A 56,567-nucleotide genomic window follows, 5' to 3' on the forward strand; every position below is an offset into this window, starting at 1 on the left:
GAGCGGCGGCTGAGAATTTCAGGGTTGAGCGGAACAGACTCAACTTTCCTGACGTTGTATCTGTCGACAGACTTGGGAACAGCTAGTACGAGGTGAGGGATGGACGCTTTCAACCCGACCACGAAGACCCAGCAGGCGATTTCGTCGGCGGCGCAGGCGGCCACGATGGCGGGCAATCCGCACGTGGCGGCCGCGCATCTGCTCGGTGCCCTGCTGGCGCAGGGTGAGGGGCTGACCGCACCGCTGCTGACCGCGGTCGGGGCCGACCCCGCGCAGGTGCACAAGGAGCTGGAGCCGCTGATCGCGGCGCTGCCGTCGGCGACCGGCGCCACCGTGTCGAGCCCGCAGTTCGACGCGCACGCGGTCAAGGCGCTGACGCACGCGCAGAAGCTCGCGACCGAACTCGGCGACGAGTACGTCTCGACGGAGCACCTTCTCGTCGGCCTCGCCACCGAAGGCGGCCCGGTGGCCGACCTGCTCAAACGGCACGGAGCCACTCCGGACGCGCTGCGTGAGGCGTTCGCCAAGGTCCGCGGTTCCGCGCGGATCACCAGCGCGGACCCGGAGAGCACGTTCAAGGCGCTGGAGAAGTACGGCGTCGACCTGACCGAACGTGCCCGCGCCGGCGAGCTGGACCCGGTGATCGGCCGTGACACCGAGATCCGCCGCGTGGTGCAGGTGCTGTCGCGGCGTACCAAGAACAACCCGGTGCTGATCGGTGAGCCCGGCGTCGGCAAGACGGCCATCGTCGAAGGGCTCGCGCAGCGCATCATCGCCGGTGACGTGCCGGAATCGCTGCGCGGCAAGCGTGTCGTGGCGCTGGACCTCGGCTCGATGGTCGCGGGCGCCAAGTTCCGCGGCGAGTTCGAAGAGCGGCTGAAGGCCGTGCTCAAGGAGATCACCGACTCCGCGGGCGAGGTCGTCACCTTCATCGACGAGCTGCACACCATCGTCGGCGCGGGCGCGACCGGCGAAGGCGCGATGGACGCGGGCAACATGATCAAGCCGATGCTCGCCCGCGGTGAGCTGCGGATGGTCGGCGCGACCACGCTCGACGAGTACCGCCAGCACATCGAGAAGGACGCCGCGCTGGAGCGGCGCTTCCAGCAGGTGCTGGTCGGCGAACCGTCCACAGAGGACACCATCGGTATCCTGCGCGGGCTCAAGGAGCGGTACGAGGTGCACCACGGTGTGCGCATCACCGACGCCGCGCTGGTCGCCGCCGCGACGCTGTCCGACCGCTACATCACCGCCCGGTTCCTGCCGGACAAGGCGATCGACCTGGTCGACGAGGCCGCGTCGAAGCTCCGCATGGAGATCGACTCGCGGCCCGTCGAGATCGACGAGGTCGAACGCGCCGTGCGGCGGATGGAGATCGAGGAGATGGCACTGTCCAAAGAGGATGATGCCGCCTCCAAGGACCGGCTCGCCACGCTCCGGTCGGAGCTGGCCGAGAAGCGGGAGACGCTGACGGCGCTGACCGCGCGCTGGCAGAACGAGAAGGGTTCGATCGAACGCGTCCGCGACCTCAAAGAGCAGCTGGAGCAGCTGCGCGGCGAGTCCGAGCGGGCCGAACGCGACGGCGACCTCGGCAAGGCCGCCGAACTCCGCTACGGCCGGATTCCCGCACTGGAGAAGGAGTTCGAGGCCGCGATCGCCGCCAGCGAGGTCAGCCAGCAGAACGTCATGCTGAAGGAGGAGGTCAGCGCGGACGACGTCGCCGACGTGGTCAGCGCGTGGACCGGCATCCCGGCGGGACGGCTGCTGGAAGGCGAGACGGGCAAGCTGCTCCGGATGGAGGACGAGCTCGGCCGGCGCGTCGTCGGGCAGAAGGAGGCCGTGCAGGTCGTCTCGGACGCGGTGCGCCGCACCCGGGCCGGCGTCGCGGACCCCGACCGGCCGACCGGTTCGTTCCTGTTCCTCGGCCCGACCGGCGTCGGCAAGACCGAGCTGGCGAAGGCGCTGGCGGCGTTCCTGTTCGACGACGAACGCGCGATGCTGCGCATCGACATGAGCGAGTACGCCGAGAAGCATTCGGTGGCGCGCCTGGTCGGGGCGCCGCCGGGCTACGTCGGCTACGACCAGGGCGGGCAGCTGACCGAGTCCGTGCGCCGGCGGCCGTATTCGGTGGTGCTGCTGGACGAGGTCGAGAAGGCTCACCCGGACGTGTTCGACGTACTCCTCCAGGTGCTCGACGACGGACGGCTGACCGACGGCCAGGGCCGTACGGTGGACTTCCGCAACACGATCCTGGTGCTGACCTCGAATCTCGGTTCGCAGGCCATCGCCGACCCTTCGCTCGACGAGCGGCAGCGCAACGACGCGGTGATGGCGGTGGTGCAGCGGCAGTTCAAACCGGAGTTCCTGAACCGGCTGGACGACATCGTGGTCTTCCACGCGCTCGGCACCGACGAGCTGACGTCCATTGTGGACATCCAGATCGACAGGCTCGCTTCGCGGCTCTCGCGGCGGCGCCTGACGCTGGAGGTCACCGACGGGGCACGCGAGTGGCTCGCGCTGAACGGCTTCGACCCGATCTACGGCGCGCGGCCGCTGCGGCGGCTCGTGCAGTCGGCGATCGGCGACAAGCTGGCGAAGCAGTTGCTGGGCGGCGAGGTCCGGGACGGCGACACCGTGCGGGTCGACATCCCCGCCCAGGAAGCCTCGGAAGCGCTGACGGTCACCCGAGTGGACGACGGCAGCTGAAGAGGTCGTGAGTGGCGATTCGGGTTCTAACCCGAATCGCCACTCACGACCAGCCGTACTCGGGTGTGCGGAGTCTGAGCACGCGAGATCCGTCTCTGAGCACGCGAGTGCGGTGTCGCGCCATCTAAGGCGTAGGTGTCCGTGAAGAACCTTGAGGGTTGGGAAGGCGCCTTCACTACCCGCGCAACCGGTGACCGAGGCGAGCAGACCCGCCGCGCGAATCGTTGGCGACAGGGCGATTTGTCGACGTTTCGGCACGTGTTCGCCGGGTGCGGCACCGAAAGGGGTGGCGCGACACGGTGCCCGGCGATCACTTCCGGTGAGTGCAGGGGGATACCCTGAGCGTCGTGGGTATTCCGGCGTGGATCTGGTTCGTCATCGCCGCCGTCGCGTTGGTGGCGGGGCTCGGGCTGCTCGCGGCCGACCGGGCGAAGGAAGGCTCGCGCAATCGCGAGCGAATGCGCTGGGCCGAGTTGCGTGGCTGGCAGTTCGTCGAGGAGGACGAGCGGCTGCCGCGGCAGTGGTCCGGCGGCGCCATCGGGTACTTCGGTGCCGAGGCGGCGGTCAACGTCGTGGCCGGGTCCACTTTCACCTCCGACGGGCGCCGTCCCGTCTTCATCTTCGACATCGAGACCGAGGGCCAGATCCCGGCGGTCGTCGTGGCGGTGCGCTGCAACCGCGTGCACGAGACGCCGCTGGAGATGTGGCTGTCCAGTGTGCCGTTCCAGCGCCAGGACATGCCCGAGATGCTGGGCCCGATCGGCCAGCGCTACGCCTTCGCGGACGACTCCGAGGGTGCTCGCAAGGTGATCACGCAGGACCTGGTCGACGCGGCCGATTCGCTCGGCGGCGACGTCGGTGTGGCGTGGCTGGAGAACGAGTGGGTGCTCGCGAGCGTCGCCCCGAACGCCGGGCCGTCGCGGCTCGAGCGGCTGCTGCGCGACCTCGGCGAGATCGCGGACATCGTGGACCCGTTCGACGAGGAGTACGACAACGCGCAGGCCCCGGGCCGTCACTGGCAGGCCCAGGCCGCCGATGACGTCGAGCCCCAGGCCTAGAAGGTCAAGACTGCTTGAGCTCCAACGGCAGCGCGCCGGCGGTCACGCCGGTGTGCGTCGGCTGACCGAACACCGTCAGGTCGAGTGTCCCGGACTGCGTCACGTGCCCCGCCTGGGCGGGGTCGGCGGTGGGCAGGAGCCCGCGGACCGAAGTCGTCGTGGTGCCGTGGACCTGTGCGACGTCGACGATGCCGAGGTCGCCGCTGATCGTGTTCGCGCCGGATCCGGTCAGCGCGGCGCCGTGGTGCGCGAGGTCCGCGGCCTGCTCGGTGGTCACCAGCCCGTTCGCCGGGCCGACGCTGCCGCCCAGCGCGTGTTCCTGGCCGAAGCCGCCGCCCGAACCGACGTCCAGTGGCAGGACGCCCTTGAACCGGCCGTTGCCGTGCTGCGCCGACGTCGTCCCGACCGCCGCGTATTCGCCGAGATCGACGGCGTGTCCGGAGGACCGGCCCGCTTCCAGCGCACCGCCGAGATCGCCGGAAAACCCGCCGTCGAGCCGCAGGGCCCGATCGAGTTCGCCGCCGGCGTGCTGTTCGGTCTCGTTGATCACGCCGTATCCGGGCAGCGGCCGGACGGAGTGATAGGTCCCTTCGGATGCGCCTAGGCCGCGGCCGTCCTGACTGATCAGCGACGGCGTGCCGGTGCGCGGGTCGAGGGCGGCCTCGGTCAGCCGCTCGCCGGTCCGCTCCAGCTTGGTCTCGTTCCCGGCCACGACACTGCCGTAGCGGTCGAGCTTCACCGTGTTCCGCTGGCCCTGCGTGACGGCTTCGGCGGTCTTCGCCGCGGCGAGCGCGCCGACCTTGTCCGGGCGGACCGTGACACCGTCGCGGGTCTCGACGCTCTCGCGCACCGAACGGCGGACGTCCGCGACGACCTTCGCGTCGCCGAGGTCCTTGCTGTAGACGTTCCGTTCGGTGCTGTTCAGAAAGCCGCGAAGGACCGTCGCGTCACCTTCGCCGGAGACGCCGACACCGCGGTCGAGGCTGCCTTCGCGCTGGTGGTCGAGGGGCAGCGGGACACTGCTGCCGAGCGGGATCGCCGGGTCGGTCTGGGCGGCGAGTGCGGTGGCGGGGCCGGCGAGCAACAGTGCCAGCGGCGCGGCACCGGCCGCGACCTTGGGCAGATAGCTCGGCTTGCGCCTGCTGTGCTTCCCCATGATCGGGGACGATACTTCCCGACCGGAGTCGTTGCATGTCAGACCCCCACGTGGGTGGTTTTCCGTGGTCGACGCTCATCGAGCCCGGCGTCGCTCGGCTCGATGACCGAGCACCGTGACGATGCGCCGCCAGGCCGGTGACGCCTCTCACGGTGGAGGGCGTCCAACAACACCAGCCCGGCCACGTCCTCGGGGAACAACTGCGCGAATCGATGCGCGTAGAAGCCGCCGAGGGAATGCGGCACCAAGACGTAGGGCGCCGGGATGTCCTGGGTGCGCAGCAGCGGAAGCGGATCGCTGTACCTCCTGGAAGCCTCCGATCGGCGGAGTCGAGGTGATGTTCTTCGTCATGGGAGGAGGCTCCAACCCTGACGCAGGGTCAAGGTCAACCCGCGTCCCGGATTCCGACCGGGGAGTAGGTTCCCGGTATGACTCACACCGCTCTGATCACCGGTGCCACCGCCGGCATCGGCGCGCAGTTCGCGCGCCGGCTCGCCGCGGAGGCGTACGACCTCGTGCTCGTCGCCCGCGACGTCGACAGGCTGGAGGCCTTCGCCGCGGAACTGGTCGAGGCGCACGGTGTCGACGTCGTCGTCCTCGCCGCCGATCTGTCCGAAGTGGACGGTCGGGAACGAGTGGAGGCCAGGCTGGCCGACGAGCCCGTGGACCTCCTGGTGAACAACGCGGGCTTCGGCCTCAACGGGGATTTCTGGACCATCCCGCAGGACGCGCTGCAGCGTCAGCTGGACGTGAACGTCACCGCCGTCCTCCGGCTGACCCGCGCCGCGCTGCCCGGCATGATCGAACGCGGCGAGGGCGCGATCATCAACGTCAGCTCGGTCGCGGGTTTCTTCAGCGGCCGCGGGTCGACCTATACGGCCAGCAAGAACTGGGTCACGTCGTTCACCGAGGGCATCGCGGCGTCCTTGCCCAAGGGCGTGCGGATGATGGCGCTCTGCCCCGGGTTCACCGCCACCGAGTTCCACGAGCGGGCAGGACTGGACAAGCCCGGTCCGAAGGCGTTCTGGCTCCGGGTCGAGCAGGTGGTGGACGAAGCCCTCGCGGATCTGCGCCGCGGCAAGGTCATCTCCGTGCCGAGCCTGCAGTACAAGGCGCTCGTCGCGGTCGGCGGCCTGCTGCCGCGGGCGGTGCTGCGCAAACTCGGCGGTGGTTTCGGGGGCAAGGGCCGTACCTGACCCGTGCGGTAGGGCGAGCCCTACCAAGGAGACGCACGCCCACCCCAGGGTGCTTCCGACCTGGGATTCCTAGGGTTTTACCCATGAACACTGGGTGGAACGGTGACGCGGTCCGGCTCGACGGCGTCCGCAAGGAATACGGCAAGGGCGTCGTCGCCCTGGACGGGGTGACGCTGGCGTTCCCGCGTGGCGGCTTTACCGCGGTGATGGGCCCGTCGGGTTCGGGCAAGAGCACCTTCCTGCATTGCGCGGCCGGGCTGGACCGGCCGACGTCGGGGTCCGTCGTCCTCGACGGGCAGGAGCTGGCCGGGATGAGCGAGACGAAGCTGACGAAGCTGCGCCGCGACCGGGTCGGCTTCATCTTCCAGGCCTTCAACCTGCTCCCGGCGCTGACGGTCGAGCAGAACGTCACGCTCCCGCAGCAGCTCGCCGGCGCCAAGCCGGACCGCCGGGTCGTCGAGGAGATGCTCACCCGCGTCGGGCTTTCCGGTCGCCGCAAGCACCTTCCCGGCGAACTCTCCGGCGGCCAGGCGCAGCGCGTCGCGATCGCGCGGGCGCTGGTCACCCGGCCCGCGGTGGTCTTCGCCGACGAGCCGACCGGCGCGCTCGACACCCGCACGGCCGCCGAGGTCCTCGGCCTCCTGCGCGATTCGGTCCGCGGAGGCGGCCAGACGGTGATCATGGTGACCCACGACCCGATGGCGGCCTCGTACGCCGACCGCGTGATCTTCCTGGCCGACGGCCGGATCGCGGACGAACTGTACGCACCGACCGCCGACGTCGTCGCCGAGCGCATGACCCACCTGGGTGCCTGGGGCAACCCCGTGCGGGCGGGTGTGTGATGCTGCGACTCGCTTTCCGGACCCTTCGCCTGCGCAAGGGCGGGTTCATCGGCACCTTCATCGCCGTCTTCTTCGGCGCGCTGATCGTCGCCTCCTGCGGTGGCCTGATGGAGACCGGCATCCGCGGCAACGCGGAGCCGCAGCGCCTCGCGGCCGCCCCGATCCTCGTCACCGGTGCTCAGACCTTCGCACTGCCCAAAAAAGACCCGGCCTCACTCGACGCCGATGACAAACGCAAGTTCGAGGACGCGCGACTCCCCGAACGCGTCCGGCTCGACAGCGGGCTGGCCTCCCGGATCCGTTCCGTTTCCGGCGTCTCGGATGTCGTCGGCGAAGTGAGCTTCCCGCTCGCGGTGGGCGGCCGGAGCGCACTCGGCCACGCCTGGGATTCCGCCGTGCTGACCCCGTACGCGCTGGCAGCGGGTACCGCGCCCGCCGCGGGTGAGGTCGTCGTCGAGCCGGCGACTGGGCTGAAACCCGGTGACAGCGTCGAGGTCGCCGCACGCGGCAAGACCGAAACGTTCCGGGTCGCCGGCGTGGCCGGTGCGCCGCGTCCGATGACGCAGGCCGCCGTGTTCTTCTCCGGCGCCGACGCCGCCCGGCTCTCCGGGTACCCGGGCAAGGCCGACGTCATCGGCGTCTTCACCAAGCCCGGCACCGACGTCGAGGCCGTGCGGGAAAGCGTCGCCAAGGTAGCTGGCGGGGCCACCGTCCTGAGCGGGATCGACCGCGGCGTCGCGGAATTCCCCGAGGCCGATTCGAGCGGCTCCAACCTGATCGTCATCGCCGCGGTGTCCGGTGGGCTCTCGGTGATGGTCGCGATGTTCGTCGTCGCCAGCACGCTGAGCCTGTCCACCCAGCAGCGATCCCGCGAACTCGCGCTGATGCGGGCGATCGGCACGACCCCGCGCCAGCTGCGGCGCATGGTGCTCGGCGAGGCGCTGGCCATCGGCCTGCTCGCCACCGCGCTCGCCGCCTTCCTGGGCCCGCTCCTCGGCGAATGGCTGTTCGGTCAGCTCGTCGAAAACGGTGTCGTGCCCGGGGTCCTGCGCTTCTACCAGGGCTGGCTCCCCGCCGTGGTCGGCGCGGGCGCCGCGATGCTCGCCGTGTTCATCGCCGCCTTCGTCGCGGGCCGTCGCGCCGGGAAGATCCGGCCGACCGAGGCGCTCGCCGAAGCCGCTGTCACCCGCCGCTGGCTGACGCCGATGCGCGTCGTGCTCGCCGTGCTCTGCTTCGGTGGCGGCACCGCGCTCGCCATCGTGACCGTCGCCGTGATGACCGGCCCGGTCGCGGCCAGCACCGCGGGCCCGGCGGTGATCCTCTGGGCGCTCGGCGTCGCGATGATCACCCCCGGCGTCGCGAAGGTGATGACGGCGATCCTGCAGTGGCCGATGCGCCTGCTCGGCGGCATCGACGCCCGGCTCGCCGTGCTCAACACCCGTGCCGGGATCGTCCGGGCGGCCGGCGCGGTCACCCCGATCATGCTCGCCGTCGGGATCGCGACCGCGAACATCTACCTCCAGACCACGCAGCAGGAACTGGCGAACCAGGCGTTCACCGAAGACGTCCGCGCCGACGCCGTGATCGGTTCCGTCGCGGGCGGGCTGTCACCGGATCTGGTCGAGCAGGTCCAGGCAGTGCCCGGCGTCGCCGGTGCTTCGGAGTACGTCACCAGCAACGTGTTCATCGAGGCGCCGTACGACTCGTCCGACGAAGGACGTCCGGCGATCGGCCTCACCGCGGCCGGTGCTTCGGCGACCATCGACACCAAGGTGACCGGTGGCAGCCTCGAAGCGCTGACCGGCGCCACCGTCGCGCTCCCCGACGTCTACGCGAAGGACTTCAACCTCGGCGTCGGCGACACCCTGAGCCTCAGGCTCGGCGACGGCACCCCCGCCGACGTCAAGGTGGTCGCGGTGACCAGCCAGCGCGCCGGATTCGAGAGCCTGCTGTTCCCGGCCGACCTGCTGGCCCCGCACACCACCGCCGGTCTCGCCCAGCAGCTGCTCGTCCGCGCGACGCCGGACGTCGATGCGGCGGCGCTGACCGAACGGCTTCGCGAGGCGACGGCCGGGCAGCCGGTCTCCGTCGGTGACCGGGACGCGCTCGTCGCGGCGCACTCGAAGGACCAGGCCGTCGGCGCGTGGGTGAACTACCTGCTGGTCGGGATGATCATCGCCTACACGGTGATCTCGGTCGCCAACACGCTGGTGATGGCGACCGTGCGGCGGCGCCGCGAGTTCGGCCTCCAGCGGCTCACCGGCTCGACCAGGGCGCAGGTGCTGCGGATGGCCGGTTTCGAAGGTGGTCTCGTGGCGCTGATCGGGATCGTGCTCGGCACCGTCGTCTCGGCAGGCGCGATCGTCCCGTTCTGCCTGGTGGCGGCCGATTCCCTGCTGCCGATGGGTTCCCCGCTGATCTACCTGACCATCATCGGGCTCGCCGCGGTGCTCGCGCTGGTGGCGACGCTGGTCCCCGCCTGGGCGGCCACCCGCGGTCCGGCCGTGGACGCCGCGACGTCCGGCAGTGACTGAGCGCACTGGGGGAAACACCCCGGTGGTGCGCCGCGAGCCGTGTGTAAGACTCTCGGCCGTGGCGTACCCCGGGGTTGATCAAGCGGCGAAACTCGAACTGGCCAGGCTGGTCGGCGAACTGGCCGTCGTGCACGGCAAGGTGACTCTGTCTTCGGGCAAGGAAGCCGACTACTACATCGATCTCCGGCGGGCGACGCTGCATCACGCGGCCGCCCCGCTCATCGGGAAGCTGCTCCGGCAGCTCACGCACGACTGGGACTACGTCGCCGCCGGCGGCCTGACCCTCGGCGCGGACCCGGTGGCGCTGGCGATGCTGCACTCCGCGGCCACCGACGGTGTCGTGCTCGACGCGTTCGTCGTCCGCAAGGGCGCCAAGGCGCACGGCATGCAGCGCCAGATCGAAGGCGTCGAGGTGCTGGGGCAGCGGGTGCTCGCCGTCGAGGACACCTCGACCACCGGGGGCAGCGTGCTCACCGCCGTCAAGGCGCTGCGCGACGCCGGGGCGAACGTGGTCGGCGTCGCGACCGTCGTCGACAGGGACACCGGAGCGCGCGAGGCCATCGAGAAGGAAGGCCTCGAATACCGTTACATTCTGAACAAGGATGACCTCGGACTGTCGTAACTCTCAGTTCCCCGAGGGGACGTTCATCGCATCAATGCGGTGAACGTCCCCTTTTTTCGTGAGCGTTTCTCACTAAGAGAGGGGTAACGTCGCTGGTAGGGGCGTGAAAGGGGGCGTACTGGTGGCCGGTTTCTGGGCGAACGTGACGGTGGCGGTGCACATTTTCGCACTGCTCTTCATCGGTTTCGGCGGATTCCTCGCGTGGCGGTGGCCAAAGGTGATCTTCGCGCATGTGTTCTTCGCCGCCTGGGGTGTCCTCGTCAACGTCTTCCCCTGGCCGTGCCCGCTGACGGCGGCGGAGAACTACTTCCGCCATCAGCAGGGCCTCGGTGACCTGCCCGGCGGCTTCAACGCCTACTACCTCTACGACACCGTGTTCCCGCGCTCGATGCTGCCGGTGGTCGTGGTGATCGCGATGGCGACGGTGATCGTCTCCTACGTCGGCGCGTACCAGCGCTGGCGGCACCGCCATCACGACGGCGACGCACCGGCGCACCGCGTCAGCATGGGCTGAGTGACAATCACCGAGTGAACTCGGAAGAAGCCGGTCCCACCGAATGGGTGGCGCGGGAAGAGGTCGGCGTCGGTCCGTGGGAGGGCGAGTGGCCCGCGGACGAGCGCTACGACCCCGAACTCCTGGCAGGAGGTGACCGCCGCAACGTCGTCGACCCGTATCGCTACTGGCGGCGCGAGGCCATCGTGTCCGATGTGGACGGTCGTCGGCACCCGTTCCACGTCGCGATCGAGAACTTCCAGCACGATCACAACATCGGCACCGTGGTCCGGACGGCGAACGCGTTCGCCGCGGCCGCCGTGCACATCGTCGGACGGCGGCGCTGGAACCGGCGCGGCGCCATGGTGACCGACCGCTATCAGCACCTTCTCCACCACGAGGACGTCAACGGCCTGCTCACCTTCGCCGCCGCGGAGGGACTCGCCGTGGTCGCCGTCGACAACACCCCCGGCTCACAACCCGTCGAGACCGCCGAGCTGCCGCGCGAGTGCGTCCTGCTGTTCGGTCAGGAGGGGCCCGGTCTTTCGGCCGAGGCGCAGAAGACCGCGTCGCTGGTCGTCTCGATCGCGCAGTTCGGCACGACCCGCTCGATCAACGCCGGCGTCGCCGCCGGCATCGTCATGCACGCCTGGGTCCGGCAGCACGCCGACCTCACCACCGCCTGGTGACGTCCGTCCGATCACGCGTGCCGTCCGTCTGATCACACGCGCCGTCCGTTCGATCACGCGTGCCGTCCGTCCGATCACACCGGGGCGACCTCGACCGGGATCCCGTTGAGCACGGCGTTCCCGGACGGGACGTCGAGCAAGGTCTCGTCGGCGACCAGATTCGAGTTGACCCCGGCGTGCGCCGTCGCGACCTTCGTGCGCATGCCGTCGAGGTCGTGGCCCCAGCCGTGCGGCATGCTCACCACGCCGGGCCGGATGTCGGCCGTGACCTCGACCGGTGCTTCCAGCTTCCCCGCCCGCGACGTCACCGACGCGAGTCCGCCGTCGGTCAGCCCGAGCCGCGACGCGTCTTCCGGGTGAACCTGCACCGTGCACTTGTTGCCGCCGCGTACCAGCGGCGTCAGGTTGTGCATCCACGAGTTGTTCGAGCTCAGGTGTCGCCGTCCGATCAGCAGGAGCCCGCCGTCCGGCGCCTTGTCCAGTTCCGCGCGCAGCCGCGGGACGTCCTTCGTGACGGCGTCCGGGGCCAGTTCGACCTTCCCGCTCGCGGTGGTGAGCACCTCCGGCAGCCGCGGCTTCAGCGCGCCGAGGTCGATGCCGTGCGGGGCGGCTTCGAGATCCGCCAGCTTCAGCCCGTACGGCCCGCCGCGCAGCATCAGGTCGATCATCCGCGCCGGTCCGGTGCGGCCTTCGGCGAGCGCGAGGTCGACGCCGGTGCGGCGCGCCGTCTCGGCCGCGACCATCGTGTCGAACGCGGCGACGTCGACGTCGGGGCCCTGACCGGCGGCGATCCCCGCCATCCGCAGCAGCGTCACCCACTCCTGCGGCATGTCGGTTTCGAGTGTCGGCGGCGTCCAGTTCGCGACGTTCCGCACGGCGAGCGTGTACAGCGCGACGTCGTAATGCGGCCGCTCCAGCGGGGACGGGCCGGGCAGGATGACGTCGGCGTGCCGGGTGGTCTCGTTGAGGTAGACGTCGAGGGAGACCATGAAGTCCAGTTGCCGCAACGCTTCCGCGAGTCGCGCGGAGTTCGGCGTGCTCAGGGCGGGGTTGCCGCTGATGGTCACCAGTGCCCGGATCTGGCCCTCGCCGGGCGTCTCGATCTCGTCCGCGAGCGTGGCCACCGGCAGTTCGCCGAGCACCTCGGGGTAGCCGCGCACCCGGCTGGCCCACCGGCCGCTGGTGAAGGGCGACGTACGGCGAGGCTTCCACGCGGCGGGCAGCGCGAACATCACGCCGCCTTCGCGGTCGAGGTTGCCGGTGAGCGTGTTGACGACGTCGACCAGCCAGCTCGCGATGGTCCCGTACGACTGCGTCGTGGTCCCCATCCGGCCGTAGACCGCCGCGCGCTCGGCGTCGGCGAGGTCGAGCGCGATCCGGCGGATTTCGGCCGCGTCGATCCCGGTCGCGGGCGCGACCGCCTCGGGGGTGAACGGCCGCGCGAGTTCGCGCACCTCGTCGACCCCGGTGACATGCTCTTCGAGCCGGCCGAGGTCGACCCGGTTCTCCGCGAACAGGACGTTGACCAGGGCGAACAGGAACAACGCGTCGGTGCCGGGCCGGATCGCGTGGTGCTCGTCGGCGAGCTGGGCGGTCCGCGTGCGGCGCGGGTCCAGGACGACGATCTTGCCGCCCCGCTTCTGGATCCCGCGCAATCGGCCGCGAGTGTCGGCCGCGGTCATCAGGCTTCCGTTGGACACCAACGGGTTCGCGCCCAGGATGAGCAGGTGCTCAGTGCGGTCCAGGTCGGCGACGGGGATGGTCTGCGGGTCGCCGAAGAGGTAGCCGGAGGAGAAGTGCTTCGGCATCTGGTCGACCGTGGTCGCGGTGTAGAAGTTCTTGGTGCCCAAGGCTTTGAAGAACACGCGACCGTAGAGGACGAGCGCCGCGTTGTGCACCGTCGGATTGCCCGAGTACACGCCGACGGCGTCCTTGCCGTACTGGTCGATGATCGGCCGGAGCCGGGCGTCGATCTCGGCGAACGCCTCGTCCCAGGTGACCTCGACGAACTCGCCGTCGCGTTTGACCAGCGGCGCGGTGAGGCGGTCCGGGTCGTGGTGGAGCGCGCCGAGCGACGCGCCCTTCGGGCAGATGTATCCCTGTGAGAAGACGTCCTCGCGGTCGCCCTGGACTCGGGTGACCAGGCTCTTCTCGTCGATCGTCACCTCCAGGCCGCAGGTGGCTTCGCAGAGCGGGCAGGTCACGTGCGCCGTGGTCATGAAGCACCTCGCGAGGTCGGGGACCATCTCAACATACTGAGCGGTATGTCAGCGGGCAAGGGATGATGACGCGATGAACGCTCTCGCCGAACGGGCCGCGACCGCCGAGCGCGCGATCCGCGACCGGCATCTGCGCCGGGTGTGGGGGCTGCCCGGGACCGTGCTCGGCCGCAGTGGCTGGCCGGCGTCGGCGAGCCAGCGCGTCCACTGGCACTGGAACTACTGGTGGCAGGCACATCTGCTGGACACCCTCGTCGACGCGCAACTGCGGGATCCCTCACCGGATCGACTGAAGCTGATCGCCCGGTTCGTGGCATCTCTGCGGCTGCGCAACTTCGGCAAGTGGATCAACGACTACTACGACGACATCGCCTGGCTCGGGCTCGCGTTGCAACGCGTCGGGCACCTCGGGCTGGACGTCCGCGGCGCACTGGAGGCGATCAGCTCAAGGCTGCGCGAAGGCTGGACCGACGACGCGGGCGGCGGGATCTGGTGGCGCGTCGGCGATCAGTTCAAGAACGCGCCCGCGAACGGCCCGGCCGCGATCTTCCACGCCCGCGAGGGATCGACGCAGCACGCCGAGGGCCTCACCGCCTGGATGACCGAACGGCTCGTCGATCCGGAGACCGGCCTGGTCTGGGACGGTCTGCGCGTCGACTCCGGCGAGCTGGTCAAGCATATCTTCACGTATTGCCAAGGTGTCTACCTCGGCGCCTGCCTGGAGCTGTCCGAAGTGGACAGGGTCGAGCACACGATCCACGCGGTCGCGGAACACGTCGCGCCGAACGGCGTCATCCGAGGACAGGAAGGTGGCGACGGCGGCCTGTTCGGCGGGATCCTCGCGCGGTACCTGGCGCTCGCGGCGCCACTCCTGCCGAGCGGTGTCGCGCGCGATCTGGTCATCCGGTCAGCTGAAGCGTGCTGGGCCGGAGCGACCGAGACGCCGCACGGACCACTCTTCAGCGCCGACTGGGCGACTCCGGCGCCTTCGCTGCCCCTCGCCCCCGACGCCCCCGAACGCGACCTCTCCGTCCAGATCAGCGCGTGGATGCTTCTGGAGGCCGCCGCCACCCTCACCACCGACCGCGTTTAGTCCTCTGAATGCGATCGCTGCGCGCTACCAGACGTCGCCCTCGCGCCAGTCCGCGGTGATCTCCCCGTCCAGATCCATGGTGACCCCCACCGGCAGCACGTGGATCGAACCGTCTTCCTCCTTCGTCGCCTTCACACCCGAAGGCGTCATGGCCGACGAGGTCCCGCGCCACAGCAGCCACCCGCGCGACGCGTAGAACTCCATAGCTTCTTCGGACGCGGAAAGCGCTCCGAGGTCGTACGCCTTGCGCGTGACCCGCTCCAGCGCGTCCATCATCGTCGAGCCGTGACCGCGCCGACGATGCTCGGAGCCGACGGCGACAGCCTCGACGTAACCCGTCCGCAGTGCCCGGCCGTTGTGCATGAGCCGTCGCTGGACCAGTGACGCGTGGCCGATCAGCTCGCCGTCCTCCCACAGCAACGCGTGCATGCCGCCGAGGGCGTTTTCCCAGTCGTGGTCGCTGAAGTCGCCGTCGAAGGCGTCGTCCAGCAGAGCCCGTGCCGCGGTCAGCACGGTGGCTTCGAGGTCGGCGGTGTGCACGGTCCACAGGTCGGTCATTCCGCCATCTTCACCCGGCGGCGGCGTTCTGACCAGCGAGTTGTGAGTCAGCAGCCACACGACGCACGGTGTATGAAGCGCGGTGCGAGCCGTACGGATTCGGGTCGTCGCTCAGGGTCGGCGATCCGGGCGAGCAGCAGCTCGACGGCCTTGCGTCCGATCTCCTCGATCGGCTGCGCCATCGTGGTCACCGCCGGGGTCACCTCGCCCGCCCATTCCATGTCGCCGTAGCCGACGATCGCGAGATCGCGCCCGATCCGGATGCCGAGCCGGTGCGCCTCGTACTGGACGCCGATCATCATCGCTTCGCTCGCCACGACGAGCGCGGTGGGCGAAGGCCAGCTGTCGAGCAGCTTCGCGGTCGCGGCGGCCGCTCCGCCCGGGGTCGATTGCCCGCAAGCGACCAGCTGCGACGTCCACCGGATCCCGGAGCGGCCGAGGCCGAGCCGGTAGCCCAGCGCCCGCTCCTCGTAGGTGGTCATCTCCTCTTCGCCCGAGATGAAGCCGATCTTGCGGTGCCGCAGCCCGGCGAGGTGCCGCACGAGTGCGCAGACGGACTGGATGTTCTCGGAGCCGACCTGGTCGACGTCGTTGCGTCCGGCCATCCGGTCGACGAGCACGGTCGGTACGCCCATCCGGACCAGGCCGTTGATCACCGCGTCGTCGCCGGCCGCCGGGACCAGCAGGACACCGTCGACGCGGTCCGCGCGCAGCGCGCGGATGACAGCGGCCTCTTCGGCGACGCTGTCGCCGGTGTCGGCGAGGGTGATTTCGCAGCCGTGACGGCGGGCGGCGCGGCGGATGGCGCGGATGAGTTCACCCGAATACGGGTTCGCGTGCATCGCCATGGCCACCCCGAACCGGTGGGTGACAGGGGTGTCCTCCCACAGGGGTAACTCCGGGGACAATGCCGTCATAGCTCCACGCCTTCATCCGAGCTTGAATGACGGTAACGGCTGACAGAGCGTCACCCGAGGGTGAGGCCGGAAAGTCTCGCAACAATCATCAATGTGAGTGAACGAGCGCGCATCCGCAGGACGCCCGGTGGCGGAGGGTAGGCGGAATCCGAATCGTCTGGGCCTTGCGCGTGGGCTCGTTGATCCGGGCGAGCAGGAGCCGGACCGCCTGGGTACCGATCTCTTCGATGGGCTGCGCCATCGTGGTCAGCGGCGGATCCACCAGATCGGCCCATTCGACGTCGTCGTAGACCACTACGGGTAGGTCCACCCCGGCGCGCAGCCCGCGGCGGCGAAGCTCGTGCAGTACGCCGACCATCATGCTGTCGTTGCCGACCACCAGCGCCGTCGGCGGTTCCGGCAGTGCGAGCAGCGTGCTCAACGCGAGCGCCCCGCCCGCCTGCGACGACTGCCCGCACGCGACCAGGTCCTCCGACCAGGTGCGGCCGGAGCGGCCGAGGCCCAGCCGGTAGCCGAGGATCCGCTCTTCGCTGGTGCTCAGCCCGGCGGAACCGCTGATCATCCCGATCCGCTGGTGTCCGAGCGAGGCCAGATGCGCCGTCAGCGCCGACGTCGACTGGATGTTCTCGGCGCCGACCTGGTCGACGTCGGTCCGGGTGGAGAGCCGGTCGATGAGCACGGTCGGGACGTCGAGCGAGACGAGTTCGCCGATCACCGAACCGTCGCCGGGCGACGGCGTGATCAGCAGTCCGTCGACGCGGCGGGAACGCAGTGTCCGCACTGTTTCACGCTCGGTGTCGACGGTGTCGTGCGTGTCCGCCAGCAGGACCGTGTAGCCCGCGGACGCGGCTTCGCGCTCGATCGCCTGGATGAGCAGCGCGAAGTACGGGTTCGCCAGCAGCGAGATCGCGACGCCGATCGACCGCGTCCCGCCGGTGACCAGCGAACGGGCGATGGCGTCGCCGGTGTAGCCGGTCTGCTCGATCGCCCGCAGGACCGCGGCCTTGGTCTCCTCGGCCACCGCCCTGGTCCCGTTGACCACGTGCGAAACCGTGGTGATCGAGACGCCGGCCAGTTCGGCGATGTCCCGCTGGGTCGGCCGTGAAGAGCGTGACGACGGCATTACCAATCCTTACTCAGGTTCGCTGGCAAGCGTTTGCGCAAACGCTTGCGACTGAGCATAACCCCCTCTACCTTCCGGTCCACCAGGACAGCCTCGAATCGGAGGGCATCCCCATGAGACAGCGCAGTCTCGTAGCGCTCACACTGGCCGCCGCGCTCGCGGTGACCGGTGCCGGGTGCACGGTCGAACGCCACTGGGGTGGCGGCTCGAACCAAGGAGGCGGTGGCAAGGCCAAGGTCGGCCTGGTCACCAAGACCGACACCAATCCCTACTTCGTCGAGTTGAGAGCGGCCGCCAAGGCCGCCGCCGACGCGAACGGCGCGGAGTTCAGTGCGCTCGCCGGCCAGTTCGACGGCGACAACGACGGCCAGGTCCGGGCCATCGAGAACCTCATGCAGCAGGGTGCGAACACCATCCTCATCACGCCCAGTTCGTCGACCGGCGTCCTCGACGCCATCGACCGGGCGCGTCAGGCGGGCGTGCTGGTCATCGCACTGGACACCGCGACCGAGCCGGCCACCGCTGTCGACGCCACTTTCGCCACGGACAACTTCGAGGCGGGACGCCAGCAGGGCGCGTACGTCAAGGCGGCGCTGAACGGAAAGCCGCCGAAGCTGTTCATGGTGGACGGCACCGCCGGATCCACAGTGGACACCCAGCGGCACACCGGGTTCCTCAAGGGCATCGGCCTGACCGACGCCTCGCCGGAGATCAAGGGCAAGACGCCCGCCAACGGCGACCAGAGCCTGGCCCAGCAGGGCGTCGAGAACCTGTTGCAGCGCACCACCGACATCAACGCCGTCTACTCGATGAACGAGCCGATGGGCCGCGGCACCTACGCCGCGCTCCAGGCCCGCGGTCTGGTGAACCAGATCGTGATGGGCTCGATCGACGGCGGCTGCGAAGGCGTCAAGAACGTGCGCGACGGCCAGTACGGCGCCACGGTCATGCAGTTCCCGAAGAAGATGGCCGAACAAGGTGTGCTCGCGGCCGTCGAGTACGCGAAGACCGGCAAGAAGCCGAGCGGGTTCGTCAACACCGGATCCACGGTGATCACGGACAAGCCCATCGCCGGGGTGGAAAGCCAGGACACCGAATGGGGCCTCGAGAACTGCTGGGGGACGAAATGACCGCCTTGCCCCTCAAAGGCAACGAACGACCGACCATCGGTGAGTTCTTCCTGCGCGCACCGGCCGTCGGGCCCACGCTGGCCCTGCTCGTCGCGATCGTGGTGTTCTCGCTCTCCACGGACACCTTCCTCGATCTCGACAACCTTTCCCTTGTGGTGCAACAGTCCCTGGTGGTCGGCACGCTCGCGCTCGGGCAGACGCTGATCATCCTGACCGCGGGCATCGACCTGGCCAACGCTGCCGCGATGGTGCTCGCGACACTGATCATGGCGAAGCTCGTGGTCGGCGGCGTCTCCGGGATTTGGGCGCTGCTGCTGGGAATCGTGGCGACGGTGGTGATCGGGATGGTCACCGGTTCGCTGGTCACACGGATCAAACTGCCGCCGTTCATCGTCACGCTCGGCCTGCTGACGGTGCTCACCGCGGCCGCGAAACTGTTCGCCAGTGGCCAGGCCGTCCCGGTCGCGGACGAACTGCTCAAATGGCTCGGCACCCGTCGCTACTTGTTCGGCGGCATCCCGATCACCTACGGCATGACGCTCGCTTTGCTGATGTACCTGGGACTTTGGTACGCGCTCACGCGGACGCCGTGGGGCAAGCACGTCTACGCGGTCGGCAACGCGCCGGAATCCGCGCGGCTGTCCGGGATCAAGGTCAACCGGACGATCCTTTCGGTGTACATCGTCGCGGGCGTGATCGTCGGGATCGCCGCCTGGCAGGCGCTCGGCCGTGTGCCGAACGCCGACCCGAACGCGTTCCAGCTCGGCAACCTCGACTCCATCACCGCCGTGGTGCTGGGCGGCGCGAGTCTGTTCGGCGGCCGGGGTTCGGTGCTCGGCACGATGATGGGCGCGCTGGTTGTAGCGGTACTGCGGTCCGGCCTGACCCAGCTCGGGGTGGACGCGCTCTACCAGGACGTCGCCACCGGTGCCCTGCTCATCGGCGCTGTCTGCGTCGACCGTTTCGCGAGGAGGCAGCAGTCATGACGACGCCTACGTTGTCCGCCAAGGGACTGGTCAAACGCTACGGCCGGGTCACCGCCATCGACGGCGCCGACTTCGAACTGTTCCCCGGCGAGGTGCTCGCCGTCGTCGGTGACAATGGCGCCGGGAAGTCGAGCCTGATCAAAGCCTTGTCCGGAGCGGTGATCCCGGACGCCGGTGAGATCAAAGTGGACGGTGAGCCGGTCCACTTCAAGTCCCCTTTGGACGCTCGACACTACGGAATCGAGACGGTGTACCAGGATCTCGCCGTCGCGCCCGCGCTGGACATCGCGTCGAACATGTTCCTCGGCCGGGAAAAGCGGCGGAAGGACCTCTTCGGGCAGCTGTTCAGGAAGCTCGACACCGCGACGATGCGCGCCGACGCGCAGCGGATCCTGGACGAACTCGGCATCAACATCAAGTCCATCACGCAGCCGGTGGAGACGTTGTCCGGCGGGCAGCGCCAGGGTGTCGCGGTCGCGCGGGCGGCCGCGTTCGGCACCAAGGCGGTGATCATGGACGAGCCCACCGCCGCGCTCGGCGTCGCCGAATCCGGCAAGGTGCTCGACCTGATCAACCGGATCCGCGAACGCGGCCTGCCGGTGGTGCTGATCAGCCACAACATGCCGCATGTGTTCGACATCGCCGACCGCATCCACGTGCATCGTCTCGGCAAACGCGTCGCGGTCGTCTCACCGAAGACGCACACGATGAACCAGGTCGTCGGCCTGCTCACGGGTGCGCTGACCCTCGGAGAGAACGGCGAAGTCGAAGAGGTCGCTTCAGCCGTGCACACGGGGTTGTAGATGTGGGTGCTGCTGGCGGGCCTGTGCACCGTCGACCAGGTTCAGCGCGTCGCCGAGATCCCGGCGCCGGGCGAGAAGGTGCGTTCCCTGTCCGTGGACGTCGCCGCCGGGGGGCCGGCGACGAACGCGGCGGTGACCGTGGCCGCGCTCGGTGCCGGGGCGACGCTCCTGACGGTCGCCGGTGCGCATCCGCTGGCGGCACTCGCCCGCGCCGACCTCGAAACCTGCGGCGTCGACCTGGTCGACCTCGATCCCGCTCTCCCCGATCCACCCGCGATCAGCGCCATCGTCGTCCGCGACTCCGACGGCGAGCGCACCGTCGTCTCGCGCAACGCCCACGCCTCTTCGCGTTCAGTCCTCTCGATGCGGTCCTTGCACGCGCAACTACCGCGTTCAGAGGACGAAATGCCCGGGTGTGTGCTCTTGGACGGGCACCATCCGGAGGTGGCGCTGGAGGTCGCGCGCTGGGCGCGGGAGCGGAAGGTGCCGGTGGTGCTCGACGCGGGGAGCTGGAAGCCGGTCTTCGAAGACCTCCTGCCGCTCGTGGACATCGCCGCGTGCTCCTCGCTCTACCGCGGTGACGACCCCCGCGAGTACGGCGTCCCGGTGGTGATCACGACCGCGGGACCCGATCCCGTGCGCTGGTCGACGCCGGAAGAATCCGGTGAGACGCCCGTTCCCGTCACCCAGGCGCGTGACACGCTAGGAGCGGGCGACGTCTGGCACGGAGCTTTCGCGTACGCGGTCTCACGGGGCACAGGGGACGTCCCGCGATGGATCGCGTTCGCCAACGAGGTGGCCGCCGAACGGGTGCGGCATGAAGGACCGAGGTCGTGGACGACCGCGGTCGCGAAGATGGGAGAGGGACTGCCATGACAGCCATGCCTACGGTGTTCGAGGACCTGTTGAGCAGGGCTCAGACGCTGGCGAAGCCGGGACAGCGAAGCGTCCTCGGGATCGTCGGTGCCCCCGCGTCCGGTAAGACCACGCTGGCCTGGGGGCTCGCGAAGGCGCTGGGTACGAGGGCGGCCGTGGTCGGGATGGACGGCTTCCACCTGGCCCAGGTGGAACTGCAGCGCCTCGGCCGGGCGGAGCGCAAGGGCGCGCCGGACACCTTCGACGCCGCCGGGTACGTGCACCTGCTCCGCAGGCTCGCCGAAGGCCGCGAGACCGTCTACGCGCCCGAGTTCCGGCGTGAGATCGAGGAGCCGATCGCCGGCGCCGTCGCGGTCACGCCGGACGTCCCGCTGGTCATCACCGAGGGGAACTACCTGCTCATGCAGGACGACCCGTGGAGCGGCGTGAAGCCGATCCTCGCCGAGTCGTGGTTCCTCGCGCCGGACGAACCCGAGCGCATCGAGAGGCTCGTATCGCGGCACCGCCGCTACGGCCGCTCGCTGGTCGACGCCCGTCGCCGCGCCCTCGGTTCGGACCAGCGCAACGCCGATCTGATCGCGTCCACCAGCGGCCGGGCCGATCTGGTCCTCGAGAACCTCCCGCTGGTCAACTTCGCCATATGATCCGCCCATGACCGGGGTTCTCATCGTCACGGGCGGCAGCAAAGGCATCGGCGCGGCGGTCTGCGAGCTGGCCGCCGCGCGCGGTTACGACGTCGTCGTCAACTACGCGGGTGACGCCGAAGCGGCCGAGGACGTCGCTTCGCGCGTCCGGAAACACGACGTGCGGGCGATCACCCATCGCGGGGATGTCGCGTCCGAAACCGATGTGCTCGCGCTGTTCGACGCGGCCGCCGAACTCGGCCCGCTCGCCGGGGTGGTCGCCAACGCGGCCATCACCGGCAACACCCCGGGCCGCTTCGACGAGTACGACGTGGACGTCGTCCGTCGCGTGGTGGACGTCAACATCACGGGCGTTTTCCTGTGCGTACGCGAGGGCATCCGCCGGATGTCCACCCGGTACGGCGGCGCGGGCGGCGCGATCGTGACGGTTTCGTCGACGGCCGCCCGCACCGGATCGCCCGGTGAATGGGTGCACTACGCCGGAACCAAGGCCGCGGTCGAAACGATGACTTACGGTGTCGCGCAAGAAGTCGGAGGAGAATCCATCCGGGTCAACGCAGTCGCTCCAGGCATGATCCACACCGGACTGCACGCCGCGGCTGGACTACCCGATCGGATGGAACGGATCGCCCCGACCATCCCGATAGGGCGCGCCGGCGAACCGGCCGAAGTCGCGGAAGCCGTGCTGTGGCTGCTTTCCCCGGCGGCGTCGTACACGACCGGGACGGTGCTGACCGTCGGTGGAGGACGTTGACACTCGCGGCCACGGAGCGGTCACGACCTCATATCGGGTAAGCGTTCGGTTAGGCCACGTTTTAACACTGTTTCCCGGGCGATATCACGATTCATGTGGGAAGTCGGCGGATCACCTCGCCGTCCGAGGCGCCTGTGTCACCCTGGTGGCGCCCCCAAGCTTCTTGATCAGGACGGTCATCCCCGATGTCCAAGCTCATGTCTGTGCACCACCTGGCACTCACCGTGACCGACGTGGACCGGAGCGTGCCCTGGTACGCCCGAGTGCTCGAACTCGAAGAGTTCACGCGTCGCGAAGACCCCGAAACGGGTCTGCGGAAGGTCGTGCTGCGGTCGCCGAGCGAGGGTTTCGCCGTCGTGCTCGTCGAGCATCAGGACACCGAACGGCCGCGATTCGACGAACGCCGCACCGGTTTGGACCACGTGGCCTTCAAGGTGTCGTCGCGGTCGGAACTGGCGGAGTGGGAAGCACGTCTTTCGGAGTACGGCGTCACCTACACACCGTCGAAGGGTTCGCGAACCCTCGAAGGGTCCTCGGTCATCGTGTTCCGTGACCCGGACGGGATCCAGCTGGAGATCTGGGCGGACCCGGAGGTCTAGGCGCTGGCGTTTTCTTCGGCCTCTTCGGCCGGACGGCGCATCTCCTGGCGGTAGCGGATCACGCCGTAGGCCGTGCCCACCACGAAGAACGCGACACTGACCCACAGCGCGGCCGTCTTGACCCACGGCAACTGGTCGAGCAGGCCGGCGCCGTAGTAGCCGAGCAGCACCAGCGTCGGCACCCAGAGCAGCCCGCCGAGCGCGGTGGCCAGGGCGAATCGGCGCGGATCCATCCGCGCGGCCCCGGCGATGAGCGGCGCCAGCGTGCGGATCCACGGGATCCAGCGCGCGGCGACGATGGCGAAGAAACCCTTGCGATCGAGGAAGGACCTGGCGCGGTCGAGATTGTGCCGGTTCAGCACCTTGCCGCCGCGTCGCGCGATCAGTTTCGTCCCGGTCGACCGGCCGATGTAATAGCCCACCTGGTTGCCGACGATCGCGACGAGCAGAGCGGCCGCCGAGAGCAGCCACGCGTTCAGGTCGGAGCCGTGCTGGGCGAGGACGACGCCGGCCGCGAACAGCAGGGAGTCGCCGGGCAGGAAGAGTCCGACGATCAGCGCGCACTCCACGAAGATGAAGCTCAGCACGATCACCCAGACGAGCACCGGGCCGGCGGTGTCGAGCCAGCTCACGCCGATGCTCGCAGCCTCCGTGTACACCTCACTCACGACGCGAGCCTACGTGTACTCGGCGAACCGCACGCGACCGAACCGTGGAATCGGGGTGTCCGAAAGGCCCGGTCACGCCCCTCCTGGATGCTATGAACGGCCCGTTCCTTGCAAAATTTGCAAGGAACGGGCCGTTCATAGCGCTGGTGACTAGTGCTGGACGAGTTCGTCGAGCGCCTGGTCGTAGCTCAGCCGGACGTCGTGTTCGGCCTGGTCACCGCCCAGCAGTTCCACCCGGCTGGTGGCGGGCGGGTAACCGCTGGCGATCACCGTGTACGTCCCGGCGGGCAGGTCACTGATCGTGTAGTTGCCCTCCGCGTCGGTCCTCGCGACGGCGGCGACGCCGCCCGAGGAGTCGAGCACGGTGATCCGGGCGTCCGGCACCACGCGTTCGCCGTCGGTCCGGGCGACCCCGCTCAGCAGGATCGTGCTGACCAGTTCGACGTCGTGGCGCAGCACCCCGGCACCGGTGGCGGTCAGCGTCGCCGCGACCGGCCGGAACCAGCGGCCGCTGGCGACGACGGTGTACCGCCCGCCCACGATGCCGGCGAACGAGTAGACGCCGTTCTCACCCGAGTTCGTCCGGGCGACCTGATTGCCGTTGTGGTCGATCAGGGTCAGCGCGGCCCCCGCCACGTTCGTCGCATCGTCACGACGGACGTGCCCGGTGATCTGCGCGGACCCCGCCCGGTGGACACCGTTCCCGTTCCCGTTGGTCAGCGCGTGCTTGCCGGGCTCGACGGGCGCGGTCACGACGGTCTTCTCGGAGGCCGTCTCGACAGACTTGTCGTCCTCTTCAAGGAGGGCTTCGCCGCCTTCGAGCGCCGACGCGGCCGAGGGGGCCGAGCCGCCGAGCAGCGGGATCTCCTTCATGAACATCAGCACCAGCGTCGCCAGCAGCGCGACAGCGCCCGCCACGTAGAACACCGTCGTGATCGACTCGGTGAAGCCGATCAGCACCGGGGTCTTGATGGCCTCGGGCAGGTTCGCGATACCGCTCGTGTTCGACTGGATGTCGCCCAGCGCCGCGGCGCCTTCCCCGGTCGGCGCGTTGCCGCCGAACGCCTTGGTGATGTTGCCCGGCAGCACGTTGAACAGGATCGTCAGGAACACCGCGACACCCGCGGTACCACCGATCTGCCGGAAGAACGTCGCCGAAGCGGTCGAGACGCCCATGTCGCTGCGCGGGCCCGCGTTCTGCACCGCGATGATCAGCGTCTGCATGCAGGCACCGAGGCCGAGACCGATGATCGCGGCCGCGACCAGCGGGTGCCACAGCGCGCTGTTGTACTCGACCTGCGCGAAGAAGAACGCGCCCGCCGCGATCAGCAGCGTGCCGACCACCGGGAACACCTTGTAGCGGCCGGTCTTGCTGGTGATCTGACCCGAGATGATCGAACCGCTCATGATGCCCGCCATCAGCGGGATCATCAGCAGACCCGATTCGGTCGGCGAGAACTCCTGGACCACCTGCATGTACTGCGGGATCATCATGATCGCGCCGAACATCGCCACACCGACGATGACGCCGCCGATGATCGCGACCGTGAAGGTCGAGTTCTTGAACAGCCGCAGCGGGATCAGCGCCGCGTCCTTCATCAGCTTCTCGATGAAGATGAAGGCGACCACGCCGATGGCGCCGATGATGTAGCAGATGATCGCGCTCTGTGAGCCCCAGCCCCACTTGTTGCCCTGCTCGGCGACGATCAGGAACGGCACCACGGCGACGACGAGCGCGAGCCCGCCCCACCAGTCGATCTTGTGGTCGTGGCGCTGGTGCGGCACGTTGAGCACCTTGGCGACGACGAACAGCGCGACGATCGCGATCGGCACGTTGATCAGGAAGACCCAGCGCCAGCCGGCGATGTCGTAGCCGAAGACGCTGCCGAGCTTGTCGAAGTCGGCGAAGAACCCGCCGAGCACCGGGCCGAGCACGGTGGAGATACCGAACACGGCGAGGAAGTAGCCCTGGTAGCGGGCGCGTTCCCGCGGCGGCACGATGTCACCCATGATCGTCATCGCCAGCGACATCAGACCACCGGCGCCGAGGCCCTGGATCGCGCGGAACGCGGCCAGCTCGTACATCGACGTCGCGAACGCCGAGGCGATCGAACCGATCAGGAAGATCGAGATCGCCGCGATGTAGAACGGCTTGCGCCCGTAGATGTCGGACAGCTTGCCGTAGATCGGCGTGACGATCGTCGAGGTGATCAGGTAGGCCGTGGTGATCCAGGCCTGCAGGTCGAACCCGTTGAGATCATTGGCGATCCGGACGATCGAGGTACCCACGATCGTCTGGTCGAGTGCCGCCAGGAACATGCCCGACATCAGGCCGATCAGGATCGTGACGATCTGACGGTGGCTGAGCCGGGGACCGTCTTCTTGGACGGCTGGCGGACTTTCTACTGCGGAACTCATTGCTTCAGGCCCCCTTGGCCTTCGACGCCGACGCGGGGTCGGCGAACTGTGGAGATGTTTTTTCGATGTCGTCGTTCAGCCGGTGGAACAGCGAGTTGAGGGTTTCCCGGTCGTCGTCGGACCAATCACCGAGTACCTCGGCGAGCCACTGGTTCCGCTGCTTGCGGTTCTCCTCGAACACCCGAAGTCCCTCGGCGGTCGGTGCGAGCAGGCAGGCACGGCCGTCTTCGGGGTCGGCCAGGCGCTCGACCAGGCCGTGCTGGACGAGAGAGCTCGACTGCCTGCTGATGGTCGAGATCTCGGAGTGCAGGAACTCGGCGAGTTTGCTGGTGCGCTGAGGGCCGACGTGGATGAGGCAGAAGAGGATCGCGTACGCGGCCCTCTCGATGCCGTCGGGTCCCTGCTTGGAGACCTGGGACTTGGCCCGGTTGACCAGGCGCACGAGCCGCACGAGCTCGTGCCCGAGGGTGTCGGCCAGATCGAGGTCGGACTTCGACCTGGTGCCGGGTGTCGTGGGTGCCATGGGGGTCTCTCTCGCCGATTGCTTGGTCACTGCAACTAGTTGCCTAGAGCAAGGATGTTCCTCTCGGAGATGCTTCGCAAGGAGAAATCGGCCTTCTGTGTCGGACAACACTTTAGTTGCCGCATGCAAGCACATTTATTCGTGCATGTTTGTCCGGTTCGCCCGGCTCTGGGGTGCTGAGCTGGTCTTTTGGCGTGTGGCGGACGGATCGCGCTTGGATGGAGTCATGACCGACTCCGCGCTCTACTCGATCCTGGCCGACCGCGACTTCGGCACCCTCGCCACCATCAAGCGCGACGGCAGGCCTCAGCTGTCGACCGTCAACTACCTCTACGACGCCGACGCCGGCGCGATCCTGATCTCGATCACCGCGCCGCGCGCCAAGACCAAGAACCTTCAGCGCGACCCGCGCGCGACCTTCCACGTGTCGACCGAAAGCGGCAACGGCTACGTCGTCGTCGAGGGTCCGGCCGTCCTGACGCCGACCGCCGCCTCGCGTGACGACGCGACCGTCGACGCCCTGGTCGACCACTACCGGCGGGCGCGGGGCGAGCATCCGGACTGGGACGAGTTCCGCGACGCCATGGTCGCCGACCAGCGTGTCCTGCTGACCATCCCGATCGAACGGGTCTACGGCATCCAGATGTAGGCGCCACCCCCTCACGCGTTTAGTCCTCTGAATGCGGTCCTTGCGCGTGCAACCACCGCAACTAGAGGACTAAACGCGTAACGGGGTCAGCGCTGGATGCGTGCCTTGATCTCGTCGATCCGATCGAGCAGGGGGCTCGGGTCGTCCCGGCCGAGCGCCGCCCGGAGATAGAGGCCGTCGCCGACCAGGATGACCAGTTCGGCGGTCAGGGGGTCGTCGACGTGCTCGCTGATCAGGTCGTGGACTCGCTGGTTGTAGACCTGCACGACCTCGGAGACCCGCGGTTCGTTGAGCATGATCCGGATCGTCGCCATGGTCGTGCGGTGCAGCGGCTTGCGCTGGGTGACGTCGGTGATCGCGGTGCGCAGGTACCACGAAACGACGCCTTCGGGGGCCTTCCGCGCCTGCTCGATGTCCTCGTCCGACAGGGTGGCGAGGCGTTCCATCAGGCCGTCGACCAGGGCTTCTTTGGAGCCGAAGTGGTAGAGCAGGCCGCCCTTCGAGACTCCGGCGTGCGTGGCGACGGCCTCGAGCGTGACCCCGCCCGGGCCCTGGTCGATGAGGATCTCCTCGTACGAGTCGAGGATCCGTTCCTTCGCTGAGGGCTTCGCCATATCAGTTGACTATACCGTCTGGACGGTTTACCTTCGATCCAGGGCGGTAACTGTACCGTCTGGACGGTTTAGCTGAAGGAGAGTGCGCCATGGCGGGGCGCAAGCAGTGGTGGGCGTTGGCGGTACTGGTTCTTCCGGTGCTGCTGATCAGCGTGGACATGACGGTGCTCGGGTTCGCGCTGCCGTTCCTGTCCGAGGATCTGGCGCCTACCGGTGCGGAGCAGTTGTGGATCGTCGACATCTACTCGTTCATGCTCGCGGGCCTTCTGGTCCTGATGGGCACCCTCGGTGACCGCATCGGACGCCGGAAACTGCTGCTCATGGGCGCCGCGGCGTTCGGTGCCGCGTCGGTGCTCGCGGCCTTCTCGACCAGCGCGTTCATGCTGATCATCGCCCGGGCGCTGCTCGGTGTCGGTGGCGCGACGCTGATGCCGTCGACGCTGTCGCTGATCCGCAGCATCTTCCTCGACCCCAAACAGCGCCGGACCGCGATCGCGGTGTGGAGCGCCGGGTTCTCCGGCGGCATGGCTGTCGGGCCGGTGCTCGGCGGCTGGCTGCTGGAGCATTTCCGGTGGGGTTCGGTGTTCCTCATCAACGTCCCGGTCATGGTGCTGCTGCTGGTCGTCGGACCGTTCGTGCTGCCGGAGGCGCGTGACCCGAAGCCGGGCCGCTTCGACCCGTTGTCGGCGCTGCTCTCGCTGGCCGCGATGCTGCCGGTGGTCTACGGCATCAAGCTGATCGCGGAACACGGCTTCACGCTGAAGGCCGCGGTCAGCATGCTGATCGGGCTCGGCCTCGGCGTCGTGTTCATCCGCAGGCAGAACCATCTCGACGAGCCGATGCTCGACCTGAAGCTGTTCTCGAACCGGGCCTTCAGCGGCTCCGTCGTGACGAACATGCTGGGCGTGTTCGCCATGGTCGGCCTGCTGTTCCTGGTGCCGCAGTACCTGCAACTGGTCCTGGGCCTGACTCCGGTCGTCGCCGCGCTGTGGATGCTCCCGGCGACGGTCGCGGGTGTGCTCGGCGCGCTCCTCGCGGCCTGGCTCGCGAAGCGGATTCGGGTGTCCGTGCTGGTCAGCGTGGGTCTGTTGATCGCCGCGGTCGGCTTCCTGGCGCTGACGCAGGTCTCGTCCGGTGGCGGGCTCGCGTATGTCGTGGTGTCGTTCACGCTGCTCGGGGGTGGTGTCGCCCTGTCGGAAACGCTGACGAACGACCTCGTCATCTCGGCCGCCCCGGCCGAGCGGGCGGGTGCCGCGTCGGCGATCTCCGAGACCGGCTTCGAGCTGGGTGGCGCGCTCGGCACCGCGATCCTGGGCAGTGTCGCGACCGCGGTCTACCGCGCCGGCCTGCCGGAGGGCACGGCCGAATCCGCGCGGGACACCCTCGGTGGTGCCGTCGCCACCGCGCAGCAGCTCGCCCCGAGTGAAGGGCAGGCGCTGCTGGAGTCGGCTCGCGAGGCCTTCACCCAGGGTGTGCACGTCACCGCCTGGGCGGGCGCCGCCGTGCTCGTCTATACAGGTGTTCAGGCCTTCATTCTGCTGAATCGGAAAAAGGATTCCGCAGTGCGGATCTGATGGGGCTTACGATGAGGGCATGAGCAACGACGCCTTGGTCACCCGGCTCCGCGAGCATCTCGGCAAGGCCGCGGTGCTCACCGACTCCGACGTCACGGACGCGTACTCGCGCGACATGATGCCGCTGGCCCCGGTCGGCAAGCCACTCGCCGTGGTGCTGCCGTCCGATGTGGAGGGTGTGCAGGCCGTCGTCAAGGCCTGCGCGGAGTTCGAGGTGCCGATCGTGCCGCGCGGCGCCGGCAGTGGACTGTCCGGCGCCGCGAACGCGATCGACGGCTGTGTCGTGCTGGTGCTGACCAAACTCGACCAGATCGTCGAGATCGACGCGGGCAACCGGCTCGCCGTCGTCCAGCCCGGCGTGGTCAACCTGGATTTCCGCAACGCGGTGGAGAAGCACGGCCTGTTCTATCCGCCGGACCCCTCCAGCTACGACTGGTGCACCCTCGGCGGGAACCTCTCCACCAACGCCGGTGGGCTGTGCTGCGTGAAGTACGGCGTCACGACGGATTCCGTGCTGGGACTGGAAGTCGTCCTCGCCGACGGGTCGATCCTGAAGACCGGACGGCGCACCGTGAAGGGCGTCGCGGGCTACGACCTCGCCCGGCTCTTCGTCGGCAGCGAGGGCACACTCGGGGTGATCACGCAGGCGACGGTCGCGCTGAAACCGTTGCCGCAGGCGCCTTCCACGTTCGTCGCGGGATTCAGCAGCACGGAAGCCGCCGGTGAGGCCGTCGCGCGAGTCGTGCGTGAAGGGCTCGTGCCGTCGCTTCTGGAGATCATGGACGCGACGTCCATCAAGGCCGCCGAGGCCTACCTCAAAACCGACCTCGGCGCGGGTTCGGACTGCAAGGCGTTGCTGCTGGCGCAATCCGACTCCGGCGGCGAAGTCGCGCGGCGGGAACTCGCGGCCCTGGAACAGATCTGCGTCGACTGCGGCGCGGATCTGGCCTACGCCACCGATGATCTCGAAGAAGGCAAGATGCTGCTGCAGGCGCGGCGGGTCGTGCTGAGCGCGCTGGAACTGTACGGCGTCTGGCTGACCGACGACGTCTGCGTGCCGCGCACCCGCATCGCCGAACTGATCGCCGGCTGCGAGCGGATCAGCGAGGAGGTCGGGCTGCGGATCGCCGTCGTCGGGCACGCCGGTGACGGCAACATGCACCCCACGATCGTCTACTCGCCCGACTCCGAGGACGAGTTCGCCCGCGCGCAGAAGGCCTTCGACGCGATTCTCGAGGTCGGTCTGTCCCTGGGCGGGACGGTCACGGGCGAGCACGGCGTCGGGAAGATCAAGCGCGAGTGGCTCGCCCGCGAAATCGGCGAAGTCGGCCTTCGCGTGCATCGCCAGATCAAGCAGGCCCTGGACCCCCAGAACCTCTTCAACCCCGGCTCGATGTTCTCCCTCTGACGCGCCGCTGAACTCGGTTTCGTGGCCGGGTACCGGTCGGGTGACACTCACCGCTGACACGGAGCTTGCCGCTGCGGCCGACATGAACGTCAAGACGGTCAGGCGTCAGGAAAGATTGCTCGCCGACCGGTTCAAGGCCGGACTCGTTCTGCACACCGGCAAATCGATCTATCGGCTCGACGAGCGGATCAGCGCTGTCCCCATCGCCGCGCTTTGGGGATGCTCAAGCAGGCTCCGGACCCGGGAACGAGCGGCGAGAGGGTCAGTCGCGGATCCGCGGAATCTGCTGGGTCACGTCCTCCGCGGTGTCGACGACGAGGCCGGTCGCGGTGGCCGCGTGCTTCTTCTCGCGGCGCGCCTTCAGGTACTCGAGCACGATCGGCACCACGGAGATCAGCACGATCAGGATGAAGATCGCGTCGATGTTGTCGCGGATGAACGGGATGTCGCCGAGCAGGTGGCCGAGCGCGGTGATCCCGGCGGCCCACAGGATGCCGCCGATGACGGTGTAGGTGAAGTACTTCTTCGGGTCCATCTTGCCGATGCCCGCGATCCAGGTGATGAACGTCCGCACGAACGGCACGAACCGCGCCAGGACGACCGCCTTCGGCCCGTGCTTCTCCAGGAAGGCGTGCGTCTGGTCGACGTACTTCTTGTTGAAGAACTTCGAGTCCGGCTTGCGGAACAGCCAGGGGCCGATCTTCCAGCCGAGGCCGTAGCCGAGCAGGTTGCCGAGCAACGCCGCGACGGTGACCAGGACGCAGACCAGCCACAGCGGCGCTTCGATCGAGCCGCTCGCGATGAGCAGGCCGGCCGTGAACAGCAGGGAGTCACCGGGCAGCACCGGGAAGATGCTGCTCTCGATGAAGATGATCAGGCAGAGCACGGTGATGACCGGGACGGTCAGCCCGCTCAGCAGGTGCATCGGGTCCAGCCACTCAGGCAGGAGCCCCATCGTCGTCACGTTGTTCTGCGCCAGGATCACACCAAAACGGTACAGGGTGACGCTGAGTGCCTTAATCCGACGGGAGGAGGCGGCTCAGATCAGCGTGAGCAGCCCGACGACCGAACCGGCGGCCAGTCCCAGCAGGACAGCCAGCAGCAACACCCAGTACGCGGGCAGCGGCGCGCTGCCGGGCGAAGGTGCCGGAGGCGGCGTCGGACGCTCCGCCAGCCTGGCCGTTTCCGCGTCCTCAAGCGCGACGCGCTCCCGTTCGAGCGAGTCGGCATCAGCGCCGGAGAGCAGACCGTACTGATGCGGCAGCCCGTGCTCTCCGGAAGACGGCGCAGGAGCCTCCGGCTCATCCGAATCACTCTCGGTGTCCGGTTTGACCGGTTTCTCGGCGGAAGTCTCGGTGATCCGCTCCGCCGAAGGGGCGAAGACGGCTTGTGCGCGCAAGGCATCGGCCAGGAGCTTCTCCGGGTCCTTGGGCTCGCTCATCCGGACTCCCCTCGCCGCTACCCGTCGCTGACCGACACACCGCCTTCGACCGCACCGCTCAGTGGGGCCGTGGCGCTCAATGTAGCCGCAGCCTCGTCCTTGACCCACTCGCCCTGGCGCAGCACCTTCACCGGCCGCAGGTCGCGGTCGAGCACGACGACGTCGGCCGCGAGCCCGGCGCGCAGCGAGCCGGTCCGGTCGGCGATGCCGAGCAGTTCGGCGGGCCTGCCGGAGGTCGCGCGGACGGCGTCGAGCAGGTCGATGCCCGCACCGCGGACCAGGTTACGGAAGGCCGCGTCCATGGTCAGGGTGCTGCCTGCCAGCGAGCCGTTCCCGGCGAGCGTGGCGACGCCGTCGCGCACGTCGACCTCGAGGCGGCCGAGGATGTAGCTGCCGTCGGCGGCGTCGGTGGCCGACATGGCGTCGGTGATGAGCACCGTCCGGCCCTTGCCGGCGTGGTGCGCGGCGAGCCGCAGCACCGTCGGGTGCACGTGGACGAGGTCGCAGATCAGCTCGACGGTGATCCGCTCGTCGTCGAGGAGGGCGCCGATCGGGCCCGGCTCGCGGTGGTGGAGGGGCCGCATGGCGTTGAAGAGGTGTGTCGCGACCGAGGCGCCCGCGTCGATCGCGGGGAGGATCTGGTCTTCGACGCCGTCGGTATGCCCGATCGCGGCGATGACGCCCGATTCGGCCAGCTGGCGGACCGCCTTGACCCCGCCGTGGAGTTCGGGGGCGAGGGTGACCATGCGGATGTCGCCGCGGCCCGCGCCGAGGAGCGCGTTGACCGTCGCCGTGTCCGGCTCGATCAGCGTCGCCGGATCGTGTGCCCCGCAGCGCGCCTTCGAGATGAAGGGTCCTTCGAGGTGAATTCCGGCAAGTTCACCCTCTTGGACCAGCTCCCGGAGGGCCGCGATCTGGTCCCGGAGCACCGGGATGGGGTCCGAGACGAGGCTGCCGAGCATGGTCGTGGTCCCGTGGCGCCGATGCGCGCGCACGGCGCGGAACAGCTCCTCGGGATTCCCGCTGGAGAACGACCCGCCCCCTCCGCCGTGGCAGTGGGTGTCGATGAATCCGGGCACCACCAGGTGCCCGTCGACGTCGACATAGTCGGCACTGCCGATGTCCGGGGGTGTCCCGGAACCGACTTGGACGATCTTGCCGCCGGCGATAGCCAGCCAGCCGTCGTCGAGTACACGGTCCGGGGCGACGACCCGGCCGCCCACGATCACGAAATCTCCGGCGCCTCTCACGCCCCCCAGCATATATTGGTCTGGACCAAGCATGGCGGCACAACCCAGCGGTCGAGATTAAGGCCGGGTGTCAGTTCGGCGACTGCATCGCTTTCTGCAGTGCCTCCAGCGCCCGGCTGGCGGTTGACTTCACGGTACCTTTCGAAATACCGGCGGCCTCGGAAATTTCGGCCTCACTCAGCCCACCGTAGTAACGGAGCACCAGAACTTCGCGCTGACGGGGCGGCAGTTTGGACAAAGCGCCCACAACGGCCTGATGTTCACTCGACAGCATGGCCAGGCTTTCGGCCGAACGCGCGTTGACGGCGTGCGGCGCGACGTACTCGCGAGCGGTCTTGCGGCGGCGCAGCACACTGCGTGATCCGTTGACCACGGCGGTGCGCAGATAGCCGACGGCCGCGGCGGCGTCCCGCAGTTTCCCCCAGTTGCGGTGCAGCCCGGTGAACGCCTCCTGGACGACGTCCTCGGCCGTGGCCGGTTCGTCCACGAGCAGGATGGCCAGCCGGACGAGCCGCATCCGGTGCTGGCGATAGAGATCCTCAAGGGTCAGCGGCGCCGCAGGCGGCGGTGGCGTGACCGGTCCGTCCATGGTGCGCAGATGGCCGAGGGTCGCCTCGACACTGCGTTCCGCATTGCCCTCGAGCATGTACCCCTACCTGTTCATTTACCCCTTTGATGCACAACCTGTGCGTGGCGCCCGGCCAGCGTATCGGGTTAGGCAGGAGTCCTGCCTGATCGGATCCTCCAGATCGCGCTCCGGAGTCGGATAGCGTCTGTGGCGGCACTGCTCGAACGATCTTGGAGACGTCGATGGCCTGGTTCCTGGTGGAGATCCGGTACGTACAGGAAAAGCTGGAGGACGTGCGTCCGCGGCACCGGAAGTTCCTCTCCGACCTCGCCGAACAGGGCGTCGTCGCCCTCGGCGGCCCGCTCGGCGACGGCTCCGGCGGCATCTCGCTCTACCAGGCCGACGACGAGGCCGCGCTGCTCGAAATCATCAACCAGGACCCGTACCACCTGGAAGGCGTCGTCGCGGAACGGATCGTCCGCGAGTTCAAGCCGGTGATCGGCGCCTGGCTGCCGCAGCAATCCTGAGCGGTCAGAGATCGAAGGTGACCGGTTCGCGTTCGACGCAGATCCGGACGCGGTCGCCGGTCACCGCCGGCAGCTCGCAGGTCCCGCAGAATCCCTGGCGGCACGAGTACGCGATGCCGGGCACGGTTTCGCGCAGGACGTCCAGCGTGGTCCGGTCGGCGGGCACGTCCAGCGTCACGCCGCTGCGGGCCAACCGCACCTGGAACGGCTTGCCGCCGACGATCGGCGGCGTCGAGAACCGCTCGAAGAACACGGGTCCGGATGGCCGCAGTGCCGCGTCCGTCCGGACGCCGACGATCATCGGAATAGGGCCGCAGCAGTAGATCGGGGCGTTCTCCGGGGCGCCTTCGAGCAGTTCCGCGCCCGAGGCGGGGATCCCGTACTCGGTGTCCGGGCGCACCCAGACGCGTTCTCCGAATCGGGACAATTCCTCCAGAAAAGGCATCGAAGCCCGGTCGCGGCCGGTGTAGACCAGCTGCCAGTCCGCGCCGGACGCGGCCGCCTGCCGCACCATCGGCAGGATCGGCGTGATCCCGATGCCACCCGCGATGAACAGGTAGGCCGGGCTCGCGACGAACGGGAACGCGTTGCGCGGGCCGCGCGCGGTGATCCGCGCGCCCTTCTTCAACGCGTGCACCGCGGTCGATCCCTCGCCCAGAAGCCGGACTCCGACGCGGTAGGCCGAGCGGTCGTCCGGGTCGCCGCACAGGGAGTACTGCCGGACCAGCCCCGGACGGGGCGAGAGGTCGACATGCGCGCCGGGCCGCCAGCGCGGCAGGATCTCGCCGCGTTCTTGCACCAACCGCAGGCTGACCACACCTTCGGCTTCGACGCGGAGGTCGTCCACGATCAGCGGCAGGTCGCGGTCGACGGCGAGTACCGGCGGACGACGGCGTCCGCTGACCCCGCTGAGCCTGCGGTAGACCGCGACGACGCCGGTCAGCGACGCCATCACGCGGTCGGTCCGCCCGCTGCCGTCGAGCCGCAGCGGGCGCGTCGGCGGCGTCACCGTGGTTCGTCGGCCGCCAGCGCGGCCGGGGAACTCGCGAGGTACGCGACCGCTTGGTCGGTATCGCCGGTTTCCGTGGGGTGGTACGACTTCTTGAAGTACGGCCGGATCTCGCGGCGCAACTGCCTGCCCGACGGCAGCAAGCCGAGCTTCGCCACTCGCAGATATGTCTTGAAACTTGTCTTGCCCGGCCGGGTCGGGTCGTTCTTCATGAGGAACCTGGTGCCGCGCAGGAACACCCACGCGAGCACCGGCGTCACCACGAGCATGCTGCGCACGCGACGGCCGTAGCGTCCATCGAGGTGCATGAAGAGGTCGAAGGCGACAGAGCGGTGCTCGACCTCTTCGGCGCCGTGCCAGCGCAGGAGATCCAGCATCGTCGGGTCCGCGTTCGCGTCGTCGAGTGACTTGGCGTCGAGGATCCACTGGCCGAGGAACGCGGTGTAGTGCTCGATCGCGGCGATGACGGCGAGCCGTTCGATCAGCCATTCTTCCCGCCGTTTGGCCGAAAGCGGTCGATCGCCGAGCAGGCGGCGGAACATCCACTCCATCTGCGCGATGTACGGCCGCACGTCGACGCCGGCCGCTTCGAGGTGTTCGGCGGCACCGTCGTGCGCCTCGGCGTGCATGGCCTCCTGGCCGATGAAACCGAGGACGTCCTCCTTGAGCCGCTCGTCGCGGATCAGCGGCACAGCCTGCTTGAACACCTCCACGAACCAGCGTTCGCCCTCCGGCAGCGCGAGGTGCAGCACGTTGATCGTGTGCGTGGCCTGCGGTTCGCCGGGGATCCAGTGCATCGGGAGCGACGCCCAGTCGAACTTGACGTCGCGAGCGTGCAGGACGATCTGCTCGTGGTCCTCGTGCCGGGCCGTCACGACACCCTCCCGCTGAGCTCGTAGTCGCTCGGGTCGACCTTGCGGGTCTCCAGCCAGTAGCGCCAGGTGAAGCCGGGCCAGATGGTGCGGTTGACGCCCTTCGCGTCGAGGTACCAGCTCTTGCAGCCGCCCTGGGTCCACACGCCCTTGACGAGTTTCCGCTGGATCTCGCGCTGGAACTTGTCCTGCACGCCAGGCCGGACGTCGAGCGCCGCGGCACCGCGCGAATCGGCGAGCCTGATCGCGTCGACGACGTAACGTGACTGCGATTCGATCATGAAGACCACGGAGTTGTGGCCCAGCGCGGTGTTCGGGCCGAGCAGGAAGAACAGGTTGGGGAAACCGGAGACGCTGATGCCCTTGTGGGTGTGCATCCCCTCGGTGGCCCATTCCTTGGCGAGGTCGCGGCCGTCGATCCCGGTGATGTCCAGGTATTCCAAGGCGTCCGTGACCTTGAAGCCGGTGCCGTAGATGATCGCGTCGACTTCGTGCTCGACGCCGTTCCCGTCGACGACGCTGTGCGCCTTGACCTCGCGCACGCCCTCGGTGTTGACGTCCACATTGGACCGCGCGATCGCCGGGTAGTAGTCGTTGGAGATCAGCACCCGCTTGCAGCCCATGGTGTAGTCGGGGGTGACCTTCTTGCGCAGCGCGGAATCCTTGACGCCCTTGCCGATATGGCGCTTCGCGATCACCTCGCCCGCCTTCATCATCGCGGGGTGGCCGTTGAAGCCGATCGCCCGCGCTTCGAGGAACCAGTACAGCGCGTTGCGGTAAAGCCGTTGCACACCGGGGATCCGCCGGAACGCCGTCTTGGCCCAGCCGGGCATGGCGTGGTCCGGTTTCGGCATGATCCACGGCGGCGTCCGCTGGAACAGTGTCAGTTCGGTGACCTCGGGCGCGATCTCCGGGACGAACTGGACCGCGCTGGCGCCGGTGCCGACCACGGCGACCTTCTTGCCGCGCAGGTCGTACTCGTGGTTCCACTGCGCGGAATGCCAGGTCTGACCCTTGAACTTCTCGATCCCGGGCAGCTTCGGCACCTGCGGGATGTGCAGGCCGCCGACGCCCGAGACCACGAACTGGGCCTCGATGGTCTTGCCTGCCTTGGTGTGGACGTGCCAGCGGCGCGCGGTCTCGTCCCAGTCGGCGCCGGTGAGTTCGACGCCGAACAGGATCTTGTCGCGGAGCCGGTACTTGTCCGTGACGTCTTTCAGGTACTCGAAGATCTCCGGTGCCGGGGAGAACGACCGCGACCAGTCCGGGTTCTGCTCGTACGAGAACGAGTACATATGGGACTGCACGTCGCAGGCGCAGCCGGGGTACGAGTTGTCCCGCCACGTACCGCCGACTTCGTCCGCCTTCTCCAGGATCACGTAATCCCGGATCCCGGCCTTTTCGAGCTGGATGGCCTGGCCGAGCCCGGAGAATCCGGTGCCCACGATCACGACCTTGAATCGCTCGGTCATCTGCGCCCTCCACGTCGAGGCTTGACTGCGCGGATGACGTTACCGGAAGTAACAGTTACTTTCTAGTACGACCTACCTGTCAGTACGTTCCGCCGAGTTTCGAGTGGTCCCAGCTCACGATCTTGGTCGGCTTGAAGATCAGCCCGATTCGCTTCGCGGCCTGCTTGCCGATGAAGCCGGCGAGCTCGTCGGGCACCGGGTCGCCGGGCTTCGCACCCGCGTACCGCTGGGTCAGCTCGATACCCATCTGGGTGACCACGGGCGTATCGGTGATGATCTCGACGTCCGCCTCGATGGAGATCCCGCGGAGCTTGTCGTAGGCGTCGCCGTCCTCGATGAGCACGGTGGCGCGCGGGTCGCGCTCCAGGTTCTTCGCCTTCTGGGACGAGCCATAGGTCCAGGTCGCGATGCCGGACTCGTGCGGGTAGTACCAGAGCGGGGCGAGGTGGGGTCGGCCGTTGGGGCCGATCGTCGCGACGTTGATGACCTTCTGCTCGTCGAGATACGCGGTGAGCTCGTCGGGTGTCATGCGGATCTGGTCGCGACGGGACATATGCGGTCAGCCCTTCAGGTTCGGCGCTGTTGCGGCCCGGCCTGCCTGGCCGGTCACTGAAGATTCGTACGCGCCGCGCTGCTCGATGTCCACGAGTGCGGCCGCGTCCGCCTTCTTGATCCGGCCGCGGGAGCCGATCTCGATGATCGGCGGCAGGAACGCGCGGATGAGCTTGAGCCCGCCGACCCAGCGCGGGACGTGGATGGTGCGGGCACGCTTGTTGATGCCGGCCTGAAGGAGGTCGAGGGCGACCTTCAGCGGGTAGGTCTTGCCGAGCAGGCCGGGCATGCCCGCACGGAGCTTGCCGAAGACCGGGTGCTGGTCGGCGCTTTCGACGAGGTCGGTGCGGATCCAGGTCGGATGCGCGACACCGACCTTCACGCCGAGGTGGGCGACTTCGGCGCGGAGGCTGTTGGAGAACGCCTCGACGCCCGCCTTCGCGGCGGCGTAGTTGGCCATGCCGGGGGCGTGGGTGATCGCGGCCAGCGAGGAGATCGTGAGCAGGTAGCCCTTGCGCTCGATGACATGCGGAAGGGTGACCCGGAAGGTGCGCCAGACACCCAGGAGGTCGACCTCGATCACCTTCTCGAAGGCGACCGGGTCCACCGACCGGACGAAACCGGAGGTCGCGATGCCGGCGTTCGCGATCACGACGTCGATGCCACCGAAGTGCTCGACGACGCCGGCGGTGGCCCGCTCGAGGTCGTCCCAGCTGGTGACGTCGGCTTCCAACGCGTGGGCGTTGTCGCCGATCTTCTCGGCGACGGCCTGCTGTTCCTTGGCTTCGATGCCGACCAGGGCGACCTTCGCGCCCTGCGCGGCCAGGCGTTCGGCGAGTCCCGCGCCGATGCCCCTGGCGGCGCCGGTGATCAGGACGACCTTGCCGTTCACGCTGTTCTTGGCCACGTTGCCTCCTCGTCCGAGCCCTAAGGCTTTCGGACGGTACCCCAACCTACCCGGAGTAAGCTACCCGCAAGTAAGTCCGCATTTAGTCCTCTGGATGCGGTAGTTGGTGGTGCGAACTACCGCATCCAGAGGACTAAATGCGTGTCGTGAGGTGCGTGGTCAGTCCTACGTACGCGTTCTACGGGTCGTGAAGGCCTCCTTGCCTGCCCTGAAGGTAGGCAAGGAGGCCTTCACGACCCGTCGGCGTGGTCCCTGGTGATGATGGGTTGGCCGTGACACCCGGCGACAGCCTTGAAGTCCGCCACCCGGCACGACGCCTTCGCCTCCGCCTGATCCCGGAGCGTTTCGCCCTCTGAATGCGGTAGTTGGCGGTGCGAACTACCGCATCCAGAGGACTAAATGCGGGGAGGGGGCTAGCGCGAAGCGGTGGTGAGGGCGTCGACCTCGTCGGCGGTGAGGGCGAGGTCGGCCGCGGGCAGGAGGTCGTTCAGCTGCTCGACCGAGCGGGCGCTCGCGATGGGCGCGGTGACGGTCGGCTGCGCGAACAGCCACGCGAGCGAGACCGCCGCGACCGTGACGCCGCGACCGTGACGCCGCGGTCGGCCGCGATCGTGTCCAGTGCCGCGAGTACGCGCTCGCCGCGTTCGTCCAAATAGGACGAAGCGCGGGCGGCGCGCGGGCTGTCGCCGAGCTCTTCCTTCGACCGGTACTTCCCGGCCAGGAATCCCTTGGCCAGTGCGAAATACGGCAGGACGGTCAGGCCTTCGCGTTCGACCGTCGGCGCCAGTTCGGTTTCGTAGTCCCGCTCGACGAGGTTGTAGTGTGGCTGAAGGGCCGCGTACTTCGCCAGACCTTCGCGGTCCGAAATGGACAGTGCTTCGGAAAGTCGTTCCGCGGAGTAGTTCGACGCCGCGATGTAGCGGACCTTTCCGGCGCGCACGAGTGCGTCGAACGCCTGCAGCGTCTCTTCGATCGGGGTTTCGGGATCGTCGATGTGCGCGTAGTAGAGGTCGATGTGGTCGGTCTGGAGCCGCCGCAGCGAGTCCTCGGCCGCCGCCGCGATGTTCGCCGCGGACAGGCCTTTCCGCTCGTCCCACATACCGGTCTTGGTCGCGATGACGACGTCGTCGCGACGGCCGCTCTTGGTCAGCCAGTTGCCGATGATCGTCTCGGATCCGCCCTTGGAGTACAGGTCGGCGGTGTCGATGAAGTTGCCGCCCGCCGCCGTGTAGGCGTCGAGGACGGCGAAGGACTGCTGCTCGTCCGCGGTCCAGCCGAAGACGTTCCCGCCGAGGTTGATCCCCCGGACGTCGAGGTCGGTGTTGCCGAGTTTCGCCATGCCTCGAACTTAAGGGAAGACATCGGCGGAGGTTGGTGTTAGCTCGGATCATGGGACTCGAACTCGGCAGGATCGGCATCTGGCAGCTCGAAGGCGTGCTCAGCCCTGAGCTCGCACGCGAAGTGGAAGAACTCGGCTACGGCACCATCTGGATCGGTGGTTCACCGTCGGGTGACCTCGCGAAGGCGGAGGAACTCCTCGACGCGACGAAGTCGATCAAGGTGGCCACCGGCATCGTCAACATCTGGAAGGACGACGCGGCCACGGTCGCCGAGTCCTACAAGCGCATCGTCGCGAAGCATCCGGATCGCTTCCTGCTCGGTGTCGGCGCCGGGCACCCGGAGCACACCGCCGAGTTCAAGAAGCCGTACGTCGCACTGGTCGAGTACCTCGACGCCCTCGACGCCGCGGGAGTGCCCGTCGAAGGCCGCGCACTGGCCGCCCTCGGCCCGAAGGTGATCAAACTCGCAGGAGACCGCACAGCGGGAGCCCACCCCTACCTGATGACGCCCGAACACACGCGTCAGGCGCGCGAGATCCTCGGCGAAGGACCGCTGCTCGCGCCCGAGCAGAAGGTCGTCTTCGAGACCGATCCGGCGAAGGCCCGCGAGATCGGCCGGAAGTCCGTGTCGTTCTACCTGGGCCTGGTCAACTACACGAACTCCCTGCGGAAACTCGGTTACACCGACGAGGACCTGGCGGGCGAAGGCAGCGACAAGCTGGTCGACGCGCTGGCCCTGCACGGCGACGCCGAGACCATCGCCCGCGGCGTCACCGCGCATGTCGAGGCCGGGGCGGACCACGTGAACATCCAGGTACTGAACTCCGACCCCCTGCCGGTCTACCGGGCGCTCGCCACGGTCCTTCTCTGACGCGACGGCTGTAGGCACCTCCCGGCCGACCTCGTACGATGCGGCCGAGAGGTGCACCAGCCTGCTTCGAGGAGGAGTAAACGATGCCCATCGCCACCCCCGAGGTCTACGCGGAGATGCTCGACCGGGCGAAGGCGAATGAATTCGCCTACCCGGCCATCAACGTGACCTCGTCGGAGACCCTGAACGCCGCGATCCGCGGGTTCGCCGAGGCGGAGAGCGACGGGATCATCCAGTTCTCCACCGGCGGCGCGGAATTCGCGTCGGGCCAGAAGGTCAAGGACATGGTGACCGGTTCGGTCGCGCTCGCCGAGTTCGCTCAGGTCGTGGCCGCCAAGTACGACGTCAACGTCGCGCTGCACACCGACCACTGCCCGAAGGACAAGCTCGACGGTTTCGTCCGCCCGCTGATCGAGATCTCGGCCGAGCGGGTCAAGAACGGCCAGAACCCGCTGTTCCAGAGCCACATGTGGGACGGCTCCGCGATCGACCTCGACGAGAACCTCGAGATCGCGCAGGAACTGCTCGCCAAGGCCGCGGCCGCGAACATCATCCTCGAGGTCGAGATCGGCGTCGTCGGCGGCGAGGAAGACGGCGTCGAAGCCGAGATCAACGAGAAGCTGTACACCGCCGAGGGCGACTTCCTGAAGACGATCGACGCGCTCGGTTCCGGCGAGAACGGCCGCTACCTGCTGGCCGCGACCTTCGGCAACGTGCACGGCGTCTACAAGCCGGGCAACGTGAAGCTGCGCCCGGACGTGCTCAAGGGTGGCCAGGAGGCGGCGTCGAAGAAGCTCGGCCTCCCGGCCGGCTCGAAGCCGTTCGAGCTGGTCTTCCACGGCGGTTCCGGCTCGCTGCCCGAGGAGATCCGCGAGGCGGTGTCCTACGGCGTCGTGAAGATGAACGTCGACACGGACACGCAGTACGCCTTCACGCGTCCGATCGCGGAGCACTTCTTCAAGAACTACGACGGCGTCCTGAAGATCGACGGCGAGGTCGGCAACAAGAAGGTCTACGACCCGCGTAGCTACCTCAAGGCCGCCGAGGCCGGCATGGCCGCGCGCATCGTCGAGGCCGCGCAGTCCCTGGGTTCGGCGGGCAACAAGCTCTCCTGACCCGCTTCACCCGCGTGCGATGAACGGCCCGTTACCTGCGAACTTTGCAGGTAACGGGCCGTTCATCGCGTTTTGAGGCTCAGCCAGCCGGAAGCTCCGTGCGGCTCCGGCGCTTCTCCAACAGCGAGTTCACCGCTCGCGTCCCCGGCCCGGCGGCGGCCCACAGCGCGCCGACCCCGACCAGGCAGACCGCGGCCGTCCAGTAGGCGACCGGCGGCGCGGACTCCGTATGCGCGTCACCGAGGATCCAAGGCCGGAACTGCGACTGCACCCACAGCATCCCGTAGCCGGCCGCCGTCACCAGCAGCGCTCCGGTGCCCGCGGTCAGCAACGGATGACCGCGTCCGATGCGGAACGCCAGATCCACCGCGAGGCCGACGGCGAGCAGGTAGAACGGCACGACCGAGACCGGGAACCCCATCCCGAGCAGCAGCGGCCACATCACCAGGCGGTAGCCGAGGTAGGCCGCGGCGACGGTGGTCCCGGCCCAGCGGAAGCCCGTCGTGTGCCGCGCCAGCGCGAAGATCAGCGCCATCACGCCGATACCCCACAGCGGGTAGACCCAGTCGTCGATCGGCATCGTGAAGTACTCGACGGCCACCCGGTCGACCGGATGCCCGATCTGGTTCGCGGCGAAGTTCAGCAGTTCGGGCTCGGCCTCGGGCGTGCCGCGTTCCCAGGCGCGCAGCCCGAGGATGCCGTACTCCTGCTGTCCGTTCGGGAAGAACGTGTTCTCCAGGAAGAACGCCCACAGTCCGAGTAGGACACCGGTGCGCATCCGGCCGGGCTTGGCGAACTTCAGCCAGCCCATGATCACACCGGCCTGCATGATGCCCGTGCCGATGTAGAGCATCATGTGCGACGGGCTCCACGCGGTCAGGTCCAGGCCGTTGACGCGGTGGTTGATGACGTCCAGCGGCGCCGCGATGAGGAACACCACGAGCCCGATCTGCATCAGCCGCAGCGAGCGTCGATCGGCGCCCATCCCGGTGTAGCTGTGGATCGCGACGAGCACCATGATGATCACCGTGCCGACGGTGTTGATCAAATGCGGCGGGGCGAGATCGTCCCGGAGCCACATGAAATGCCACGACATGTCCCAGGACGAGCCCACCATCTTGAAGGCGAACGCCGCGAGCCACATCGAGTAGCAGAAGTTCAGTACCCAGTCCGGCGTCGCCTGTCCCGGCGCACCTCGGTGCCAGTGAAGCTTGAAGAACAGCTTCGTCTTCGCGATCGGACTGCGGGGGATGACACCCGGCGAGAGGTCCCCGGTCACTTCTGTCGCCTTTGTCATGCCGGTATCTTCCCTGCTCCAGGTCACGAGATGGGCATTTGGGGTCGAAAATCGGGGTTCACCCGTAGGGGTGGCGGATTTGCGGTCGGCATGCGAAGCAGGGCAAGGTGTGCCGCCATGATGCCGAAACGACTCGTCGCGGCGGTCCTCGTGGCCGCTCTGGTGCTCGCCGGTGGGGGCATTCTCGGGAGCCTGTTCTTCTAGTCACAGTGTTATCGAGCGCGCGCTGACGAAAGCTCGCCGAAGAGGGCGCACGCTGTGACGTCTCCGTCGGGCGCAGGGCGCCCCTGGGGAGACGTGTCGGCACAATAGGCCTTATGACGAACCTCCTCGGCCCCCAGCCGACGCACCTTCCCGAGCACACCGCCGCGCAGGCGGCCCTCGACGCCGGGACCGACCCGGCCGCCGTCGCCGCCGAGCACCCCGAATACAGCGAGGCCTGGGCTTCGCTCGCCGAGAAGGCGTTCGACGCCGGCGAGACCGTCGCCGCGTACGCGTACGCCCGCACCGGTTACCACCGCGGGCTCGACCAGCTTCGCCGCGCGGGCTGGAAGGGCCACGGCCCCGTGCCGTGGGCTCACCGGCCGAACCAGGGCTTCCTGCGGTCCCTCGCCGTCCTCGGCAAGGCCGCCGGCAAGATCGGCGAGACCGAGGAGTACGACCGCTGCCGCACCTTCATCAGCGACTCGGACCCCGCCGCCGCGGAGGCGACCGGCCTCAAGTGAGCCGCTAGGAATGGCCCGTTACTGGCAAATTTTGCAAGTAACGGGCCGTTCCTCTCACGAGAGCCGCTAGAAGAGGCCGCAGTTCCCGAAGGCGGGCAGCCCCGCGAAGCGCCCCTCAAGCCAAGCGAAGGCTTCAGGGAACGCGCGGATGGCACCGCCGACGTGCGTCGGGACCAGCGAAGTCGAGAACTGCACCTTCGCGCCCTTCGCGCACCACGAACGCGCCATGGTCCTGCCCTGCGCGTAGGGGACGATGTCGTCGAGTGCACTGTGGACGACCAGTGTTGGCGCTCCCGGTTTCCGTGCTCCGATGAGCTGCTGGTCGACTCGCGTCTTGAAAGGTTCTTCGGCGAGGTACGCGGTCAGCGGCCGGCCGTCCTTGGTCAGGTTCTTCGACTGCGTGAACGCGTGCCCGAAGATCGCGTCCACTGTGCACTCTTGCTTGACCTTCTCGAACGCCTCGACGCCTTGGGTGTTCAGTAGGGCGGGGATGTTCAGCTCCGGGTACGCCGCGTCCATGCTGACCAGCGTGAACCCGAGGAATCCGAACGCGTAGTGCCCGTCGATGTTCTTGCCGACTTCGGCCAGGTTCGCCGGGACGGCGCCCGCGTACGAGCCCTTCAGCTTGAGTTCGGGAGCGTACGACGGCTGCAGTTCGGCGGCCGACGCGGACGCGCCACCACCCTGCGAATAACCCGCGGTCGCGACAGGACCGTTGTCGGGAAGGTTCGCTTCGGACAGACGCTGCGCCGCTCGGATCGAATCGAGGACGGCGTTGCCCTCGGCGACGCGGTTGACGTAGGTGTGGACACCGGGGGTGCCGAGGCCTTCGTAGTCGGTGACGACGATGCCGTAGCCGCGAAGCAGCAGTCCGGCGATGAAGGGCCCTTCGTACTCCATGCCCGCAGCGAGCGCTTTCGACGGCGCGCATTGGTCGCCGACGCCCTGTGTTCCGGCGGCGTAGCCGATGATCGGCCGCTCACCCGCCCCGGTCCACGCCTTCTTCGGCGTCAGGACCGTGCCGGTCACGGCGTTCGCCTTACCGTGGGTGTCGGTGCTGCGGTACATGATCCGCCGGACGTCGGCGTCGGCCTTGATGAGCTTCACCGGATCGACGTAGAACGTCGACGGTTCGTGCCGGATGATGTCGCCGGGAGCACCCGCGGGCAGTGGCGACGGGGGATCGTAGAAGGACGGGGCGGCGACGGCCTGCTGTGCCCCGAAGGTCAGCAGGGCCGCGAAGACGGCCGCTGAGACGGCGGCGGAAACCCCGCGCCGGGATCCTGGACGCATGCTTGCTCCTCGTTGAGCACACACATTTTCGACAGGGATGTCGAAAAAGAGAGTCAGTGAGGTGGCGCACGATGTCAAGTCCCGCGCCGAGAGGGAGACCCCGCAAACTCCCGGTCGGCGAGCAGCGTGCTCGGGTGCTGAGTTCCGCGGCCGGAGTCTTCGCGGTGCACGGCGCGCAGGCGGCCACGATCGAGCAGATCGCCCGGCGCGCGGGGGTCTCCCGCCAAGCCGTCTACGAGCAGTTCGGTGACCGCACGACGCTGTTCGCCCAGGTCGTGGCGGATATCGAGGAACGCGCCTTCGAGGCGATCGGTGCGCCCGCCCTCGACCTCTCGCAGCCGGAACTCCGGTCCTGGGCGCGCGCCAACTACGCCAACATGTTCGCCTTCGTCGCGGCGAACCCCGAGGCTTTCCCGGTCCTGCGCGAGGCGGAACGCATGGGCGACCCGGCCCTCACCCGCCTGAGGGAGCGGCTCGCCGCGGTCTACACCGAGGCGAGCCGGCGGCGCTGGGCACGCCACGGCGTCGACTCGGGCCGCGCGGACAAGGCGCTGGTCACCCTCTTCTTCGCGATGACCGAAGCGCTCGTCCAGGTGAGCTGGGACGGCGAGCCGCCCGAAGCGGACGCGCTCATCGACCTGCTCACCGAATTCACCGTCGGGGGCGTAGTACGCCTTCGGACCGCGGCCACCGACGTGATGGAAAGACTGAGGTAGCGATCAGGCCGCGACGGCCTCCAGAGACTTTTCAGCCTCTTCGGCCACCGTCGCCAGGTCCGGTGAGGACACGACACGGTTGCGCCCGTTGCGTTTCGCCGCGTAGACGGACGCGTCCGCCGAAGCCATGACCTCGTCGATCGTCCGCCCGTCGAGCGGGAACGTCGCGACGCCGACCGACGCCGTCCGCTGCTCGATCACCACGGGATTGCCCTCGTTGTCCTGGGTCTTGATCACCATCTCGCTGATCCGCTGGCGGATGCGCTCGGCGACGGCGACGGACTCCTGCTTCGACGACGATGTCAGGAGCACCACGAACTCCTCCCCGCCGAAGCGGCCGGCGAGGTCCTGAGCCCGCGTTTCGGCCTTGACCAGCGCCGCGACGCCCTTGAGGACGTCGTCGCCCGCCAGGTGGCCGTAGGTGTCGTTGATGCTCTTGAAGTGGTCGAGGTCGATCATCAGCGTGCCGAACTGGCCGTTCTCGCGCTCGGCGCGGGCGACCTCGCGGACGGCGCCCTGCTGCCAGGTCGTGGCGTTGAGCAGCTGGGTCTTCTGGTCGGTCGTCGCGAGCTCTTCGAGCTGCTTGATCAGCACCGAACGCTGCAGCAGGTACAGCGGCAGGAAGACGAGCAGCACGAGCACCGGCTGCTGCGGCAGCACGGCGAGCACCAGCGCGCCGATGCAGACCGTGGAGGCTTCGAGGATGTTGTCGTCCCAGGAGCCGAGGAGGGTCTGGACCGAAGCCTTCTTCGGCGCCGCGAAGTAGAGGCCGGTGCCGGTGAAGACGGCGTTCATCAGGAAGAAGGCGAGGCTCGCGGCGCAGATCGAAGTCACCGACTCCGGCGGGGCCCCGACGGCCTGAACGGCCGCCCAGGCGGCGAACGCGGTCAGCGTCATCGATGTGGCGTTCGCCACAGTTCGGTGCGGGTTGACCGTGCGAAGACCTGCCCAACTGCGGTATCCGAGGTGAAGATAGATCACCGCCACGAGAAGCGAGGCCAGTTGAGGCGGCAGCAGAATCGCTCCGGGGAGCACCCAGACCGACGTCATGTTGATATGCGGGGTGACGCTCATGCTGCGCCGCTGCCGCTCGATCCGGCGCGTCGCCTCGGTGTGCGCGATGGCGAGGCCCGCGAGCAGGAAACACAGCAGGACCTGCGAAGACGTGATGGAGATGGATGCGGCGAAGACCCCCGTCAGTGCCAGCATCGTCGCCACGGAAAACCCGGTGTAGGTGATCCAGTGTTTAGGCCTCTTCCACAGCTCCCACGCCCCTACCGTGAGAGCCGAACGATGTCCAGCGCGTTCCTCCGATGTGATCATCTTTCCCCCTGACTGTTGCGTCATTCTCCGAAACCCCCTACTTACCGACAGCTTCCACCGACTTGCGGGCTGTCGACAAGCTCCCTAGGTGTGTACTTTTCTCTGAGAGGTCGAGGGAAAGGTGCCAGCGATGGCCGGTAGGGATCAGTGAACTGGGGCGCGAGCCGACAGGCCGCGCGATCGGGCCGACGCGTGGAACACCTCAATGTTCTGCGCGTGCGGCATCTTTTTCCTGCCACTTGTCCGGGTCCTTGGTGAGATTCCGCCACCAGCTCAGTGCCAGCGGGACGGTCAGCACCAATCCCGCAACCCCGAAGACGCCGACGGTCGATTGAGGACCGACCTGGTCCGCCAGGATGCCGCCGATCAACGGACTCACGCCCATCGTCGTGGTCAGCCCGGTGTTCGAAAGGCCCATCACCTGCGCTCGGCTCTCGTCCGGCACCGCCAGGGTCAGTGACGCCGTCGCCTGCATGAGCGCCACCGTGCCGAAGGCGCCGCAGATGACGAACAGGATGATCGACGGCACCGGCCCCGGTTGCAGGAAGCACAGCACCAGCGGGACGGCCGTCAGCGCGGAAAGCGGGCCGATCAGTTTCGGCCGGGCATGCGCCGGCACCCAGCGCGAGTAGATGAACGCGCCGATCACGCTGCCGACCGGGTCGGCGGCCAGCAGCAACCCGATGACCTCGGGGCCGCCACCCGAAGACGCGACGTAAGGCGCCGCGATGCCCTCGTAAACCGGTAGAAGTCCCATCAGCCAGGTGAACAGCAGCAATGAGCGCAGTCCGGAGCTGGCGAAGACGATCTTCCCGCCCGAGCCGATCGAAGCGAAGAACGACTTGCGCTTCTCGCCGGTGGCCGCGGCCGGACGCGAGGCGAGGCCCAGCCGGACGAACACCGCCGAGATCAGGAACGTCACCGCGTCCAGCGCGAGGGCGATATGGGGTTCGAGCGCGGTCAGCAGGAGACCGCCGCCGGCGAACCCGGCCAGCTGTGCCGATTGGACGGTCATGCTGCGGATCGCCATACCGACGACGAACCGGTCGCCTTCGAGGATCTGCGGCAGCAGGGCCAGCTGGGCGGCCTTGAACGGCGGGTTCAGCAGCGAGACCGCGCCGACCAGTACGCACAGCACCCAGAACGGCAGCACGGGGACGGCGACCAGCGCGATCAGCGCCGCTCGTAACAGGTCGACGACCACCATCACGGTCCGCCGGGGGAAGCGGTCCGCGAACCCGGTGAGGAAGATGCCGCCGAGCAGCGACGGGGCGTAGGTCAGCGCGTAGGTGAGACCGGTCAGGGTCGCGGAGCGGGTTTCGGTGAAGACGAGGACCGAGAGCGCGACCCGCGCCAGTTGATCACCGAAGATCGAAAAGAGCTCCGCGAACCAGAGCGAACGGAACTCGGCTACCCCGAACACCTCGCGGTAGGTGACCCGTCCGGCCGAAGCCATGCTGCCCCCAATAGGGTCCTTATTACGCGACAAACTCGTGACCGAGAGTAACGCGGTCACGAGCTCGTCACGAAGCGTCATTCGTTCACGTAAGTGTCTCCTGACTGTTGGTGATTGGCTAGGTTCTTTCGCCGGGTTTCTGGAGTTGGAGATCTTTTTCGTAGATCGGCATCCTGGTCGTGACTTGCCGATCTGCCGCCGAATCCAACGGTTTCGGGGCGACCGCGCAAAAATCCGGGCCTCGCCGCACCTCTTCACTTCGGATTCCGGCCTCGTGCCGGGGTGTGGCGCGAAGCGCTTTCACGACACGCCGAGCGGGCGCCGTACCGCTGATGGCGTCACGATCGCCACTGGCGCGTGTAGGCCGAACAGGTGCACGGCTGGGCTGATCGGGTGATCAGCCGTCGACGGCCAATACCTCCGGTGCGGAAGTGGCCCGGACGGCCCGTTCGGCGTCCCGTTTGGCGACCTCTTCGCGCACGATCGGGATGACGTGACGGCCGAAGTCGATGGTGTCGCCGAGCATGTCGTAGCCGCGCGCCGAGAGGATGTCGACGCCGAGGTCGTAGTAGTCGAGAAGTGCCTGCGCGACCGTCTCCGGCGTGCCGACGAGCGCGGTGGAGTTCCCGGCGCCGCCGGTCGCGGCGGCGGTCGGGGTCCACAGTGCCCGGTCGAAGCGTTCGCCCTCGGCGGCGACGGCGAGCAGCCGCTGCGAACCGGTGTTCTGCGGGTTCGTGAGCGAATGCCGCCGCGTCAGCTGCCGGCCTCCATCCGTCCGCGCCTTGATGGCGTCGACCGTGCGATACGCCTTCTCCCAGGCCAGTTCCTCGGTCGGCGCGATGATCGGGCGGAACGCGACCTGGATCCGCGGGACGTCGGTCCGCCCGGCGGCCTTCGCCGCGGCTTTGACGGACTCGATCTGCTCGGCGGTCTGCGCGAGGGGTTCGCCCCACAAACAGAAGATGTCCGCTTCGGCCCCTCCTGCCGCGTACGCCGCCGGAGACGACCCACCGAAGGAGACGCCCGGACGCGGTTGCTGCACCGGGCGGACGTCGAGGACGAAGTCAGCGAAGCGGTAGTGCTCGCCTTCGTGGTCGAAGGGCTCCTCGGACGTCCACGCCTGCTTCACGATCTGGATGTACTCGCGTGTGCGTGAGTAGCGCTCGTCCTTGGTGAGGTAGTCGCCTTCGCGCTGCTGCTCGTGGTCGCTGCCGCCGGTGATGAAGTGGACGGTGAGCTTGCCGTCCGAGAGCTGGTCCAGCGTCGCGAACGTCTTCGCCGCGAAGGTCGGGTAAGAGACGTTCGGCCGGTGCGCCAACAGGATCTGGAGCTTGTCGAGCTTCGCCGCGACGTACGCGGCCGCCTGCGCCGGGTCCGGCCCGCTGGAGCCGTACGCGAACAGCACCCGGTCCCAGCCGAACTCCTCGTGCGCCCGCGCGAGGCGGAGTGTGTAGTCCTTGTCGAAGACGCCGCCGGACCGCGTATGCGTCTCCGAACCGTCGTTCGTGCCTCCGATGCCCAGGAATTCGACCGGCATTGTCCGTCCCTCTCGTCCAGGTTCCCCCTTTGTCGACGAGTACGCGCCGATTCCTCGCTGTGGCAACGGGTTCCGCTCCTTGAGAACCCGCACGCGACCGGGGATCCCGGCGTAACTTCGGCCGGGTGAGTACCGCAGACCTCCCCTACGTGCTCGCGGTGGTGGGCGCCGGCCCGCGCGGGGTGGGAGTGCTCGAACGCCTCGGTGCGAACGCCGCCGGACTCCTCGGCGAGCGTCGGCTCGTCGTGCACCTGATCGATCCCTTCCCGGCGGGCGCGGGGCGGGTCTGGCGGTACGACCAGTCACCGTTGTTGCGGATGAACTCCATGCCGGAGGACGTCACCGTCTTCACCGACGACACCGTCGAGATCGACGGCCCGATCCGGCCGGGGCCGTCGCTGATCGAATGGGCGCGGCAGGTCCGAGAGGGCACGCTCGACGCCGAGGTCGACGAAAGTCTGCGCGCCGAACTCGAGGCGCTGCAAAGCGATCACTTCCCGACGAGGCGACTGCAGAGCGCCTACCTCGGCTGGTTCCACCGCAAGGTCCTGGCCGAACTTCCCGGGCAGATCGACGTCGTCGAACATCGGACCCGCGCGGTCCGGCTCGAAGACGGGGAACCGCAAAGACTCTGGCTGGAAGACCGGGCGGAACCTCTCGAAGTGGACGCGGTGCTGTTCACCGTCGGACATCTCGACGCCGAGCCGGACGAGCGCGAGACCGGGTTCGCGGAGTTCGCCGCCCGCCACGATCTCGCGTATTACCCGGCCGGCTACACCGCCGACGTCGACTATTCCGCCATCGAGCCCATGGAAGCCGTGCTGGTGCGCGGATTCGGCCTGGCGTTCGTCGACCTGATGCTGCTGCTGACCGAAGGCCGCGGCGGACGCTTCGAGGAGCAGGCATGCGGCGGACTGAAGTACCACCCGAGCGGCGCCGAGCCGGTCTTGCACATCGGGTCGCGCCGGGGAGTGCCGTACCACGCGAAGATCGGCTACCGCCTGCGTGGGAAACCGTTGCAGCTTCCCAGGTTCTTCGACGCTTACGCCATCGAGAAGCTGTGCGCCGAACCCGGTCAGCTCGACTTCCGGCGTGACGTCTGGCCGTTGATCTCCAAGGAACTCGCCTGGGCTTACTACAGCGAGCTGTTCACCGCCCATCCCGAACGCGTCCGCATGGACTTCGCCGTCTTCGCCGACGCCTTCGCGGACGCGTCGCCCGCCGGAATCGACGCGCTGGTGGCGCGGGCCGTTCCCGCACCGGACGACCGGCTCGACCTGGAGCGGCTCGACCGGCCGATGGCGGACGCCGTCTTCGGCACCGCGGAGGAGTACGGGAAGGAACTGCGCGAGTACATCGAGGCGGACTTGGGGCGTCGCGCGGATTCCGAGTACAGCGCGGATCTCGGCGCGTTCATGGCACTGCTGTCGGTGATGGGGCAGCTGCCCGCGCTCCTGCAGACCGGACGGCTCGACGCCGCCTCCCGGCTATCCGATTTGGACGGTTGGTTCCTCGGCTTCTTCTCCTACTTCGCCAGCGGACCACCGCCGCGACGGCTCGAAGAACTGCTCGCCCTGCAGGAGGCTGGATTGGTTTCCTTCCTCGGTGCCGAAATGCGCGTGACGGCCGACGAGGAACGCCGGGTGTTCGTCGGTTCCGGCGAGAGCTTCCCCGGCGAGACCGAGGCGCGCACTCTCGTCGAGGCGCGGTTGCCCGAGCCGAGTGTCACCCGCGCCTCCGATGTCCTTTTGCGACAGTTGCGCGACACCGGCGCGCTCGGCGAGGAGGCCGTGGTCGACACGGTCACCGGCGACAGGCTCCTCGCCGGCCGCATCCACACCCGGGTCTCCGACGGCCGGATGCTCGACGGCGAGGGCCGCCCGCATCCGCGCCGCTTCGCCCTCGGCCCGCATACGTCGGCGCGGTCCGCGGGCGCCTTCACCCGCCCGCGGACCAACGCGCTTCCCTTGCGGCAGAACGACACCGTCGCCCGCGAGATCCTGGGCCTGCTCAAGGACTCGTGAGTGATCTGGGTCGTTTCGAGGGGTCAGTCATCCGTGCCGTGTCTCAGGCGAGGCGGTGACCTGGTCGGGGAACTCGCGTGCTCAGAGACGGATCTCGTGTGCTTGAAGACGGATCTCGCGTGCTCGGACGCCGTAGATCCGAGTGCGGTAGCCAGGCACGCGAGTTCCGTGTCCGAGCACACGAGATCCGGGTTCAAGCACGCGAGTCACGCCTTTGGGCCCCTTTACCTACCGCCCCTCGGGTGTTGCGAAAGCCACTTTCGCAACCTTCAACGTTGCGAAAGTGGCTTTCGCAACACCCCCTCACGACCTCAGTCCCAGACCCGCGAAGGCAGCTCCTTGCGAACCACCGGGACGACGTCGGAGGCGAAGAGCTCCAGGACGTCCCGCGCCTCTCCGGACGTCAGGCCGTCGACCGAAACCGCCTGCACCTCGTGCCCGAAGGACGCGTGGTAGTCGCCGATCTTGTCGATCACCTGCTCCGGACTCCCGACCAGCGCGGATCCGTTGGCGATCTTGTCCTCCAGCGTGGTGAACTCCGACTTGTTGTGCTGGTACGCCGGCGTCCGCGTCAGCGCCTCGAAATACGGGCGATAACCGTCCAAGGCCTCCTGCGAAGTCTTGGCGACGTAGAGTCCGCCCGCGCCCGAACCGACGAGCGCGTCGGCCGGATCGTGGCCGTACTCCGCCCAGCGCCGCCGGTAGTGGTCGATCAGATCGGCGTACTTCTTCTTGGGGTGGAAGCCGTTCGCGGTGAACAGCGGGTCACCGAACTTCGCCGCCAACTCGGTCGATTCGGTACTCGACGCGCTCCCGTGCCAAATCCTCGGCCGCGGATGGAACGGGCGTGGCTGGGTCGTGACGTCCGCCAGCGGCGCGCGGAACTCGCCCTCCCAGGTCACACCCTCCTCCAGGAAGAGGCGGCGCAGCAGGGCGAACTTCTCCGCCTGGTACTCCCATTGCCGTTCTTCTTCGAGCCCGAAAAGCGGGAAGTGACGGGGATCGTTGCCCTTCCCGATCATGAGTTCCAGCCGTCCGCCGGACAGCTGGTCGAGCGTCGCGTAGTCCTCGGCGACCCGGACCGGGTCCAGCACGCTGATCACGGTCAGCGTGGTCAGCAACCGGACGCGTTCGGTGCGTTCGGCCACGGCCGCCAGGATCACCGGCGGCGCCGACGAAAGGAACGGTTCTCCGTGCCGCTCGCCGACGCCGTACGCGTCGAAGCCCAGTTCCTCGGCGAAAATCGCTTCGTCGACAACTCGACGCAGCCGTTCGTGCTGACTCGGCGTCACCCCGGTCGCCGGGTCGGGATGGTTCGCGACAAGCGAGAAGAGCCCGAATTTCACCGTGCCTCCAACGGTTTCCGGCCCGGGATCGCGGCGAGAAGCTCCCGGGTGTACTGCGCTTCCGGCCGTTCCAGGACGTCCTGTGCCGGGCCGAGTTCGACGAGTTTTCCGTCGCGCAGCACGCCGACGGTGTCCGCGATCCGGCGGACCACCGCGAGATCGTGCGAGATGAACAGGTAGGTCAGCCCGAGTTCGGCCTGCAGGTCGGCGAGCAGCCGCAGGATCTGAGCCTGCACCGAAACGTCGAGTGCCGAGACGGGCTCGTCGGCGATGATCAGGTCCGGGCGCAGCGCCAGCGCCCGCGCGATGGCCGCCCGCTGACGTTGCCCGCCGGACAGTTCGGCGGGTTTGCGTTTCAGCACCGAGGCGGGCAGGGCGACCTGGTCGACCAGCTCCGCGGCTCGCGCCCGGCGTTCCGCCTTCGTGCCGACACCGAAGGCGCGCAGAGGCTCCGCGATGACGTCCTCGATGCTGAACTTCGGGTTCAGCGACGCGTACGGATTCTGGTACACCAGCTGGAACCGGCGCCGCAGCCTGCGCAGTTCCTCGCCGCGCAGCGTGGTGATGTCCTGGCCGTCGAACTCGACGACGCCGTCCGTCGGTGTCTCCAGACGCAGGATCATCCGTGCGGTGGTCGATTTGCCCGATCCGGATTCGCCGACCAGCGCGAGTGTCCGCCCGCGTGCGATGTCGAACGAAATCCCGTCGACAGCGCGGACTCCCGAGAAGGTCTTGCCGAGGTTCCGGACCGAGACCAGGACGTCCGACGACGGCGGTTTCGGCTCCCGCAGCGGGGTGGCGGTCAGGCTGGGCGCGGCGGCGAGCAGTTCTCGCGTGTACGTCTCCGAGGGAGCCGACAGGATCTCGCCGGTCGTGCCCTCCTCGACCACGCTCCCCTGGGAGAGCACCACGATCCGCGACGCCCGGTCCGAGGCGACGCCGAGGTCGTGGGTGATCAGCAAGACCGCGGTGCCGGCTTCGGCGGCGAGTTCTTCGAGGTGGTCCAGGATCTGCCGCTGTACGGTGACGTCGAGCGCGCTGGTCGGCTCGTCGGCGATGATGAGTTTCGGCTTTCCGGCCAGCGCGGCGGCGATGAGCGCGCGTTGACGGAGTCCGCCGGACAGCTCGTGCGGGTACTGCCGAGCGCGGGCTTCGGGATCGCTGATCCCCGCCTTGCGCAACAGTTTCACCGCTTCCGCGCCGGCGGTGCGCTTGTCCGCCAGGCCGTGGATCAGCAGCACTTCGGCGACCTGGTCGCCGATGCGGTGGACGGGGTTGAGCGAGACGGCCGGATCCTGCGGGACCAGGGCGATCTCGCGACCACGAACGATCCGCCAAGCGCGGTCGGACAGTTTCGTGAGGTCGCGGCCGTCGAAGGTGATCTCGCCGCGGTCGATCCGGCCGCCACGGGGCAGCGGCCCGATCGCCGCGTGCGCCGTCGTGCTCTTGCCGGAGCCGGACTCGCCGACCACGGCGACAATTTGTCCTTTGTGGACTTCCAGGTCCACGCCGTCGACCGCGGGTACGGACTTGTAGGAAACCGCGAGATCGCGGATGGTCAGCAAGGCGCTCACCGGACGTCTCCTTCGATCGCTCGGGACAGCCGGTTCGCGGACAGCACCACGGCCGCCACGGTCAGTCCGGGGAAGGTCGTCATCCACCAGGCGGTGGCGAGGAATCCGCGGCCACCCGCGACGAGCGAACCCCACTCCGGCGTCGGTGGAGTGGCGCCGTAGCCGAGGAAGCTCAATGCGGACACCTCCAGGACCGCGGTGCCGAAGGTGAGTGTCGCGAGCGCGAGCACCGGGCCGAGCGCGTTGGGCAGCACATGCCGTCCGAGCACCCCGGTCCAGCGCACCCCGCCCGCCCGCGCGGCCTCGACGAACACGCCGCTGCGGACGCGCAGCACTTCGGCGCGCATCAGCCGGGCGAACTGGGCGAGGTTGGCGACGCCGACCGCGATCGCGATGTTCGTGGTGCCGAAGCCGAGCGCGGTGACCAGCGCGAGTGAAAGCAGGATGGACGGGATCGCCAGGAGGACGTCGACGCAGCGCATGATCGCCGTGTCGAGCTT

At 68.3% G+C, this 56,567-nt stretch carries 51 protein-coding genes and 1 pseudogene (1 of these 52 running past the window's edge); 25 read left to right on the plus strand and 27 right to left on the minus strand.

Annotated features, from left to right (window positions below):
• Positions 1-99: 99 nt before the first annotated feature.
• Positions 100-2,706 carry an ATP-dependent chaperone ClpB gene (gene clpB / locus H5J31_RS21455; RefSeq protein WP_181774410.1) on the plus strand — a complete coding sequence of 869 codons (2,607 nt, stop codon included), beginning with the start codon at positions 100-102 and terminating at the stop codon, positions 2,704-2,706.
• A gap of 347 nt (positions 2,707-3,053) precedes the next feature.
• Positions 3,054-3,764 (plus strand): type III secretion system chaperone family protein, encoded by a 711-nt coding sequence (locus tag H5J31_RS21460; RefSeq protein ID WP_181774411.1) that lies wholly within the window; start codon positions 3,054-3,056, stop codon positions 3,762-3,764.
• Between the two features lie 4 nt (positions 3,765-3,768).
• Here H5J31_RS21460 and H5J31_RS21465 read toward each other — a convergent pair whose 3' ends face one another.
• Positions 3,769-4,920: a hypothetical protein gene (locus H5J31_RS21465; protein WP_181774412.1), complete on the minus strand. Its 1,152-nt coding sequence runs from the start codon at positions 4,918-4,920 to the stop codon at positions 3,769-3,771.
• Positions 4,921-5,348: 428 nt separating this feature from the next.
• On the opposite strand from H5J31_RS21465, the gene H5J31_RS21470 reads away from it, so the two are divergent.
• From H5J31_RS21470 to H5J31_RS21495, 6 genes are all read left to right on the plus strand, one after another.
• Positions 5,349-6,116: an SDR family NAD(P)-dependent oxidoreductase gene (locus tag H5J31_RS21470; RefSeq protein ID WP_181774413.1), complete on the plus strand. Its 768-nt coding sequence runs from the start codon at positions 5,349-5,351 to the stop codon at positions 6,114-6,116.
• 83 nt (positions 6,117-6,199) lie between these two features.
• On the plus strand, positions 6,200-6,958 hold the full coding sequence (locus H5J31_RS21475) for an ABC transporter ATP-binding protein (protein ID WP_181774414.1): 759 nt from the start codon (positions 6,200-6,202) through the stop codon (positions 6,956-6,958).
• A complete protein-coding gene (locus H5J31_RS21480; RefSeq protein WP_181774415.1) occupies positions 6,958-9,492 on the plus strand; it encodes an FtsX-like permease family protein in 2,535 nt (844 codons plus the stop codon). The genes H5J31_RS21475 and H5J31_RS21480 overlap by 1 nt, the downstream gene beginning before the upstream one ends.
• Before the next feature lie 58 nt (positions 9,493-9,550).
• Positions 9,551-10,114 carry an orotate phosphoribosyltransferase gene (gene pyrE, locus H5J31_RS21485; RefSeq protein WP_181774416.1) on the plus strand — a complete coding sequence of 188 codons (564 nt, stop codon included), beginning with the start codon at positions 9,551-9,553 and terminating at the stop codon, positions 10,112-10,114.
• 121 nt (positions 10,115-10,235) lie between these two features.
• Positions 10,236-10,628, plus strand: a complete 393-nt coding sequence (locus H5J31_RS21490; RefSeq protein WP_181774468.1) for a DUF2784 domain-containing protein — start codon at positions 10,236-10,238, stop codon at positions 10,626-10,628.
• Between the two features lie 14 nt (positions 10,629-10,642).
• Positions 10,643-11,296, plus strand: coding sequence for a TrmH family RNA methyltransferase (locus tag H5J31_RS21495; protein ID WP_181774417.1), 654 nt, complete (start codon positions 10,643-10,645; stop codon positions 11,294-11,296).
• Positions 11,297-11,370: 74 nt separating this feature from the next.
• On the opposite strand, the gene H5J31_RS21500 is transcribed toward H5J31_RS21495, so the two are convergent.
• Positions 11,371-13,515, minus strand: a complete 2,145-nt coding sequence (locus tag H5J31_RS21500; protein WP_181774418.1) for a molybdopterin-dependent oxidoreductase — start codon at positions 13,513-13,515, stop codon at positions 11,371-11,373.
• A gap of 73 nt (positions 13,516-13,588) precedes the next feature.
• Here H5J31_RS21500 and H5J31_RS21505 point away from each other — a divergent pair, with 73 nt between their 5' ends.
• Positions 13,589-14,608 (plus strand): glycoside hydrolase family 76 protein, encoded by a 1,020-nt coding sequence (locus H5J31_RS21505; RefSeq protein ID WP_181774419.1) that lies wholly within the window; start codon positions 13,589-13,591, stop codon positions 14,606-14,608.
• Between the two features lie 24 nt (positions 14,609-14,632).
• Here H5J31_RS21505 and H5J31_RS21510 read toward each other — a convergent pair whose 3' ends face one another.
• From H5J31_RS21510 to H5J31_RS21520, 3 genes are all read right to left on the minus strand, one after another.
• Complete coding sequence (locus tag H5J31_RS21510; RefSeq protein WP_181774420.1) at positions 14,633-15,166, minus strand: GNAT family N-acetyltransferase; 534 nt, start codon at positions 15,164-15,166, stop codon at positions 14,633-14,635.
• 47 nt (positions 15,167-15,213) lie between these two features.
• A complete protein-coding gene (locus H5J31_RS21515; RefSeq protein ID WP_181774421.1) occupies positions 15,214-16,083 on the minus strand; it encodes a LacI family DNA-binding transcriptional regulator in 870 nt (289 codons plus the stop codon).
• Positions 16,084-16,171: 88 nt separating this feature from the next.
• Positions 16,172-17,206, minus strand: a complete 1,035-nt coding sequence (locus H5J31_RS21520) for a LacI family DNA-binding transcriptional regulator (protein ID WP_181774422.1) — start codon at positions 17,204-17,206, stop codon at positions 16,172-16,174.
• A gap of 113 nt (positions 17,207-17,319) precedes the next feature.
• Here H5J31_RS21520 and H5J31_RS21525 point away from each other — a divergent pair, with 113 nt between their 5' ends.
• The 7 genes from H5J31_RS21525 (at position 17,320) to H5J31_RS21555 (ending at position 22,998) form a co-directional block, all read left to right on the plus strand.
• A complete protein-coding gene (locus H5J31_RS21525) occupies positions 17,320-18,336 on the plus strand; it encodes a substrate-binding domain-containing protein (RefSeq protein WP_181774423.1) in 1,017 nt (338 codons plus the stop codon).
• Positions 18,333-19,322: an ABC transporter permease gene (locus tag H5J31_RS21530; protein ID WP_181774424.1), complete on the plus strand. Its 990-nt coding sequence runs from the start codon at positions 18,333-18,335 to the stop codon at positions 19,320-19,322. The genes H5J31_RS21525 and H5J31_RS21530 overlap by 4 nt, the downstream gene beginning before the upstream one ends.
• Entirely contained in the window at positions 19,319-20,125 is an 807-nt protein-coding gene (locus H5J31_RS21535) for an ATP-binding cassette domain-containing protein (protein WP_181774425.1), read from the plus strand. Before H5J31_RS21530 ends, H5J31_RS21535 begins: the two co-directional genes overlap by 4 nt.
• Positions 20,126-21,001 (plus strand): PfkB family carbohydrate kinase, encoded by an 876-nt coding sequence (locus H5J31_RS21540; protein ID WP_181774426.1) that lies wholly within the window; start codon positions 20,126-20,128, stop codon positions 20,999-21,001.
• Complete coding sequence (locus H5J31_RS21545) at positions 20,998-21,645, plus strand: nucleoside/nucleotide kinase family protein (protein ID WP_181774427.1); 648 nt, start codon at positions 20,998-21,000, stop codon at positions 21,643-21,645. Before H5J31_RS21540 ends, H5J31_RS21545 begins: the two co-directional genes overlap by 4 nt.
• A gap of 7 nt (positions 21,646-21,652) precedes the next feature.
• Positions 21,653-22,399: an SDR family oxidoreductase gene (locus tag H5J31_RS21550; protein WP_181774428.1), complete on the plus strand. Its 747-nt coding sequence runs from the start codon at positions 21,653-21,655 to the stop codon at positions 22,397-22,399.
• Positions 22,400-22,584: 185 nt separating this feature from the next.
• A complete protein-coding gene (locus H5J31_RS21555; RefSeq protein WP_181774429.1) occupies positions 22,585-22,998 on the plus strand; it encodes a VOC family protein in 414 nt (137 codons plus the stop codon).
• Here H5J31_RS21555 and H5J31_RS21560 read toward each other — a convergent pair.
• From H5J31_RS21560 to H5J31_RS21570, 3 genes are all read right to left on the minus strand, one after another.
• Positions 22,995-23,666: a DedA family protein gene (locus tag H5J31_RS21560; RefSeq protein ID WP_181774430.1), complete on the minus strand. Its 672-nt coding sequence runs from the start codon at positions 23,664-23,666 to the stop codon at positions 22,995-22,997. The two genes, H5J31_RS21555 and H5J31_RS21560, sit on opposite strands and share 4 nt — an antisense overlap.
• 150 nt (positions 23,667-23,816) lie before the next feature.
• Positions 23,817-26,084, minus strand: a complete 2,268-nt coding sequence (locus H5J31_RS21565) for an MFS transporter (protein ID WP_181774431.1) — start codon at positions 26,082-26,084, stop codon at positions 23,817-23,819.
• A gap of 4 nt (positions 26,085-26,088) precedes the next feature.
• Positions 26,089-26,607 carry a MarR family winged helix-turn-helix transcriptional regulator gene (locus H5J31_RS21570; protein ID WP_181774432.1) on the minus strand — a complete coding sequence of 173 codons (519 nt, stop codon included), beginning with the start codon at positions 26,605-26,607 and terminating at the stop codon, positions 26,089-26,091.
• A 226-nt stretch (positions 26,608-26,833) separates the two neighbouring features.
• Here H5J31_RS21570 and H5J31_RS21575 point away from each other — a divergent pair, with 226 nt between their 5' ends.
• Positions 26,834-27,256, plus strand: a complete 423-nt coding sequence (locus H5J31_RS21575) for a PPOX class F420-dependent oxidoreductase (protein ID WP_181774433.1) — start codon at positions 26,834-26,836, stop codon at positions 27,254-27,256.
• Positions 27,257-27,342: 86 nt separating this feature from the next.
• Here H5J31_RS21575 and H5J31_RS21580 read toward each other — a convergent pair whose 3' ends face one another.
• Positions 27,343-27,870, minus strand: coding sequence for a TetR/AcrR family transcriptional regulator (locus H5J31_RS21580; RefSeq protein ID WP_181774434.1), 528 nt, complete (start codon positions 27,868-27,870; stop codon positions 27,343-27,345).
• Between the two features lie 89 nt (positions 27,871-27,959).
• Between H5J31_RS21580 and H5J31_RS21585 the strand changes: the two genes are divergently transcribed.
• Positions 27,960-29,444 carry an MFS transporter gene (locus H5J31_RS21585; protein WP_181774435.1) on the plus strand — a complete coding sequence of 495 codons (1,485 nt, stop codon included), beginning with the start codon at positions 27,960-27,962 and terminating at the stop codon, positions 29,442-29,444.
• A gap of 19 nt (positions 29,445-29,463) precedes the next feature.
• Positions 29,464-30,852: an FAD-binding oxidoreductase gene (locus tag H5J31_RS21590; RefSeq protein ID WP_181774436.1), complete on the plus strand. Its 1,389-nt coding sequence runs from the start codon at positions 29,464-29,466 to the stop codon at positions 30,850-30,852.
• A 262-nt stretch (positions 30,853-31,114) separates the two neighbouring features.
• Here H5J31_RS21590 and H5J31_RS21595 read toward each other — a convergent pair whose 3' ends face one another.
• From H5J31_RS21595 to H5J31_RS21610, 4 genes are all read right to left on the minus strand, one after another.
• The gene (locus H5J31_RS21595; protein WP_181774437.1) at positions 31,115-31,837 is read right to left on the minus strand and encodes a DedA family protein; all 723 of its coding nucleotides are present in this window, start codon (positions 31,835-31,837) and stop codon (positions 31,115-31,117) included.
• Between the two features lie 54 nt (positions 31,838-31,891).
• Positions 31,892-32,293: a hypothetical protein gene (locus H5J31_RS21600; protein WP_181774438.1), complete on the minus strand. Its 402-nt coding sequence runs from the start codon at positions 32,291-32,293 to the stop codon at positions 31,892-31,894.
• A gap of 17 nt (positions 32,294-32,310) precedes the next feature.
• Positions 32,311-33,522, minus strand: coding sequence for an N-acetylglucosamine-6-phosphate deacetylase (nagA, locus tag H5J31_RS21605; protein ID WP_181774469.1), 1,212 nt, complete (start codon positions 33,520-33,522; stop codon positions 32,311-32,313).
• A 91-nt stretch (positions 33,523-33,613) separates the two neighbouring features.
• Positions 33,614-34,189 (minus strand): SigE family RNA polymerase sigma factor, encoded by a 576-nt coding sequence (locus H5J31_RS21610; protein WP_181774439.1) that lies wholly within the window; start codon positions 34,187-34,189, stop codon positions 33,614-33,616.
• Between the two features lie 164 nt (positions 34,190-34,353).
• Here H5J31_RS21610 and H5J31_RS21615 point away from each other — a divergent pair, with 164 nt between their 5' ends.
• Complete coding sequence (locus tag H5J31_RS21615; protein ID WP_181774440.1) at positions 34,354-34,638, plus strand: YciI family protein; 285 nt, start codon at positions 34,354-34,356, stop codon at positions 34,636-34,638.
• 4 nt (positions 34,639-34,642) lie between these two features.
• Here the strand turns inward: H5J31_RS21615 and H5J31_RS21620 are convergent, their stop codons facing one another.
• From H5J31_RS21620 to H5J31_RS21645, 6 genes and pseudogenes are all read right to left on the minus strand, one after another.
• Complete coding sequence (locus tag H5J31_RS21620) at positions 34,643-35,647, minus strand: PDR/VanB family oxidoreductase (protein WP_181774441.1); 1,005 nt, start codon at positions 35,645-35,647, stop codon at positions 34,643-34,645.
• A complete protein-coding gene (locus H5J31_RS21625; protein WP_181774442.1) occupies positions 35,644-36,522 on the minus strand; it encodes a metal-dependent hydrolase in 879 nt (292 codons plus the stop codon). The genes H5J31_RS21620 and H5J31_RS21625 overlap by 4 nt, the downstream gene beginning before the upstream one ends.
• The gene (locus H5J31_RS21630; RefSeq protein ID WP_181774443.1) at positions 36,519-37,991 is read right to left on the minus strand and encodes a flavin-containing monooxygenase; all 1,473 of its coding nucleotides are present in this window, start codon (positions 37,989-37,991) and stop codon (positions 36,519-36,521) included. Before H5J31_RS21630 ends, H5J31_RS21625 begins: the two co-directional genes overlap by 4 nt.
• A gap of 79 nt (positions 37,992-38,070) precedes the next feature.
• Complete coding sequence (locus H5J31_RS21635) at positions 38,071-38,544, minus strand: pyridoxamine 5'-phosphate oxidase family protein (protein WP_181774444.1); 474 nt, start codon at positions 38,542-38,544, stop codon at positions 38,071-38,073.
• A gap of 6 nt (positions 38,545-38,550) precedes the next feature.
• Entirely contained in the window at positions 38,551-39,450 is a 900-nt protein-coding gene (locus H5J31_RS21640; protein WP_181774445.1) for an SDR family oxidoreductase, read from the minus strand.
• A gap of 413 nt (positions 39,451-39,863) precedes the next feature.
• Positions 39,864-40,789, minus strand: a pseudogene (locus H5J31_RS21645) (aldo/keto reductase).
• Positions 40,790-40,839: 50 nt separating this feature from the next.
• Here H5J31_RS21645 and H5J31_RS21650 point away from each other — a divergent pair.
• Both H5J31_RS21650 and fbaA read left to right on the plus strand, forming a co-directional pair.
• Positions 40,840-41,661 carry an LLM class F420-dependent oxidoreductase gene (locus H5J31_RS21650; protein WP_181774446.1) on the plus strand — a complete coding sequence of 274 codons (822 nt, stop codon included), beginning with the start codon at positions 40,840-40,842 and terminating at the stop codon, positions 41,659-41,661.
• 83 nt (positions 41,662-41,744) lie between these two features.
• Complete coding sequence (gene fbaA / locus H5J31_RS21655; protein ID WP_076156309.1) at positions 41,745-42,776, plus strand: class II fructose-bisphosphate aldolase; 1,032 nt, start codon at positions 41,745-41,747, stop codon at positions 42,774-42,776.
• A 79-nt stretch (positions 42,777-42,855) separates the two neighbouring features.
• On the opposite strand, the gene H5J31_RS21660 is transcribed toward fbaA, so the two are convergent.
• Positions 42,856-44,073, minus strand: a complete 1,218-nt coding sequence (locus tag H5J31_RS21660) for a hypothetical protein (protein ID WP_181774447.1) — start codon at positions 44,071-44,073, stop codon at positions 42,856-42,858.
• A 317-nt stretch (positions 44,074-44,390) separates the two neighbouring features.
• On the opposite strand from H5J31_RS21660, the gene H5J31_RS21665 reads away from it, so the two are divergent.
• The gene (locus H5J31_RS21665; RefSeq protein WP_181774448.1) at positions 44,391-44,798 is read left to right on the plus strand and encodes a DUF3151 domain-containing protein; all 408 of its coding nucleotides are present in this window, start codon (positions 44,391-44,393) and stop codon (positions 44,796-44,798) included.
• Positions 44,799-44,864: 66 nt separating this feature from the next.
• Here the strand turns inward: H5J31_RS21665 and H5J31_RS21670 are convergent, their stop codons facing one another.
• A complete protein-coding gene (locus tag H5J31_RS21670; protein ID WP_181774449.1) occupies positions 44,865-46,091 on the minus strand; it encodes a lipase family protein in 1,227 nt (408 codons plus the stop codon).
• A 134-nt stretch (positions 46,092-46,225) separates the two neighbouring features.
• Here H5J31_RS21670 and H5J31_RS21675 point away from each other — a divergent pair, with 134 nt between their 5' ends.
• Positions 46,226-46,807, plus strand: a complete 582-nt coding sequence (locus tag H5J31_RS21675) for a TetR/AcrR family transcriptional regulator (RefSeq protein ID WP_181774450.1) — start codon at positions 46,226-46,228, stop codon at positions 46,805-46,807.
• A gap of 3 nt (positions 46,808-46,810) precedes the next feature.
• Here the strand turns inward: H5J31_RS21675 and H5J31_RS21680 are convergent, their stop codons facing one another.
• From H5J31_RS21680 to H5J31_RS21690, 3 genes are all read right to left on the minus strand, one after another.
• Entirely contained in the window at positions 46,811-48,130 is a 1,320-nt protein-coding gene (locus H5J31_RS21680) for a sensor domain-containing diguanylate cyclase (RefSeq protein ID WP_181774451.1), read from the minus strand.
• A gap of 202 nt (positions 48,131-48,332) precedes the next feature.
• A complete protein-coding gene (locus tag H5J31_RS21685; protein WP_181774452.1) occupies positions 48,333-49,586 on the minus strand; it encodes an MFS transporter in 1,254 nt (417 codons plus the stop codon).
• 397 nt (positions 49,587-49,983) lie between these two features.
• On the minus strand, positions 49,984-51,123 hold the full coding sequence (locus H5J31_RS21690) for an LLM class flavin-dependent oxidoreductase (protein WP_181774453.1): 1,140 nt from the start codon (positions 51,121-51,123) through the stop codon (positions 49,984-49,986).
• 125 nt (positions 51,124-51,248) lie between these two features.
• Here H5J31_RS21690 and H5J31_RS21695 point away from each other — a divergent pair, with 125 nt between their 5' ends.
• Positions 51,249-53,147 carry an FAD/NAD(P)-binding protein gene (locus H5J31_RS21695; protein ID WP_328701574.1) on the plus strand — a complete coding sequence of 633 codons (1,899 nt, stop codon included), beginning with the start codon at positions 51,249-51,251 and terminating at the stop codon, positions 53,145-53,147.
• A gap of 311 nt (positions 53,148-53,458) precedes the next feature.
• On the opposite strand, the gene H5J31_RS21700 is transcribed toward H5J31_RS21695, so the two are convergent.
• The 3 genes in view from H5J31_RS21700 to H5J31_RS21710 are tightly spaced (each overlapping or abutting the next) and all read right to left on the minus strand, a layout consistent with a single transcriptional unit that may run on beyond the window.
• Complete coding sequence (locus tag H5J31_RS21700) at positions 53,459-54,493, minus strand: LLM class flavin-dependent oxidoreductase (RefSeq protein WP_181774454.1); 1,035 nt, start codon at positions 54,491-54,493, stop codon at positions 53,459-53,461.
• A complete protein-coding gene (locus tag H5J31_RS21705) occupies positions 54,490-56,067 on the minus strand; it encodes a dipeptide ABC transporter ATP-binding protein (protein WP_181774455.1) in 1,578 nt (525 codons plus the stop codon). The genes H5J31_RS21700 and H5J31_RS21705 overlap by 4 nt, the downstream gene beginning before the upstream one ends.
• Positions 56,064-56,567, minus strand: the 3' portion of a protein-coding gene (locus H5J31_RS21710; RefSeq protein WP_181774456.1) for an ABC transporter permease. 321 nt of this gene lie beyond the right edge of the window; only the last 504 of its 825 coding nucleotides appear in the window; its start codon lies off the right edge, out of view — the gene reads right to left on this strand; its stop codon occupies positions 56,064-56,066. Before H5J31_RS21710 ends, H5J31_RS21705 begins: the two co-directional genes overlap by 4 nt.

This window comes from Amycolatopsis pittospori (genome assembly GCF_013870525.1).
GTDB classification, from domain to species: domain Bacteria; phylum Actinomycetota; class Actinomycetes; order Mycobacteriales; family Pseudonocardiaceae; genus Amycolatopsis; species Amycolatopsis pittospori.

Excerpts from the sequence above, each read along its gene's own strand:
- H5J31_RS21465 (WP_181774412.1), bottom strand. The coding sequence starts at position 4,920 with ATGGGGAAGCACAGCAGGCGCAAGCCGAGCTATCTGCCCAAGGTCGCG.
- clpB (WP_181774410.1), top strand. The coding sequence starts at position 100 with ATGGACGCTTTCAACCCGACCACGAAGACCCAGCAGGCGATTTCGTCG.
- H5J31_RS21590 (WP_181774436.1), top strand. The coding sequence starts at position 29,464 with ATGAGCAACGACGCCTTGGTCACCCGGCTCCGCGAGCATCTCGGCAAG.
- H5J31_RS21500 (WP_181774418.1), bottom strand. The coding sequence starts at position 13,515 with ATGACCACGGCGCACGTGACCTGCCCGCTCTGCGAAGCCACCTGCGGC.
- H5J31_RS21505 (WP_181774419.1), top strand. The coding sequence starts at position 13,589 with ATGAACGCTCTCGCCGAACGGGCCGCGACCGCCGAGCGCGCGATCCGC.
- H5J31_RS21630 (WP_181774443.1), bottom strand. The coding sequence starts at position 37,991 with ATGACCGAGCGATTCAAGGTCGTGATCGTGGGCACCGGATTCTCCGGG.
- H5J31_RS21475 (WP_181774414.1), top strand. The coding sequence starts at position 6,200 with ATGAACACTGGGTGGAACGGTGACGCGGTCCGGCTCGACGGCGTCCGC.
- H5J31_RS21580 (WP_181774434.1), bottom strand. The coding sequence starts at position 27,870 with ATGGCGAAGCCCTCAGCGAAGGAACGGATCCTCGACTCGTACGAGGAG.
- H5J31_RS21480 (WP_181774415.1), top strand. The coding sequence starts at position 6,958 with ATGCTGCGACTCGCTTTCCGGACCCTTCGCCTGCGCAAGGGCGGGTTC.
- H5J31_RS21540 (WP_181774426.1), top strand. The coding sequence starts at position 20,126 with ATGTGGGTGCTGCTGGCGGGCCTGTGCACCGTCGACCAGGTTCAGCGC.
- H5J31_RS21600 (WP_181774438.1), bottom strand. The coding sequence starts at position 32,293 with ATGAGCGAGCCCAAGGACCCGGAGAAGCTCCTGGCCGATGCCTTGCGC.
- H5J31_RS21685 (WP_181774452.1), bottom strand. The coding sequence starts at position 49,586 with ATGGCTTCGGCCGGACGGGTCACCTACCGCGAGGTGTTCGGGGTAGCC.
- H5J31_RS21635 (WP_181774444.1), bottom strand. The coding sequence starts at position 38,544 with ATGTCCCGTCGCGACCAGATCCGCATGACACCCGACGAGCTCACCGCG.
- H5J31_RS21525 (WP_181774423.1), top strand. The coding sequence starts at position 17,320 with ATGAGACAGCGCAGTCTCGTAGCGCTCACACTGGCCGCCGCGCTCGCG.
- H5J31_RS21515 (WP_181774421.1), bottom strand. The coding sequence starts at position 16,083 with ATGACGGCATTGTCCCCGGAGTTACCCCTGTGGGAGGACACCCCTGTC.
- H5J31_RS21615 (WP_181774440.1), top strand. The coding sequence starts at position 34,354 with ATGGCCTGGTTCCTGGTGGAGATCCGGTACGTACAGGAAAAGCTGGAG.
- H5J31_RS21520 (WP_181774422.1), bottom strand. The coding sequence starts at position 17,206 with ATGCCGTCGTCACGCTCTTCACGGCCGACCCAGCGGGACATCGCCGAA.
- H5J31_RS21660 (WP_181774447.1), bottom strand. The coding sequence starts at position 44,073 with ATGACAAAGGCGACAGAAGTGACCGGGGACCTCTCGCCGGGTGTCATC.
- H5J31_RS21585 (WP_181774435.1), top strand. The coding sequence starts at position 27,960 with ATGGCGGGGCGCAAGCAGTGGTGGGCGTTGGCGGTACTGGTTCTTCCG.
- H5J31_RS21550 (WP_181774428.1), top strand. The coding sequence starts at position 21,653 with ATGACCGGGGTTCTCATCGTCACGGGCGGCAGCAAAGGCATCGGCGCG.
- H5J31_RS21670 (WP_181774449.1), bottom strand. The coding sequence starts at position 46,091 with ATGCGTCCAGGATCCCGGCGCGGGGTTTCCGCCGCCGTCTCAGCGGCC.
- H5J31_RS21610 (WP_181774439.1), bottom strand. The coding sequence starts at position 34,189 with ATGCTCGAGGGCAATGCGGAACGCAGTGTCGAGGCGACCCTCGGCCAT.
- H5J31_RS21470 (WP_181774413.1), top strand. The coding sequence starts at position 5,349 with ATGACTCACACCGCTCTGATCACCGGTGCCACCGCCGGCATCGGCGCG.
- H5J31_RS21650 (WP_181774446.1), top strand. The coding sequence starts at position 40,840 with ATGGGACTCGAACTCGGCAGGATCGGCATCTGGCAGCTCGAAGGCGTG.
- H5J31_RS21535 (WP_181774425.1), top strand. The coding sequence starts at position 19,319 with ATGACGACGCCTACGTTGTCCGCCAAGGGACTGGTCAAACGCTACGGC.
- H5J31_RS21575 (WP_181774433.1), top strand. The coding sequence starts at position 26,834 with ATGACCGACTCCGCGCTCTACTCGATCCTGGCCGACCGCGACTTCGGC.
- H5J31_RS21690 (WP_181774453.1), bottom strand. The coding sequence starts at position 51,123 with ATGCCGGTCGAATTCCTGGGCATCGGAGGCACGAACGACGGTTCGGAG.
- H5J31_RS21530 (WP_181774424.1), top strand. The coding sequence starts at position 18,333 with ATGACCGCCTTGCCCCTCAAAGGCAACGAACGACCGACCATCGGTGAG.
- H5J31_RS21510 (WP_181774420.1), bottom strand. The coding sequence starts at position 15,166 with ATGACCGACCTGTGGACCGTGCACACCGCCGACCTCGAAGCCACCGTG.
- fbaA (WP_076156309.1), top strand. The coding sequence starts at position 41,745 with ATGCCCATCGCCACCCCCGAGGTCTACGCGGAGATGCTCGACCGGGCG.
- H5J31_RS21570 (WP_181774432.1), bottom strand. The coding sequence starts at position 26,607 with ATGGCACCCACGACACCCGGCACCAGGTCGAAGTCCGACCTCGATCTG.
- H5J31_RS21565 (WP_181774431.1), bottom strand. The coding sequence starts at position 26,084 with ATGAGTTCCGCAGTAGAAAGTCCGCCAGCCGTCCAAGAAGACGGTCCC.
- H5J31_RS21665 (WP_181774448.1), top strand. The coding sequence starts at position 44,391 with ATGACGAACCTCCTCGGCCCCCAGCCGACGCACCTTCCCGAGCACACC.
- H5J31_RS21680 (WP_181774451.1), bottom strand. The coding sequence starts at position 48,130 with ATGATCACATCGGAGGAACGCGCTGGACATCGTTCGGCTCTCACGGTA.
- H5J31_RS21545 (WP_181774427.1), top strand. The coding sequence starts at position 20,998 with ATGACAGCCATGCCTACGGTGTTCGAGGACCTGTTGAGCAGGGCTCAG.
- H5J31_RS21555 (WP_181774429.1), top strand. The coding sequence starts at position 22,585 with ATGTCCAAGCTCATGTCTGTGCACCACCTGGCACTCACCGTGACCGAC.